The organism is Thalassospira mesophila (genome assembly GCF_002115755.1).
In the GTDB taxonomy this organism is placed as follows: domain Bacteria; phylum Pseudomonadota; class Alphaproteobacteria; order Rhodospirillales; family Thalassospiraceae; genus Thalassospira; species Thalassospira mesophila.
The window spans coordinates 862,424-920,094 of sequence record NZ_JFKA01000001.1; the positions used below are offsets into that span (position 1 = coordinate 862,424).

50 protein-coding genes and 1 tRNA gene (1 of these 51 cut by a window edge) are annotated in these 57,671 nt (G+C 55.6%); 34 read left to right on the forward strand and 17 right to left on the reverse strand.

Annotation, left to right across the window (positions count from 1 at the left end; translation table 11 throughout):
• From TMES_RS03830 to TMES_RS03845, 4 genes are all read right to left on the reverse strand, one after another.
• Positions 1 to 527: the 5' portion of a heme ABC transporter permease gene (locus TMES_RS03830; RefSeq protein WP_085579888.1), read on the reverse strand. Its footprint begins 250 nt before the window's first position; the window shows 527 of its 777 coding nt (coding positions 1-527); the start codon lies at positions 525 to 527; the stop codon falls past the left edge of the window.
• Positions 528 to 653: 126 nt separating this feature from the next.
• Positions 654 to 1,319 (reverse strand): heme exporter protein CcmB, encoded by a 666-nt coding sequence (ccmB, locus tag TMES_RS03835; protein ID WP_085579512.1) that lies wholly within the window; start codon positions 1,317 to 1,319, stop codon positions 654 to 656.
• Positions 1,316 to 2,059: a heme ABC exporter ATP-binding protein CcmA gene (gene ccmA, locus TMES_RS03840; protein ID WP_085579890.1), complete on the reverse strand. Its 744-nt coding sequence runs from the start codon at positions 2,057 to 2,059 to the stop codon at positions 1,316 to 1,318. The genes ccmB and ccmA overlap by 4 nt, the downstream gene beginning before the upstream one ends.
• A gap of 192 nt (positions 2,060 to 2,251) precedes the next feature.
• The gene (locus tag TMES_RS03845; protein ID WP_085579514.1) at positions 2,252 to 3,022 is read right to left on the reverse strand and encodes a DUF1223 domain-containing protein; all 771 of its coding nucleotides are present in this window, start codon (positions 3,020 to 3,022) and stop codon (positions 2,252 to 2,254) included.
• 269 nt (positions 3,023 to 3,291) lie between these two features.
• Between TMES_RS03845 and TMES_RS03850 the strand changes: the two genes are divergently transcribed.
• Positions 3,292 to 4,626, forward strand: a complete 1,335-nt coding sequence (locus TMES_RS03850) for a sodium-dependent transporter (protein WP_085579516.1) — start codon at positions 3,292 to 3,294, stop codon at positions 4,624 to 4,626.
• Between the two features lie 71 nt (positions 4,627 to 4,697).
• Here TMES_RS03850 and TMES_RS03855 read toward each other — a convergent pair whose 3' ends face one another.
• Together TMES_RS03855 and acnA are read right to left on the reverse strand one after the other, a co-directional pair.
• Positions 4,698 to 7,340 (reverse strand): EAL domain-containing protein, encoded by a 2,643-nt coding sequence (locus TMES_RS03855; protein WP_085579518.1) that lies wholly within the window; start codon positions 7,338 to 7,340, stop codon positions 4,698 to 4,700.
• Positions 7,341 to 7,541: 201 nt separating this feature from the next.
• Positions 7,542 to 10,232, reverse strand: a complete 2,691-nt coding sequence (gene acnA, locus TMES_RS03860) for an aconitate hydratase AcnA (protein WP_085579520.1) — start codon at positions 10,230 to 10,232, stop codon at positions 7,542 to 7,544.
• An 872-nt stretch (positions 10,233 to 11,104) separates the two neighbouring features.
• On the opposite strand from acnA, the gene TMES_RS03865 reads away from it, so the two are divergent.
• From TMES_RS03865 to TMES_RS03955, 17 genes are all read left to right on the forward strand, one after another.
• On the forward strand, positions 11,105 to 11,917 hold the full coding sequence (locus TMES_RS03865; protein ID WP_085579892.1) for an ABC transporter ATP-binding protein: 813 nt from the start codon (positions 11,105 to 11,107) through the stop codon (positions 11,915 to 11,917).
• Positions 11,918 to 11,919: 2 nt separating this feature from the next.
• Complete coding sequence (locus TMES_RS03870) at positions 11,920 to 13,872, forward strand: long-chain fatty acid--CoA ligase (RefSeq protein WP_085579522.1); 1,953 nt, start codon at positions 11,920 to 11,922, stop codon at positions 13,870 to 13,872.
• A 72-nt stretch (positions 13,873 to 13,944) separates the two neighbouring features.
• The gene (locus TMES_RS03875) at positions 13,945 to 14,838 is read left to right on the forward strand and encodes a branched-chain amino acid ABC transporter permease (protein ID WP_085579524.1); all 894 of its coding nucleotides are present in this window, start codon (positions 13,945 to 13,947) and stop codon (positions 14,836 to 14,838) included.
• 18 nt (positions 14,839 to 14,856) lie between these two features.
• Positions 14,857 to 15,930 (forward strand): branched-chain amino acid ABC transporter permease, encoded by a 1,074-nt coding sequence (locus TMES_RS03880; RefSeq protein ID WP_085579526.1) that lies wholly within the window; start codon positions 14,857 to 14,859, stop codon positions 15,928 to 15,930.
• A gap of 106 nt (positions 15,931 to 16,036) precedes the next feature.
• Entirely contained in the window at positions 16,037 to 17,278 is a 1,242-nt protein-coding gene (locus TMES_RS03885; protein ID WP_085579527.1) for an ABC transporter substrate-binding protein, read from the forward strand.
• 168 nt (positions 17,279 to 17,446) lie between these two features.
• Entirely contained in the window at positions 17,447 to 18,268 is an 822-nt protein-coding gene (locus TMES_RS03890) for an ABC transporter ATP-binding protein (RefSeq protein ID WP_085579528.1), read from the forward strand.
• Positions 18,269 to 18,354: 86 nt separating this feature from the next.
• Positions 18,355 to 19,593 (forward strand): phenylacetate--CoA ligase family protein, encoded by a 1,239-nt coding sequence (locus TMES_RS03895; RefSeq protein ID WP_085579530.1) that lies wholly within the window; start codon positions 18,355 to 18,357, stop codon positions 19,591 to 19,593.
• Positions 19,594 to 19,888: 295 nt separating this feature from the next.
• Complete coding sequence (locus TMES_RS03905) at positions 19,889 to 21,064, forward strand: trans-sulfuration enzyme family protein (protein WP_085579534.1); 1,176 nt, start codon at positions 19,889 to 19,891, stop codon at positions 21,062 to 21,064.
• Positions 21,065 to 21,173: 109 nt separating this feature from the next.
• Complete coding sequence (locus TMES_RS03910) at positions 21,174 to 22,379, forward strand: MFS transporter (protein WP_245835189.1); 1,206 nt, start codon at positions 21,174 to 21,176, stop codon at positions 22,377 to 22,379.
• A 216-nt stretch (positions 22,380 to 22,595) separates the two neighbouring features.
• Positions 22,596 to 25,463, forward strand: coding sequence for a monovalent cation/H+ antiporter subunit A (locus tag TMES_RS03920; RefSeq protein WP_085579540.1), 2,868 nt, complete (start codon positions 22,596 to 22,598; stop codon positions 25,461 to 25,463).
• 4 nt (positions 25,464 to 25,467) lie between these two features.
• Complete coding sequence (locus TMES_RS03925; RefSeq protein ID WP_085579542.1) at positions 25,468 to 25,821, forward strand: Na+/H+ antiporter subunit C; 354 nt, start codon at positions 25,468 to 25,470, stop codon at positions 25,819 to 25,821.
• Positions 25,821 to 27,377: a monovalent cation/H+ antiporter subunit D gene (locus TMES_RS03930; protein ID WP_085579544.1), complete on the forward strand. Its 1,557-nt coding sequence runs from the start codon at positions 25,821 to 25,823 to the stop codon at positions 27,375 to 27,377. Before TMES_RS03925 ends, TMES_RS03930 begins: the two co-directional genes overlap by 1 nt.
• A gap of 18 nt (positions 27,378 to 27,395) precedes the next feature.
• Positions 27,396 to 27,890 (forward strand): Na+/H+ antiporter subunit E, encoded by a 495-nt coding sequence (locus TMES_RS03935; protein ID WP_245835190.1) that lies wholly within the window; start codon positions 27,396 to 27,398, stop codon positions 27,888 to 27,890.
• A complete protein-coding gene (locus tag TMES_RS03940; protein WP_085579548.1) occupies positions 27,887 to 28,156 on the forward strand; it encodes a K+/H+ antiporter subunit F in 270 nt (89 codons plus the stop codon). Before TMES_RS03935 ends, TMES_RS03940 begins: the two co-directional genes overlap by 4 nt.
• 11 nt (positions 28,157 to 28,167) lie before the next feature.
• Positions 28,168 to 28,590 (forward strand): Na+/H+ antiporter subunit G, encoded by a 423-nt coding sequence (locus TMES_RS03945; RefSeq protein ID WP_085579894.1) that lies wholly within the window; start codon positions 28,168 to 28,170, stop codon positions 28,588 to 28,590.
• A gap of 110 nt (positions 28,591 to 28,700) precedes the next feature.
• Positions 28,701 to 29,213, forward strand: coding sequence for a GNAT family N-acetyltransferase (locus TMES_RS03950; RefSeq protein ID WP_085579550.1), 513 nt, complete (start codon positions 28,701 to 28,703; stop codon positions 29,211 to 29,213).
• A 112-nt stretch (positions 29,214 to 29,325) separates the two neighbouring features.
• Entirely contained in the window at positions 29,326 to 29,952 is a 627-nt protein-coding gene (locus TMES_RS03955) for a ribonuclease HII (RefSeq protein ID WP_085579896.1), read from the forward strand.
• 3 nt (positions 29,953 to 29,955) lie between these two features.
• On the opposite strand, the gene TMES_RS03960 is transcribed toward TMES_RS03955, so the two are convergent.
• Together TMES_RS03960 and arfB are read right to left on the reverse strand one after the other, a co-directional pair.
• Entirely contained in the window at positions 29,956 to 30,768 is an 813-nt protein-coding gene (locus tag TMES_RS03960) for an acyl-[acyl-carrier-protein] thioesterase (RefSeq protein WP_085579552.1), read from the reverse strand.
• A gap of 247 nt (positions 30,769 to 31,015) precedes the next feature.
• On the reverse strand, positions 31,016 to 31,432 hold the full coding sequence (gene arfB / locus TMES_RS03965) for an alternative ribosome rescue aminoacyl-tRNA hydrolase ArfB (protein ID WP_085579554.1): 417 nt from the start codon (positions 31,430 to 31,432) through the stop codon (positions 31,016 to 31,018).
• Between the two features lie 143 nt (positions 31,433 to 31,575).
• Between arfB and TMES_RS03970 the strand changes: the two genes are divergently transcribed.
• Positions 31,576 to 31,962, forward strand: coding sequence for a YbaN family protein (locus TMES_RS03970; RefSeq protein ID WP_211275859.1), 387 nt, complete (start codon positions 31,576 to 31,578; stop codon positions 31,960 to 31,962).
• 186 nt (positions 31,963 to 32,148) lie between these two features.
• Here the strand turns inward: TMES_RS03970 and TMES_RS03975 are convergent, their stop codons facing one another.
• The gene (locus TMES_RS03975; protein WP_245835191.1) at positions 32,149 to 33,342 is read right to left on the reverse strand and encodes an MFS transporter; all 1,194 of its coding nucleotides are present in this window, start codon (positions 33,340 to 33,342) and stop codon (positions 32,149 to 32,151) included.
• A gap of 179 nt (positions 33,343 to 33,521) precedes the next feature.
• Between TMES_RS03975 and TMES_RS23255 the strand changes: the two genes are divergently transcribed.
• Together TMES_RS23255 and TMES_RS03980 are read left to right on the forward strand one after the other, a co-directional pair.
• Positions 33,522 to 33,902, forward strand: coding sequence for a LysR family transcriptional regulator (locus TMES_RS23255; RefSeq protein WP_245835192.1), 381 nt, complete (start codon positions 33,522 to 33,524; stop codon positions 33,900 to 33,902).
• Positions 33,799 to 34,374 (forward strand): substrate-binding domain-containing protein, encoded by a 576-nt coding sequence (locus TMES_RS03980; protein ID WP_245835193.1) that lies wholly within the window; start codon positions 33,799 to 33,801, stop codon positions 34,372 to 34,374. The genes TMES_RS23255 and TMES_RS03980 overlap by 104 nt, the downstream gene beginning before the upstream one ends.
• A 41-nt stretch (positions 34,375 to 34,415) precedes the next feature.
• On the opposite strand, the gene TMES_RS03985 is transcribed toward TMES_RS03980, so the two are convergent.
• From TMES_RS03985 to TMES_RS04005, 5 genes are all read right to left on the reverse strand, one after another.
• Entirely contained in the window at positions 34,416 to 34,799 is a 384-nt protein-coding gene (locus tag TMES_RS03985) for a MerR family transcriptional regulator (protein ID WP_085579558.1), read from the reverse strand.
• Positions 34,800 to 34,866: 67 nt separating this feature from the next.
• The gene (locus TMES_RS03990; RefSeq protein ID WP_245835194.1) at positions 34,867 to 36,645 is read right to left on the reverse strand and encodes an ATP-binding protein; all 1,779 of its coding nucleotides are present in this window, start codon (positions 36,643 to 36,645) and stop codon (positions 34,867 to 34,869) included.
• A 53-nt stretch (positions 36,646 to 36,698) separates the two neighbouring features.
• A complete protein-coding gene (locus TMES_RS03995) occupies positions 36,699 to 37,331 on the reverse strand; it encodes a chemotaxis protein CheC (protein WP_085579560.1) in 633 nt (210 codons plus the stop codon).
• A complete protein-coding gene (locus TMES_RS04000; RefSeq protein WP_085579902.1) occupies positions 37,324 to 37,701 on the reverse strand; it encodes a response regulator transcription factor in 378 nt (125 codons plus the stop codon). The genes TMES_RS03995 and TMES_RS04000 overlap by 8 nt, the downstream gene beginning before the upstream one ends.
• Positions 37,702 to 37,796: 95 nt before the next feature.
• A complete protein-coding gene (locus TMES_RS04005) occupies positions 37,797 to 40,331 on the reverse strand; it encodes an EAL domain-containing protein (protein WP_245835195.1) in 2,535 nt (844 codons plus the stop codon).
• A 325-nt stretch (positions 40,332 to 40,656) separates the two neighbouring features.
• On the opposite strand from TMES_RS04005, the gene fdxA reads away from it, so the two are divergent.
• The 3 genes from fdxA (at position 40,657) to TMES_RS04020 (ending at position 42,678) form a co-directional block, all read left to right on the forward strand.
• Positions 40,657 to 40,992, forward strand: a complete 336-nt coding sequence (gene fdxA / locus TMES_RS04010) for a ferredoxin FdxA (protein WP_085579562.1) — start codon at positions 40,657 to 40,659, stop codon at positions 40,990 to 40,992.
• A 286-nt stretch (positions 40,993 to 41,278) separates the two neighbouring features.
• Entirely contained in the window at positions 41,279 to 41,779 is a 501-nt protein-coding gene (locus TMES_RS04015; protein WP_085579563.1) for a CarD family transcriptional regulator, read from the forward strand.
• Positions 41,780 to 41,868: 89 nt separating this feature from the next.
• Positions 41,869 to 42,678 carry a hypothetical protein gene (locus TMES_RS04020; RefSeq protein WP_085579565.1) on the forward strand — a complete coding sequence of 270 codons (810 nt, stop codon included), beginning with the start codon at positions 41,869 to 41,871 and terminating at the stop codon, positions 42,676 to 42,678.
• A gap of 261 nt (positions 42,679 to 42,939) precedes the next feature.
• Here TMES_RS04020 and TMES_RS04025 read toward each other — a convergent pair whose 3' ends face one another.
• Entirely contained in the window at positions 42,940 to 44,403 is a 1,464-nt protein-coding gene (locus tag TMES_RS04025) for a M48 family metalloprotease (protein ID WP_085579567.1), read from the reverse strand.
• A gap of 270 nt (positions 44,404 to 44,673) precedes the next feature.
• Here TMES_RS04025 and TMES_RS04030 point away from each other — a divergent pair, with 270 nt between their 5' ends.
• The 6 genes from TMES_RS04030 (at position 44,674) to TMES_RS04055 (ending at position 50,913) form a co-directional block, all read left to right on the forward strand.
• Positions 44,674 to 45,867, forward strand: coding sequence for a hypothetical protein (locus TMES_RS04030; protein ID WP_158091181.1), 1,194 nt, complete (start codon positions 44,674 to 44,676; stop codon positions 45,865 to 45,867).
• A gap of 79 nt (positions 45,868 to 45,946) precedes the next feature.
• Positions 45,947 to 46,906: a prolyl aminopeptidase gene (gene pip, locus TMES_RS04035; RefSeq protein WP_085579571.1), complete on the forward strand. Its 960-nt coding sequence runs from the start codon at positions 45,947 to 45,949 to the stop codon at positions 46,904 to 46,906.
• Between the two features lie 171 nt (positions 46,907 to 47,077).
• The gene (locus TMES_RS04040) at positions 47,078 to 47,599 is read left to right on the forward strand and encodes an acyloxyacyl hydrolase (RefSeq protein WP_085579906.1); all 522 of its coding nucleotides are present in this window, start codon (positions 47,078 to 47,080) and stop codon (positions 47,597 to 47,599) included.
• Positions 47,600 to 47,846: 247 nt separating this feature from the next.
• Positions 47,847 to 47,923, forward strand: a tRNA-Arg gene (locus TMES_RS04045).
• Positions 47,924 to 48,307: 384 nt separating this feature from the next.
• Positions 48,308 to 49,477: a hypothetical protein gene (locus TMES_RS04050; RefSeq protein WP_085579573.1), complete on the forward strand. Its 1,170-nt coding sequence runs from the start codon at positions 48,308 to 48,310 to the stop codon at positions 49,475 to 49,477.
• Positions 49,474 to 50,913, forward strand: coding sequence for a hypothetical protein (locus TMES_RS04055; RefSeq protein ID WP_085579575.1), 1,440 nt, complete (start codon positions 49,474 to 49,476; stop codon positions 50,911 to 50,913). The genes TMES_RS04050 and TMES_RS04055 overlap by 4 nt, the downstream gene beginning before the upstream one ends.
• A 68-nt stretch (positions 50,914 to 50,981) precedes the next feature.
• Here TMES_RS04055 and gcvA read toward each other — a convergent pair whose 3' ends face one another.
• Positions 50,982 to 51,884, reverse strand: a complete 903-nt coding sequence (gene gcvA / locus TMES_RS04060; RefSeq protein WP_085579577.1) for a transcriptional regulator GcvA — start codon at positions 51,882 to 51,884, stop codon at positions 50,982 to 50,984.
• 199 nt (positions 51,885 to 52,083) lie between these two features.
• On the opposite strand from gcvA, the gene TMES_RS04065 reads away from it, so the two are divergent.
• Entirely contained in the window at positions 52,084 to 53,268 is a 1,185-nt protein-coding gene (locus TMES_RS04065; protein ID WP_143589518.1) for an acyl-CoA dehydrogenase, read from the forward strand.
• Positions 53,269 to 53,381: 113 nt separating this feature from the next.
• Positions 53,382 to 54,605 carry a CaiB/BaiF CoA transferase family protein gene (locus TMES_RS04070; RefSeq protein WP_085579581.1) on the forward strand — a complete coding sequence of 408 codons (1,224 nt, stop codon included), beginning with the start codon at positions 53,382 to 53,384 and terminating at the stop codon, positions 54,603 to 54,605.
• 48 nt (positions 54,606 to 54,653) lie between these two features.
• On the opposite strand, the gene TMES_RS04075 is transcribed toward TMES_RS04070, so the two are convergent.
• The gene (locus TMES_RS04075; protein WP_085579583.1) at positions 54,654 to 55,541 is read right to left on the reverse strand and encodes a DMT family transporter; all 888 of its coding nucleotides are present in this window, start codon (positions 55,539 to 55,541) and stop codon (positions 54,654 to 54,656) included.
• A gap of 369 nt (positions 55,542 to 55,910) precedes the next feature.
• On the opposite strand from TMES_RS04075, the gene TMES_RS04080 reads away from it, so the two are divergent.
• Positions 55,911 to 56,219: a DUF6506 family protein gene (locus TMES_RS04080; protein ID WP_143589519.1), complete on the forward strand. Its 309-nt coding sequence runs from the start codon at positions 55,911 to 55,913 to the stop codon at positions 56,217 to 56,219.
• 340 nt (positions 56,220 to 56,559) lie between these two features.
• Positions 56,560 to 57,468, forward strand: coding sequence for a ketopantoate reductase family protein (locus tag TMES_RS04090; RefSeq protein WP_085579589.1), 909 nt, complete (start codon positions 56,560 to 56,562; stop codon positions 57,466 to 57,468).
• Positions 57,469 to 57,671: the final 203 nt, after the last annotated feature.

Sequence of the window (57,671 nt, forward strand, 5' to 3'; positions counted from 1 at the left end):
CACCAGTCGACCGAAAATTTGACAATCGGCACATTGATAACCCCCACCAGCGCCAGCGCCGACCCGGCCTTTGACCCACGTTCCGGGTCGTCAAAGGCATTTACCAGCGCCATATAGCCCAGATACAAAAACAGCAAAATCAGCATCGAGGTCAGGCGTGCATCCCACACCCACCATGTGCCCCACATCGGCTCCCCCCACAGCGACCCGGTAATCAGGCACAGGGCGGTGAAGGTGGCACCAATAGGCGCGGTGGCGCGCGCGGCAATGTCGGCCAGCGGATGTTTCCAGATCAGGCTCATGGCGCCACAAATCGCCATGCCGACATAACAAAACAGGCCCATCCATGCGGCGGGCACATGGATATACATGATGCGCACGGTATCACCCTGCTGATAATCAGCAGGGGAAACAACCAGCGCCAGATACAGGCCCACAGCCAGGGTCAACACCGTAATGCCGATGGCCCAGGGCATGACAGCACTGGCCAGTTTCAGAAACACACTTGGTTTGGCGAAACGATGCATTTTTCCTTGTCCATTCGCATCACGGGCGAAAAATTTCTTTTCCGGGCCGGTTTGTCGGTCTTTCTCAATGTTTTTGCCTGCAGTCATCCGGCGGGCCGGATAGCTGGCAGGGCGCGGGTTTTGTCTTTATTCCACCGCCAGCCGCAGGGCACGGGCCGCTGCGAACGGGGCAAGGGCCAGTGTCAAAAGCAGGATGGCCCCCATAATTTGTATATGTTCACCGGCGGGCAGGCCCAAAAGGGCGGCTTCAACGGCACCGGCGCCAAAAATAAGCACCGGAATATAAAGTGGCAAGACCAGCACCGATACCAGAACCCCGCCGCGACGCGCGCCCAGAATTAACGCCGCCCCAATCGCCCCGATCAGGCTAAGGGCCGGTGTGCCGACCAGCATGGCCAGCATCAAGGTACCAAAACCGGCACTGTTCATATTTAGCATCACCGCCATTAACGGTGCGGCAATGATCAGCGGCAGGCCCGTTGTCAGCCAGTGTGCCAGAACCTTGCCCAGAACAACCAGTTCGAGCGGGACGGGCGACAGCGACAAAAGTTCCAGCGTGCCGTCTTCAAAATCGGTCTGAAAGACCCGCTCCAGTGACAGCATCGCGGCCAGCAGGGCCGAAACCCAGATAACCCCCGATGCAATACGGGCCAGAATATTGGCTTCCGGTCCCACGCCAAAAGGAAACAGCGTGGTGGTGACGATAAAGAAGGCTACCACCATAATTGAATCGGCACCTTGACGAAGCGCAAGGCGCAGGTCACGCGCCAATATGGCCATCAGTATTTTCATGCAATCCCCGAAAAATCGTGCGCCGGGGAACGCGATTTGGCGGTGGTGCCAGTCTCATCGTCGTTTTCGTCACCATCATCAAAATCATGATCCTGAGCGAGCCAGTCAAACATCGGCATGGCAAATTCGTCGAGATCAACACTGCGCGGGCTGCCAACATCGAGATCAATATGGGTTGAATAAACCACAATGCCGCCGCGTGCGCGAAAATCATCAATGATGCGGGCCAGATCGGCACAGGATTCGCGGTCCAGCCCGACGGTCGGTTCATCAAGTAACCAAAGGTCGCACTCGCCAATCAGAATACGGGCAAGGGCGGTGCGGCGTTTTTGCCCGCTTGATAAAAACCGGCCACTGGTTTTGGCCAAATGCAAAATGCCCAGGGCATTTAACGCATAATCAATGGCGGCGTCGCTGTTATCAACATCACGCAGGCTGGCCCATAGACGCAGATTATCGCGCACGGTGAGAACAGGTTTAACCGCATCCTGATGCCCCAGATATTGCAGGCGGGCGCGATGGGCGGGTAAATCGTGACGGATATTTTGATTTTTCCAGCAAATGGAACCGGTTAACGGTTCGGACAAACCGGCCATCAGGCGTAACAGGCTGGACTTGCCAGCACCATTACGTCCGCGCAGCATCAGGGCATCGCCCGGATGTGCCTCGAACGCCAGATCGGCGAAAACAAGACGTTCACCACGGCGGCAGGTAAGATCAGAACCGGTAAAAACAGTCATCCAGGCCACACAAACCATTCACATGTCATGCACTTCTATACCGTGAAGTGTGACGGGAATCATGCTTTATCCGACATTTGGCAAGATGACTTTGTTTCAGGTCAATCTGTGGGCTTTTGCGGTGGGTTTTGCACATTATTTTAATAAAAACGTACCGTGCGGGAGTTCAATGAAAATCTGCCATCCCGGCACCTAGTAAAAGCGCGCCATCCCGGCGCTGCGAATGGGGCCGCCATTTTCTTCCTGCAACAAAACAGCGATGCCGCCATTGCATTCATATTCCAGCCGCACCGGAATTTCGCGCGGTTTGCCATCCCACGTGCCCAGATCGTCCAGCTCGCGCACGATATTAACATGCGTTAAATTGCGCCCGGCATTTTCGCCTGCTTCAACATCGGTGCTGGCGTGGCGGTCAAACCCGACCAGCCAGATTTTAAGCGGCTTTGTCGGTGCGTTGCCAGGGGTGGCCGCCAGTTCCACAATGCCACCCGGTTTTTGCCCGGCGGTGGCATCGGTTTTAATCGTCACCCAGGATGCCAGCGAGGAGGGCTTTTGCAAGGCGGCCTTCAGGATGGCGTCCTTGTGGGTGGCGCGTACCGAGCCCGCACCATTGATCATGATTTGCGGGGTGTAAACATAGCTTTCATGCTGGAAGGCGGCATATTTGCGCTGGCGGTCGGTATAGACTGGTTCGGAAAAACGGTCTTTCCAGCCCAGATAGTTCCAGTAATCGACATGGAACGACAACAAAAGCAGGTCATCTGTTTCGGTGGAAATATCACGCAAAACCGCATCGGCCGGCGGGCAGGAACTGCATCCCTCGGAGGTGAAAAGTTCGACAACTGCCTGCGGGGTTTGGCTGGTGCTTTGCCCTGCGGCGGCGTGGGCCGGGCCGGGAACAGCAAGCGCAAGCCAGACTGCCAGGGCGGAACCCCGCAAAAGTTTGAGTGAATGTGTTTTCATGGCCCTATCATTGCCGATTGCCCCATCACCTGCCAATCACAAGCGGTTGAAGCAACCACAGGTTACGAAAACATGTGGTTTTTTGCGTAAATGGATGCTCCATTCACCGGCGTTTTCTGCTAAAGGGTGATATTAGCTGCGGTTTATGCGTGGTGCCAATGGCAGCGGACGGGTGCCGCGGCCAATGATCAAAATTTAAAAGAAAAGCCGGTCCATCACCCCGCGAACGGGTGTGAAACGAGACCGCAAGACAAGAGGGTTTGCAGGTAATGATGAAACGTGAACATTGGGGGTCACGCCTCGGCTTTATTCTGGCGGCTGCGGGGTCAGCCGTTGGTTTGGGTAATATCTGGAAATTTCCCTATATGGCAGGGGTTAACGGGGGCGGCGCGTTCCTGCTGATTTATCTGGCACTGGTCTTTACAATCGGCCTGTCGGTGATGCTGGCCGAAATGGTGATTGGCCGCATGGCCGAAAAGAACGCCATTGGCGCGTTTAAAAAGCTTAAAGGTGGTGCCTGGCCGCTGGTGGGTTTGTGCGGGGTTGCCGCCGCCTTCATGATCCTGTCGTTTTACAGTGTCGTTGCGGGCTGGACGATTGCCTATATGGTCAAATCGGTGAGCGGGGCTATTTCCAGCAGCGATCCGGCGGTGCTGGGTGCAGCCTTTGGCGGCTTTATTTCCGGCAGTATTTCGCCGCTGTTTTACCATGCCATTTTCATGGCGCTGACGGTGTTTGTGGTGCTTTCGGGCATTGGCAGTGGCATTGAACGGGCATCGAAAATTTTGATGCCAGCCTTGTTCGTGCTGCTTCTGGTGCTAATTGTGCGCGCCGTGACGTTGCCCGGTGCAGATAAAGGCTTGGCCTTTTTGTTGCAGCCGGACTTTTCCAAGGTGACCTGGCATACGGTGTCCGATGCACTGTCGCAGGCGTTTTTCTCGCTGTCGCTGGGCATGGGGGCCATGATCACCTATGGTTCGTATCTGTCGAAAAAGGAAAACATTTCCGGGGCAGCGGGCTGGGTTACCCTGCTTGATACCGCCGTTGCGGTTTTGGCCGGTTTGCTGGTGTTGCCTGCCGTGTTTGCCTTTGGCTTTGACCCGGCAGCAGGCCCGGGCCTGACATTTATCACGCTGCCAGCTGTTTTTGCGCAAATGCCGTTTGGCGCGTTTTTCGCCTTCCTGTTCTTCTTGTTGCTCGCGATTGCGGCCCTGACATCGTCGGTGTCAATTCTGGAAGTTGTGGTCGCCTATTTCGTTGATGATCGTGGCGTTAATCGCAAAATGGCATCCATCGTTGTGGGCGTCATCATTTTCTTTTTGGGCATTCCGTCGTCGTTGTCGATGGGGATGATGGCCGATACCAAATTTTTCGGCATGACCTTCTTTGATCTGATGGATTTCCTGTCGTCGAAATTGCTGCTGCCGATTGGCGGGCTGTTTATTTCGCTGTTTGTCGGCTGGGTTGTCTGGGGCGCGGCAAAGGCCGATATTGCCGCGCATAACGGCACGGTTCCGTTCTGGATCAATGGCTGGGGCATTGTGGTGAAATTCATCGCGCCGCTGGCAATTGCCTTTATCCTGATTCAGGGCCTGATGGGATAATATCCTGACGGGGATGGCATAAATACCGGGCGGAAACGGGGTGCCGTTTCCGCCCTTTTTTTAAGGGCCCGTTATACCGGGAACTGGCGGCGATCATTGGTGAACAGATGGGCAAAGCTGCTTTCGATTTCTTCGGCGCGCACGGGGCGCCCGCGCAGGAAACCTTGCAGAAAATCACAGCCGTTATCGCGCAGGAACTGTTCTTGTTGCGGGGTTTCGACCCCTTCGGCGATGCAGGTTTTGCCCAGATTGTGCGCCATGTTGATGATGGTGCGCACCAGTTCGCTGCCGCCAATGCCTTTGCCAATATCATTGACAAAACTGCGGTCAATTTTCAGCACGTCAAACGGCACATGGCGCAGATAACTCAGGCTGGAAAAGCCGGTGCCAAAATCGTCGAGCGCAATTTTAACCCCCAGATCACTGATGCGTTGCAATTTGCGGCAGGTATCGTCGATATCCTGCATGAACAGGCTTTCGGTGATTTCAATTTCCAACCGGTCACCGGCCAGCCCGGTTTCATTTAACACCGACGACACCAGGTCGCCAAATTCGATCGGGCTGTTAAATTGCTGCAGCGAGGCATTGACCGCCATGGTGATGTTATGCAGGCCGCGCTGCCGCCATTTTACGGTCTGGCTGCACGCGGTGCGCAATACCCACAGGCCGATTTCATCAATCATGCCAATTTCTTCGGCCAGCGGAATGAATTTACCAGGTGGAAGTTCGCCATGTTTGGGATGACGCCAGCGGATCAGGGCTTCAAACCCCGAAAGCCCGCCATCATTGGCAATGAATTGGGGCTGATAGGCCAAATACAGCTCGCGCCGTTCCAGTGCGTGGCGCAAATCGCTTTCAAGGGCCAGGGTGTTGCTGTTGATGGTGTTCATTGACCGGTTATAGTGATTGAACCGGTTGCGCCCGTGGTTTTTGGCGCGCAGCATGGCAATTTCGGCATTGCGCAATAACATGGTGGTGTCGTTGCCATCACGCGGATACAGGGTAATGCCCATGCTGGCGGTAATAAACAGCTCGCCGCCCGATGCGGAAAAATGGGGCTGGTTAAATACCTCCATCAAATCCTGGGCCATGGTTTCAAGGGTATCCTTGCCACCTTTTTGCGGCAGCAAAATTGCAAAATCGTCTGCGCCCATGCGCGCCAGAATGGCATCCCCCGGCAACGCCCGGTGCAAGCGCCCGGCAAAATCAACCAGCACATCGTCGCCAATGGTGTGGCCCAGTGTGTTGTTGATGCGCTGGAAATTATCAATATCAACCAGCAAAACCGCTACGCTGTCCTTGTTGCCGCGACATTCGTTCAGGGTGCGGCCCAGCACATCAATAAATCGGCGCCGGTTGGGATAGCCGGTCAGCTCATCAAAATGCGACAGGCGGCGAATGTCCTCGCTGGTTTGTTTGCGATCGGTAATGTCGGAAAAAATCCCGGCATATTGCAACACCCGGCCTTCTTCATCGCGAATGGCAATGATTGATAGCCATTCGGGGTAAATCTCGCCCGATTTGCGCCGGTTCCATATTTCGCCCTGCCAGCGCCCGGCCCGGGTAATGCTTTGCCACATGTCTTCGTAAAATGCCCGGTCATGGCGGCCCGATTGCAACAGATTGGGGCTTTGGCCAATGGCCTCGGCGCGGCTATAGCCGGTAACGCGGGTAAAGGACGGGTTTACATCCTCGATCTTGCCCTGATCATCGACAATGATGATGCCGTCGGGCGAACTTTCAATGATCTTGCGGCTGAGATGCAGCGATTTTTGCGCCCGCGCCAGCGCCGTGTCGCGGTCTTCCATCGCATCGTGCATATGCTGCAGATAGTCTTGTTCGATCGAGGCCAGAAGGTCATTGAACGATAAAATGCCCAGCACGTTCTGCTGTGTATCGGTGACCACAAGATGGCGGATCTGATGGTCGATCATGATCTGGCGGGCATCTTGCAAGCTGGTATGGTCGGAAACCCGGCGTACCGGGCGGCTGGCAATTTCCCATGCCGAGCCCGAGGCACTGCGATGCACCAGATAGCCGACAATATCGCGTTCGGTAACAATGCCGATGGTGCCCGTGACCGGCCCGCTATCGTCACCCGAACCCGCCAGATCGGGGCGGGCGTCATTGATCGGGGAGGAGGTATTTTCGGGCATCTCCGGGGTTACGGGCTGAAAGACAATGGCGCTGTCGCATTCGCCTTCTTTCATCGCCGCCTGAAGCAGGCCAATCGGGGTGTCGCCCGGTACACTGACGGTGTTGCGGCGAATGATCGAGGCAACATCGCGTTCGCGCAAGGGGTGAATGGCACTGGGTACGCGGATCAAATCGCTTTGGCTGACAATCCCGACCAGGCATTCCTGATCATCGATAATGATCAGATGGCGCAATTTATCGCGGCGCATGCGAAATGTTGCCGCCTCGACCGAGGCATGGGCCGACATTGTGCGTACCGGCGACGACATCCAGTCGGAAATCGGGCGCAGAAAGGCAGACGGGTCTTCAGCGCTGATGCCAAGACAGTCATGTTCTGTCCAGACGCCAACGGGTTTGTTTTCGAGCGTCACAACGATCGAGCTTCGCCGCTGACGATGCATCAGGGCGATGGCGTCGCCAAGCGGCAGCTCCGGGTTGCAGGTCAGAACCTGGCCGTGCGTCAAAGTTCCAACACGCACCGTTAACAGCGGGGCCGGGATTTTGGCGTAACGCGTCATTATTCGGTGCAACAAGTGGTTAAATACAAGGGTTTTGCTCCTGCGTGGGAGGACCGGGGCATAATATTCCCTAACACCTACGCAATTATGGCACCACACGTTAGGGGATAGATCAATTCAAAACTAAAAAAACACCCCGCCAGAAAAAATCTGACGGGGTGTTTTTGAAATTTGCCGATTAAACCCCGAAGGGTTTGAAAATCAGGCAGCATCCTTGATCATGTTGCGCAGAACGAACTGCAAGATACCGCCATTCTGGAAATACAGAACTTCGTTTTCGGTATCGATGCGGCACACAACAGTTGCTTCCTCGGTCGAACCATCCTTGCGGGTGATACGAACCTTGACATCCTGCTGCGGGGTAATGCCATTGGCAATGCCCTCGACATCAAAGGTTTCCGTGCCGTCCAGTTTAAGGGACTTGCGGCCTTCGCCATCCTTGAACTGCAACGGCAAAACGCCCATGCAGACCAGGTTGGTGCGGTGAATACGTTCAAAGCTTTCGGCGATAACAGCCTTAACACCCAAAAGATTGGTGCCTTTGGCTGCCCAGTCGCGCGAAGAACCCGTGCCATATTCCTGCCCGGCGATAACCACCAGCGGCGTGCCTTCTTCCTGATAGCGCATGGCAACATCATAAACCCAGCCCTGATCGGCGGACGGGTAATGAACCGAAACACCGCCTTCGGTGCCCGGTGCCATTTCGTTACGGATACGGATGTTGGCAAAGGTGCCGCGCATCATGACTTCATGGTTACCACGGCGTGCGCCATAGGAGTTGAAGTCACGAACGGCGACGCCGTTTTCCTTCAGGTATTCGCCTGCCGGGCTTTCTTCCTTGATCGAACCGGCCGGTGAAATATGGTCGGTCGTTACGGAATCACCCAGGATCAGCAGCGGACGTGCGCCGTGAACATCCGAGAAATCGCCCGGTTCAGCAGCCATATCAACAAAATAAGGCGGGTTCTGAACATAGGTTGATTTGTTGTTCCACTGATAGGTTTCCCCTTCAGTGACCTGGATTTCCTGCCACGGCTTCGGACCGGCAAAGATGTTGTCGTAACGGTCTTTGTACATCTTGGCCGAAATCGAGGTCGCGATGGTATCGGCGATTTCCTTGTTGGTCGGCCAGATGTCTTTTAAAAACACATCTTTGCCGTCCTTGTCCTGGCCCAGCGGGTCGTTATTAAGATCGACCTTCAGGTTACCCGCAAGGGCATAGGCAACAACCAGCGGCGGAGAAGCAAGATAGTTTGCCTTCACATGCGGGCTGATGCGGCCTTCAAAGTTACGGTTGCCCGACAGAACAGCGGTTACCAGCATGTCCTGGTCTTCGATGGCACCCGCAATCGGGGCGGCCAGCGGACCAGAGTTACCAATGCACGTGGTGCAACCAAAACCGGCGACGTTAAAGCCAAGCTTGTCGAGGTAATCCTGCAGGCCGGCTTTTTCAAGATAGTCGGCAACCACAAGCGAGCCCGGTGCAAGCGAGGTTTTAACCCACGGCTTGCTGTGCAGACCCAGTTCAACAGCCTTTTTCGCCAGCAAACCCGCCGCAATCAGCACACTCGGGTTCGAGGTGTTGGTGCAAGACGTGATGGCAGCGATAACAACGTTACCGTCTTTCATGGCGAAATCTTCGCCTTTGACAACGACGGTACGGTCGGCATCAACACCTGGTGCCATATCGGCAAAGGTTTTGGTAAAGCTGGAAACAGCATTTTTCAGCAAAACGCGGTCCTGCGGGCGTTTCGGCCCGGACAGTGCCGGTTCAACGGTGGAAATGTCGAGTTCCAGCGTATCGGTGTAAACCGCTTCCAGATCGGGGTCGCCCCACATGCCCTGTTCTTTGGCATATGCTTCAACCAGCGCGATCTGTTCTTCGGAACGACCGGTCGACCGCATATAGTTCAGGGTTTCATCATCGATCGGGAAGAAGCCACAGGTCGCACCATATTCCGGTGCCATGTTGCCGATGGTTGCGCGGTCGGGCAAGGACATGTGCGCCAGCGCGTCGCCATAAAATTCGACGAATTTGCCAACAACGCCTTTTTCGCGCAGCATTTCAACAACACGCAAAACCAGATCGGTTGCAGTGATGCCTTCTTTCATCGCCCCGGTCAGCTTGAAACCGACAACTTCCGGGATCAGCATCGAAATCGGCTGGCCCAGCATGGCGGCTTCGGCTTCGAGACCACCAACACCCCAACCCAGAACGGCAAGGCCGTTAACCATGGTGGTGTGGGAATCGGTGCCAACCAGAGTATCGGGATAAGCCACGGTTTTGCCGTTGTCGTCCTTGCCGGTCCAGACGACCTTGGCAAGATATTCAACGTTTACCTGGTGGCAAATGCCGGCCCCCGGCGGGACAATGCGGAAATTGTTGAATGCATTCTGGCCCCAACGCAGAAACTCGTAACGTTCGCCGTTACGTTCGAACTCGACTTCCATATTTTTGTCGAGTGCGTCGTCGGTGCCAAAAAAGTCAATCATGACCGAGTGGTCAATGACGAGATCAACCGGTGAAAGCGGGTTCACCTTCTGGGCGTCGCCACCCATATTAACCACGGCATCACGCATGGCGGCAAGGTCGACAACGGCGGGAACGCCGGTGAAGTCCTGCATCAGCACGCGGGCCGGGCGATAGTTGATTTCGTGGGAGCTTTTACGAGATTTCAGCCATTCAACGACGGCTTTGACGTCGTCAGCTTTCACGGTGAAATCGTCTTCGTAACGCAAAAGGTTTTCAAGAACGACCTTTAGCGTGAACGGCAGTTTGGAAACGTCGCCGATTTTTTCGGATGCAGCTTTAAGGCTGAAATAATCGAAGGATTCATCCCCGACCTTCAAAGTGCGGCGCGTTTGCAGGTTGTCTTTGCCACAAATGGACATCAGACCCTCCTCAAGGTGGTTAAAGGGCTTGTCGTGACAAGACACCCCGACCGTCGGAGCGCCGAGCGGTGGGCTATCTGTTGACCGTGACGCGGGTCACGATACACATAAGAAGTGCGAGGGCGTTACACCACAAATCGGGGTGAAAGTCCAGACCTCGAAAAGGGTCTTTCGCGAAATCATCCTGATAACAATGCTTTGCCCGTTTTGCGGGCAGGCCGGTGGCGGTCTTATATCGGCATTGGCAGCAAAAATGCGGCCTTCCCCAACCATATCTGGCGTGGGAGCGTGCGAGTCTCGTGTGTGATCGGGGCTGAAACAACGGGTATGGCTGGTGTGCCATTATATGGCCCGTGATAGCGCGCGGTCGCAAACGCGCGGCAGGTGCCATTGTTGCGGTGATGCGCAGTGATATCGGCTTTGACCGGGCCGTGCCGGGCGCGAATCGGCCCCGGTTTTACGAAACGATATTTCAAAAAACAGCCCGCAAACGATGAAATGTTAAGTTGAGAAACGTTTTTTACAATGCCGCAATGCGATAATTTCCCGGCATTGGCTGTGGCACCTTTGCAATATTAACGTTACGGAATGTTGATGCCGATTAAGCGTGGTTGCGCGCGCAAACTGGTTGTGCGGTGCGGTATGCCGTTTTGGTGCAAAGCGAAGGGCTTGCAACGCGTTGACGCTATAGTGTGAATTTGGTACTCAAATACGTATTAATTGCGTTGCGGCCTTTTCGGTATCGACCGGCAAGGTAAAAATAACAGACGCAAATCAGGGAAATGCTGAAATTTGGACGGTTCATTGTTGCGGCCCCGAAACGGGTGACAAAAGCAATGAACCCGGCCCAGGTCAGGGAGGATACCACGACGATGACGTCACCGGAGCCCATTTTAAGTATCAACGACGTGTCGCTGGTTTTTGGCGGCGTGCGCGCGTTGAGTGACGTCAGCTTTTCGGTGCAGAAAGGCGAACTGTTTTCGATTATCGGCCCCAACGGGGCGGGTAAAACATCGATGCTGAACTGCATTTCCGGGCGTTATCATCCGACCACGGGCGGGGTTCATTTCAAGGGCCAGAACGTGACCGGGATGAAGCCCAATGCCCGGGCCGAACTGGGCATTGGCCGCACCTTTCAGAACCTGGCGCTGTTTGGCCATATGTCGGTGCTTGATAACATCATGGTCGGGCGTCATCACCTGTTGAAAAACAACTTTTTCACTGGCGCGCTTTACTGGTTTTCGGGCGCGCAGAACGAAGAACTTGAACACAGAAAATTCTGTGAAGACGTGATCGATTTTCTGGAAATTTCCCACATTCGCAAGGCAACAGCAGGCACCCTTTCCTATGGGTTGCGCAAGCGGGTGGAACTGGCGCGCGCGGTGGCGCTGCGCCCCGACCTGATCTTGCTCGACGAGCCGATGGCCGGGATGAACCTGGAAGAAAAGGAAGACATGGCCCGCTTCATCATTGATTTGAATGAAGAATGGGGCATGACGGTTGTGATGATCGAACATGACATGGGGGTGGTGATGGATATTTCCAGCCGCGTCATGGTGCTGGATTTCGGGCGGAAAATTGCCGCAGGGCTGCCCGCCGAAGTCATGGCCAATGCCCATGTGAAAAAAGCCTATCTCGGCGAAGAAGACGACGAAGACGACAGCGTTTCCGGGAAGGTCGCATAACAATGAAGAAATATACGACGCCTGACTATGCCGACATTGCGACGCTTGATACGTTTCCCAAGGTGCTGGCCTATAACGCCAAAAACTGGCCCGGCGATGTTGCCCTGCGCGAAAAGGAATTTGGCGTCTGGCAGGAATTTAGCTGGAAAGATTATAACGACCGCGTCAAATGGATGAGCCTTGGCCTGCGCGAGCTGGGCATTGGTGCGGGCGATGTGGTGGGCATTATTGGCGAAAACCGCCCGGAATGGGTGTGGGCCGAAATTTCCGCCCATGCGTTGCGCGCCCGGTCGCTGGGGCTGTATCAAGACAGCCTGCATGACGAAGTGGCGTTTTTAATTACCTTTGGCGAAGCCCGCGTGATTATCGCCGAAGATGAAGAACAATGCGACAAGCTGCTGGAACTGGGGGACCAGATTCCAACCGTGGACAGGATTGTTTATTGCGACCCGCGCGGGATGCGCAAATATGATGATCCGCGCCTGATGTCGGTGGAAGACCTCTATGAGCTGGGCCGCAAGGCGGATGCCGCCGACGCGCAGGCCTATGACCGTATGGTGAATGATACGCGCGGCAATGAATGCGCCATTTTCTGCACCACATCGGGCACCACGTCCAAACCGAAAATCGCGATGATGAATGCCGGTGATTTTCTTCATCATTGTGCCGCCTATTTGCGCGCCGACCCCAAGCTGCCGGGCGACAATTATGTGTCGGTGTTGCCGCTGCCGTGGATTATGGAACAGGTTTATGTGGTCGGGCAGTCGCTGGTCAGCCGCCAGATTGTAAATTTTGTTGAAGAACAGGAAACCATGATGGCCGATCTGCGCGAGATCGGACCGAATTTTGTGCTGCTGGCCCCGCGTGTGTGGGAATCCATTGCCGCCGATGTGCGTGCGCGCATGATGGATTCTACCCCGTTCAAACAGAAAATGTATGACTGGGGCATGAAGCTGGCCCGCGGTGCGCTCGATGCAGGTGGGCATTCCAGGGCTGCCGATATTTTGCTGATGAATGCGCTAAAAGACCGGCTGGGATTTAGCAATTTGCGATCGGCTGCGACCGGCGGGGCGGCAATGGGGCCGGAAACCTTCAAGTTTTTCCATGCGATGGGGGTGCCGTTACGCCAGCTTTATGGCCAGACCGAACTGTGTGGTGCCTATACCATTCACCGGCCTGACGATATTGATTTTGATACCGTGGGTGTGGCGTTTGACAATTCCGAAATCAAGGTCATCAACAGTGATGAAAACGGGGTTGGCGAAATTGTTGCGCGCACATCGGGCATGTTCACCAGCTATTATAAAAACCAGACCGCCTATGACGAAGACATTGTCGATGGCTGGATGCATACCGGGGATGCCGGTTATTTCAAGGATAGCAATAAACATCTGGTTGTAATTGACCGGATGAAGGATTTGGCGGAAACGTCGAATGCGGTGCGCTATTCGCCGCAGTTTATTGAAAACAAACTGAAATTTTCGCCCTTCATTGCCGAGGCCGTGATTTTGGGCAAGGGCCTGCCGTTTTTGTCGGCCATGATTTGCATCCGTTTTTCGATCATGGCGAAATGGGCCGAACAGCGCGGCATTTCCTTTACCAACTATACCAACCTGTCCGCACAAACCGAAGTGTACGACATGATCGCCGAGGAAGTGCGCCAGGTAAACGAAACCCTGCCCGAAGCACAGCGCATTCGCCGGTTTTTGTTGCTTTACAAGGAACTCGACGCTGATGACGGCGAACTGACCCGCACGCGCAAGGTGCGCCGCGGGGTGGTGGCCGAAAAATATGCCGACATTATCGATGCGGTTTATTCGGGCACGCCCAAGGTCGATATCGACACCATGATTACCTTTCAGGATGGCACAAAAACGCGGATTCAAACCAGCGTGCAGGTTGTTGATCTGGAAGGAAGGGGGGGCGAAAACAGCACCCCGAAAGCCGCCGAATAAGCCGACGAAAAAGACGCGGCCAAAAACCAAAACCGGGGGTGGCAACATCCTCGCCATGACAGGGATGGCACCATGAATTTTGAACTTTTGTTCCAGTTGCTGCTAAACGGGCTGATTGTTGGCATGCTGTATGGCGTCGTCGCCATGTGTTTTGTGCTGATTTACAAATCGACCCAGGTGGTTAACTTTGCCCAGGGCGAATTTTTGCTGATCGGCGCATGGGTTTGTTATGCGTTTCTGGTCGAATTCCAGATGCCGTTCTGGCTGGGGTTCATTTTTACCCTGCTGTTCATGCTGGCATTCGGGGTGATTTTGCAACTGGTGGTGCTGCGCCCCATGATTGGCGAGCCGATCATTTCCGTGATCATGGTCACCATTGGCCTGTCGATTTTCTTTCAGTCGGCCACCAAATGGATTTTCGGGGCAACCACGGCAACTTATCCGCAAGTCTTTGAAACCCGGGCTATTTCCATTGGCGGTATGCAAATTGAAACCGCCTATATCATGAGTTTGGGCATATCGCTTGTGATCATGGTGGCGTTTTACTGGTTCTTTAAATATTCCAAACTGGGGCTGGCGATGCGCGCCACGGCGTTTGACCAGCAGGTGGCACAAAGCCTGGGCATTTCGGTGAAAACCGTGTTTGCCATGTCGTGGGCGATATCGGCGATGGTTTCGGGGGTGGCCGGTATTGTTATTGGCATGGTCAACGGCGTGTCGTCGGGCCTGTCGGTTATCGGGATCAAGGTGTTTCCGGCGGTTATTCTCGGCGGGCTTGATTCCATCATCGGCGCCATCGTGGGCGGGGTGATTATTGGCCTGCTTGAAAACGGGGCTGAATTTGTCGACGGGCAGTATCTGCACTGGGGCAACCTGTTTTCCATCGCACCGTTTTATGTGCTGATCGTTATTTTGTGCATCAAGCCCTATGGCCTGTTTGGCACCAAAGACATCGAACGTATCTGATCTGGGGGACGAACCATTATGGCCGGCTTTTCAATGCGTCCCTGCGGCGATTTTCGCACCAGCTATCGCCAGGACACCCGTATTTTCGATACGACTTTCGTGCGTTATGCCGCCGTGTGTGGCGTGGTGGCAACCGCATTGATGCCCTTTGTGCTTGATGGCTATTACGTTAATCTGTTTATCCAGATTTCCTATTTTGCCATTGCCGCCCTGGGCCTGAATATTCTGGTTGGTTTTACCGGGCAAATCTCGCTGGGCCATGCCGCATTTTTCGGCTTTGGGGCCTTTGCCTCGGCCTGGATCAACACCCATACCGGTATTCCGGTTTTGTTGTCCATTCCGCTGGCGGGCCTGTTAACCGCGGCGGTGGGGTTGCTGTTTGGCTTGCCTGCCGCCCGGATCAAGGGGCTTTATCTGGCGATTGCCACATTGGCCGCCCAGTTTATTTTAGAAGACTTTTTTGCCCGGGCCGACTGGTTTACCGGCGGGTCTTCGGGGGCGGCGGCCAACCCGATCAATGTGTTTGGCTATGAAGTTCTTGATGATTTCAGCTTCTTTTATGTCTGCCTGTTTTTTCTGGTCATCATGTATGTGCTGGGCAGCAACCTGATGCGCTCGCGCGATGGTCGTGCCTTTGTCGCGGTGCGCGACCATTACCTGTCGGCCGAAATTATGGGCATTAACCTGACCAAATACCGCCTGCTCAGCTTTGCTGTTTCATCGTTCTACGCCGGGATCGGCGGGGCGATTTACGGGCATTATCTGGGCTATGTCTCGGCCGAGGGTTTCACCATTTTGCTGTCGATCCAGTTTCTGGGCATGATCATTATTGGCGGCCTGGGATCGGTAAAGGGGGCGTTGATGGGCACTGTGTTTATGGTGCTGTTGCCCGAGGTGATGGAAACCGGCGTTAGTGCCTTAAGCGTTTTTGACTGGGCCAACAGCACCGCTGTGACCGATGGCCTGGCCTATATCAAGGAGATGGCGATCGGTCTGGCCATTATCCTGTTCCTGATTTTTGAACCCGACGGGTTATCACACCGCTGGCAACAGATCAGGGCGTACTGGAAGCTTTATCCCTTCTCGTACTGACCAAAACCCCCACCTGCCGCACCATAATAATACTGGCAGGACAATAAAAATACGGGGGAGACCGGGAGGCTTTTTTGTTCAATGAAACGTCCAGGGAGACGTCGAGATGAAGAAACTGATTGCTGCTACCGCGATGATCGCAACCGCTATGTCGGTTGGCGCGGCAAAGGCCGAAGACAGCGTGTTTGTTGGCCATTTGATGGATATTACCGGGGCAACCGGCTTTATCGGCAAGTTTTATGCCGACGGGGTCCGTGATGCGCTGTCTTATATTAATGAAAATGGCGGCATTGCCGGCACCCCGCTGGAATTTGAATCCGTCGATTACGCCTATAAAGTGCCCCAGGCGATTGCCAATTATAAAAAATGGCGGTCGCGCAACAACATGGTGGCGATGCAAGGCTGGGGAACCGGCGATACCGAAGCCCTGATTTCATTTGTTGCCCGCGATGAAGTGCCGGTTTTCTCGGCATCCTATTCCGGCCATCTGACCGACCCGACGGGCAAAAACCCCAAAACTGCCAAACCTGCGCCCTATAACTTCTTTTACGGGGCATCCTATTCCGATGCTTGCCGCGCGATGGTGCAATGGGCGGCAAAGGACTGGAAAGACAAGGGCGGCAAGGGCAAGCCGGTATTTAGCCATATTGGCGATAACCACCCCTACCCGAACGCGCCCAAAGAAGCCTGCGCCGAATATGCCAACGAACTGGGGTTTGAAGTGACCAACCCGGTTGTGGTGTCGATGAAGCCGGGCGATTTCAAGGCGCAATGCCTGACCCTGAAAGAAGCCGGAACCGATTATGGTTACCTGGGTAACCTTGGCCCGTCGGTTGTGTCGCTGGTGAAATCCTGCGGTACGGTTGGGGCGGATCCGACCTGGCTTGCCAATATCTGGGCGGGTGATTACGAAACGCTGAAAACCATTGGCGATGTCGATAATTACATCTTCCCGGTGATGACCAGCTTTTGGACTGACGAAGGCGTTCCGGGCATGGATCTTGTGCGCGAGATTTCCAAGGAATCGGACAAGTCGGGCAAGGAATTTCGCACCCATCATTACATTCGCGGCATTTGTTCGGTCTATTACATGAAAGAAGCCATGGAATGGGCCAAGGAAAATGGCGGCATTACCGGCCCGAACATTAAACAGGGCATGTATGCCCGTTCTGATTGGGTGCCCAAAGGACTGGAAGGCGTTTGCATGCCGGCCACCTGGACGGCCGAAGATCATCGCGGGATTAACACCGTCAATATCTATAGCGGTCAAGCCCATGACGGCAACATCAAGGTCACCAAACTTGAAACCGTGACCCTGCCGCGCCGTGACGACTGGCTTGGTTATTAATATCAGCCTCCTTTCGGTTTGAAAGGATGTCTCCCGCCTGGTGCCGGAACCTGCTGTTTTCCCAAACGGTTTCGGCACCATGGTGGCAGGGACGGGGGCGTTTCCCCGCTCTGAGCATTGTTTTGTTGATTTGTTTTGTTTTTATCGCTGCCATTGCGAAGGTGATTTATGTCCGAACCCGCCCGCAAGACCGAAACCGCGCCGCCGCTTTTGTCGGTTAATAACATCGAAGTCGTTTATGACGAGGTGATCCTTGTATTGCGCGGCGTGTCGCTTGATGTGCCGCAGGGCAGCATTGTGACGCTGCTTGGCCCCAACGGGGCGGGGAAATCGACCACGCTCAAGGCCATATCGGGCCTGTTAAAAACCGAAGACGGCGAAGTGACCCGCGGCGAAATAACCTTTGATGGCAAGCCGATTTCCAACAAATACCCCGAAGATATCGTGCGGTCCGGCATTTTTCAGGTGATGGAAGGGCGGCGCATTATCGAGGATATGACCTGCCTGGAAAACCTGCGTCTGGGGGCCTATACCCGCAAGGACAAGGGCGTTAAAGACGATATCGAAATGGTCTATGACTATTTCCCGCGTTTGCGCGAACGTAACGGGCTGGCCGGGTATTTGTCGGGCGGGGAACAGCAAATGCTGGCGATTGGCCGGTCTTTGATGGCGCGCCCGAAAATGATTTTGCTTGATGAACCCTCGATGGGCCTGTCGCCGTTGCTGGTGAAAGAAGTGTTTGGCATTATCGAAAAAATCAACCGCGATCAGGGTATTACCATGCTGATCGTCGAACAGAATGCCAACTTTGCCTTAAAAGTAGCCGATTACGGGTACATTATGGAAAGTGGCAAGGTGGTGCTAGACGGCACGCGCGACGAGCTTTTGAACAACGAGGACGTTAAGGAATTTTACCTTGGCGGCGGGTCGGAAGACCGCAAAAGTTTTAAAAATATCAAATCCTATAAACGGCGCAAACGCTGGCTATAAACGGCATTTTTTGCCTTATGTGCCGTGGGATGCGCGGGAGACGACAGGCTATCTTTTAGGCGAAACTCTATCAAACGGGACCAGCCATGACATTGCAAACCTATTTCGACGACAAGGAAACCCTGGCCCCCGATGCCCGCGAAGGCCGTTTGCTGGCATCCTTGCCGGGGTTGATTGCCCATGCGCGCGATAAATCCACCGGCTTTGGCACGATATTGCAAAATATCGCCAGTGTTGCGGTTACCAACCGCCAGGAACTGGCAAAGCTGCCGGTGACGCGCAAGTCCGATTTGATCGCGATGCAGGCGGCAAAGCCGCCCTTTGCCGGGTTGAACGCAACGCCGGTGGGGGCGCTGGCCCGCATTTTTCAAAGCCCGGGGCCAATTTACGACCCGGAAGGCAAGGGCGATGACTGGTGGCGCATGGGCCGGGCCTATTTTGCGGCGGGTTTTCGCCCCGGTGACGTTATTCACAATTGCATGTCGTATCATTTAACGCCGGGCGGCTTTATTTTTGACAGCGGTGCGCGGGCGTGCGGTTGTGCGGTGGTGCCAGCGGGCGTGGGCCAAACCGAAGTGCAGGTTAAGGCAATTGCCGATATCCGCCCGACCGGCTATGCCGGGACGCCATCGTTTTTGAAAATCCTGCTCGAAAAAGCCGATGACATGGGGGCGGATGTGTCCTCGATCAGCCGGGCGCTGGTATCGGGCGAGGCGCTGCCGGAAAAACTGCGTGACTGGTTTGCCGAACGCGGTGTTGCCATGCTGCAATGTTATGCCAGTGCCGATCTGGGCCTGATTGCCTATGAAAGTGATGCGCGCGACGGCATGATTGTGGCCGAAGACATTATTGTTGAAATTGTCCGCCCCGGTACCGGCACTCCGGTTGCCGACGGCGACGTGGGCGAGGTTCTGGTAACGTCGTTTAATATGGATTATCCGCTGGTGCGTTTTGCCACCGGCGATTTGTCGGCGATTTTGCCGGGGCAAAGCCCGTGCGGGCGCACCAACCAGCGCATTAAAGGCTGGATGGGCCGGGCCGACCAAACCACCAAGGTTAAAGGCATGTTTGTCCACCCCCAGCAGGTGGCCGAAGTGGTGCGCCGTCACCCCGAAATTGCCAAGGCGCGGCTGGTTGTTTCACGCGTGAACGACAATGATGTGATGACGCTGTCCTGCGAAACCGATGCCGCCGATTTTAATGCCGACGCGGTGGGTGCCACCGTGCATGATGTGTGCAAGCTACGCGGGGTGGTTGAACCGGCAACGGTGGGCAGCCTGCCCAATGACGGCAAGGTGATTGATGATCAGCGCGACTATAGTTGAAATTTAACTGCTTTATTTGAACAAGTCCGGTTTTGGCAACTGCCATTGCCGGGCTTTCATTCCCGCTCGGGAATAAACTGGCTGTGCGGTTTTTATCGTGCAGCCTTTTTTTTCGGCGTTTTGAAACCGCCAGAACAGCCTTGCGCGGTGTGATGAAATGCGATTTGTTAAGAATTCAAATTGCTTGCACATTGTTGCCCGATGTCGCTTTCGCCACCCTTGCTTTCGCCACCGCCGCCACTTCCACCATCGTGTTTTCACACGCTGCATTTTCCCGAGCCAAGGAGCGCCCCGCATGAAAGACAAAACCGTTTGTGTTTGCCCGCCACATGTTTCGCACGAAGGTTTTGCCAGCCTGGCAACGCCGACGTATCGCGCATCGACCATTGCCTTTCCCAATGCGGCGGCCTTTGCCAACCGGATGGATCGCGGACCGGATGGTTATATTTACGGCCTGCATGGCACGCCAACCAGCCGCACGCTGGAAGCCGCGATTTCCGCCCTTGAAGGGGCGGCGCATACCATGCTGCAACCCTCGGGCCAGGCATCTATTTCGGTGGTGTTTCTGGCATTGTTAAAACCCGGCGATACGGTTTTGATCCCCGATTGTGCCTATCCGCCGGTCAGTTCGCTGTGCAACGGGTATTTGGCCGATCGCGGCATTGCGCACCGGGTTTATGACCCGTTGATTGGTGGCGATATTGCCGGGTTGATTGACGATAGCGTCAAGCTGATATGGGTGGAAAGCCCCGGTTCGGCGACGATGGAAGTGCAGGATTTGCCCGCCATTGCCAAGGCCGCCCATGATCGCGGTGTGTTGGTGGGAATGGATAACACCTGGGCCAGCCCGCTTCATTTCAAACCGCTGGCCTATGGCGCAGATATTGTGGTGGAGGCCCTGACCAAATATTTTAGCGGCCATTCCGATTTGCTGATGGGCTCGGTCTCGGTTACCGACGAGGGCGTTTATAAACAGTTGAAATCCACCATGAGCATGCTGGGCATTGGGGTGTCGCCCGATGATTGCTCGCTGGTGTTGCGCGGCATGGAAACCATGGCGGTGCGCTTAAAACACGGCAGCGACGTTGCGCTGAATTTTGCCACGCGCATGAGCAAAATCATTGACCCGGCCCTGATCTTGCACCCGGCCTTGCCAACATTTCCGCAACACGGCATGTGGCAACGCGATTTTGCCGGGGCCAGTGCGTTGTTCAGCATTATGATCCCGGCTGATATGGCAGGCGAACTGGACGGGCTGATTGACCAGGCAAAGACATTTTCCATTGGCGCGTCGTGGGGCGGCACCCACAGCCTGATGGTGCCGATGGCAATTGGCACCATGCGCAAGTTTGATGGCAACGCACCCAGCGGCATTATTTTGCGCCTGTCGATTGGCATGGAAGACCCCGATGATTTATGGACCGATCTGGCCCCGATCCTGGATGCCATTGCGCACCATCAACCGGCCTGAGCCAGCTTGAGCCAGTACCGCCAGCACAACCGCCTTGCCAATGGTTCGCCATAGGCAGGGCGGGCGATATGTGTATGATTATAAAATCATTTTAAAAAAGGGGATCGGGGTGCGGGGCACAAAAACCATCGAAGTCAGCCTGATCACGCTGTGCCAGCTTTTGGCGCTGTCATTGTGGTTTTCGGCAACGGCGGTATTGCCGCAATTGCGGGCCGAATTTCATTTGGGCGCGCTGCAATCGTCGCTGTTTACCAGTTCGGTGGTGATGGGTTTTATCATTGGTACCCTGATCAGCGCGTTTTTAGGGCTGGCCGACCGGCTGGACCCGCGCCGGTTTTTTGCCCTGTGTGCGCTGGTGGCAGGTACTGCCAATATTTTGATTTTAACCGTGCCGGTAGACGGGGTGGTGGTTATTTTGCTGCGCCTGTTAACCGGCATGTGCATGGCGGGGATTTATCCCATCGGCATGAAAATGGTGGCGACATGGGCGCGCGGCGATACCGGGTTTCTGGTCGGGCTTTTGGTCGGGGCGCTGACATTGGGCTCGGCCTTGCCGCATTTGTTTTCGGTGGCCTTGCCGCTGGACTGGCGCTGGGTGATTGTGGCGGCAAGCGGTTCGGCGTGGCTGGCGGCGTTTGGCGTGATGTTTGTCAAACTGGGGGGCACACCGGCACGGTCGCCGCGATTTGATCCGCGCATGCTGGGGCATATCATTGCCGATAAACCGTTGCGTTATGCCGGTTATGGCTATTTTGGCCATATGTGGGAATTGTATGCCATGTGGGGCTGGACGGGGTTGTTCCTGTTTCGCACCTATCAGGACCGGGGCATGGCGGATGCGGCGGGCTGGGCGGCGTTAACCACCTTTGCCATTGTCGGCATTGGCGCACTGGGCAGTTTGCTGGGCGGGATATTGGCCGACCGCTGGGGGCGGACCACCATTACCATTGGCGCGATGACGGTTAGCGGGCTGTGCGCCCTTGTGACCGGCGCACTGGCCGGGGCACCGATGCCGGTTCTGGTGATTGTGTGTTTGATCTGGGGGATTTCGGTGGTGGCGGATTCTGCCCAGTTTTCATCCTGCGTGATCGAACTTGCCGAGCCTGCCCATATTGGCACCGCGCTGACATTGCAAAATGCGGTGGGTTTTTTGATTGCGCTGGTATCAATCCATCTGGTGCCGGTGGTGGCCGATGCCTTTGGCTGGTGGGCATCCTTTGCCATGCTGGCAATCGGCCCGGTGATGGGGGTTATGGCAATGGCACGTTTGCGTGCGATGCCCGAAGCTGTCAAACTGGCCCAGGGACGGCGTTAACCACTCTTTTGCATAGGAAAAATGCAAAAAAATATTGCCAGAAAACCAAAATCGGCGCTTTTTCTTGGGTGATCAGGATCACTTGCCCGATGCGCAATAAAAATGCATCGGCGGGGTTTCCTTGACCATATTCGGGACAAATATTAGGTTCTGCCAGAATTTTCTTGCTGCGCGCGCGGGGGCGTTGCGTCATCTTCTAAAAAACAAGGGTCTTTCATGAGTCTTACCCTCATTGTTTTGCTTCCCTTTCTTGGCGCGCTGCTGCCAGCGATCATGATCAGGGCCGGACGTAACACCTGTGCAATGGCGACCGGATCGGTCACGTTGTTAGCACTGATTCTTTTGGCATCCCTGGCACCTGCTGTGATGGCCGGAGAGGTGATCCACGTTCGCTATGAATGGTTGCCCGCACTGGGCCTGAATGTGAACTTTTTCCTCGACGGGTTGGGGTTGCTGTTTGCCACCCTGATTTTGGGGATCGGGCTTTTAATCATTATCTATGCCCGGTTCTATCTGTCGAAAAGCGATCCGATGGGCCGTTTTTACGTGTTCCTGTTATTGTTTCAGGGCGCAATGATCGGCATTGTTACATCCGACAATATTTTGCTGTTGCTGATTTTCTGGGAACTGACGTCGTTAAGCTCGTTCCTGCTGATCGGCTATTGGAAACATCTGCCCGAAGGTCGACAGGGCGCGCGTATGGCGCTGACCGTGACCGGGGCCGGTGGCCTGGCGATGATTGCCGGAATGCTGATTTTGGGCAATATCGTTGGCTCTTATGACATCAGCGTGATTTTGCAGCATGGCGACATGATCAAATCATCGCCGCTTTATGCGCTGGCGACGGTTCTGGTTTTGCTGGGCTGTTTAACCAAATCGGCACAGTTTCCGTTTCATTTCTGGTTGCCCCACGCCATGGCGGCACCGACCCCGGTTTCGGCCTATCTGCATTCGGCAACCATGGTCAAAGCCGGGCTGTTTTTAATGGCGCGGCTGTGGCCGGTGCTGGCGGGAACCGATGAATGGTTTTACATCGTTGCCACATCGGGCCTGATCACGATGGTGATGGGTGCCTGGATTGCGATGTTCAAGGATGATCTGAAAGGCCTTCTGGCCTATTCAACCGTCAGTCACCTTGGCCTTATTACCATGCTGTTTGGTTTTGGCACCCCGCTGGCCGCCGTGGCCGGTATTTTTCACATCATCAACCATGCCACGTTTAAGGCCGCCCTGTTTATGACGGCTGGCATTATTGACCATGGCACGGGCACGCGCAGCATTCGCCGCCTTGGCGGTATTGCATCCTTAATGCCGATTGCGGCCACCATTGGTGTGATTGCAGCGGCATCCATGGGCGGGATGCCCCCGTTTAACGGGTTCCTGTCCAAGGAAATGATGCTTGATGAATCATTACATATGGCGTGGCTGGGGCAGGACTGGGTGTTCCCGGTTCTGGTCACGGTCGGCGCGCTGTTTTCGGTGGCTTATGCCTTCCGGTTTATTGTGCATGTGTTTTTGGGCCCCAAACAGCCGGTATACCCGGAGCATCCGCATGATCCGGGATTTGGCATGTGGGGGCCGCCCGCATTTTTAACCGTGCTGGTGGTGTTGATTGGCCTGTTCCCGGCGGTGGTCGCCGGGCCGCTGGTGGAGGTTACATCGCGTGCCGTTATTGGCGGAGAATTGCCGGAATTTCATTTGGCACTGTGGCATGGTTTTAACACGCCGCTGATGCTAAGCGCGGTTGCCATCATTGGTGGTTTGCTGTTGCTGTGGCGTCATCCGGGCCTGATGAATGCGACCAAAAACCTGTCACGGCCCGAAGCCAAGGCGATGTTTGACGGCTTTATCGAAAAGCTGGTCGGGCTGGCCCGGTTTATGACCGACCTGTTGCATAGCGGGTCGTTGCAGCTTTATCTGTCGTTCATGATTGTGGCCGCCATTGCCATTGGTCTGGCCGGTTTTTATACCCATGACGGGTATTTGCCGGGCACGCGGGAATTGTTGCCGGTCAGTGTGCCGGTGGTGATTGCCTGGGCGCTGTTGATGCTGACCTGTGCGGCATCGGTGATCCTGCATTATAACCGCTTGCTGGTGTTGTTGTTTGTTGGCGTGATCGGCCTGATTGTGTCGCTGGGCTTTATTTACCTGTCCGCACCTGATTTGGCCCTGACCCAGATTTCGGTCGAAGTGGTGACCGTGATTTTGATGATGCTGGCGTTAAACATCCTGCCCAAGGAAACCCCGCGCGAAAGCACCGCCGGACGGCGTTTTCGCGATATTCTGATCGCGGTGGTTGCCGGGTTGGGCATGGGCGGTGCCGTGTGGGCCGTGATGACCCGCGATGGTGTGACCATTGCCGATTATTACCTGCAAAATTCGTTAACCAGGGGCGGCGGGCATAACGTGGTAAACGTTATTCTGGTCGATTTCCGTGGTTACGATACGTTTGGTGAAATCACCGTTCTGGGCATTGCGGCCCTGACCATTTTTGCCCTGGTCGAAAGTGTTGCCAGCGGCAAGGCCGCCGCGCGGTTGGCAAGTTGGGTGAAGGAACATCGGGAATCCGCCGAACGCCACCCTTTGATGATGGTGATTGCAACACGCGTGATGCTGCCATTATCGCTGATGGTCGGGGTTTATATTTTCCTGCGCGGGCATAACGAACCGGGCGGCGGGTTTATTGCCGGGCTGGTCGTTTCCATCGCCCTGATCATGCAATATATGGCGTCGGGCTTTGGCTGGACCCAGAACCGCATGCGGGCCAATTATCATGCCATGATTGCGCTGGGCGTGATTGCCGCGGCGCTAACCGGCATGGGGGCGTGGGTTGCGGGTTATCCGTTCCTGACCAGTACCTTTGGTCATTTCCATATTCCGTTTATTGGCGATATTGAACTTGCCAGCGCGATGGGCTTTGACCTGGGTGTGTTCCTGACCGTGGTCGGAGCGGTGATGCTGGCGCTGGCGAAATTGTCGCAGGTGGAACGCATGGCCGAACATAGCGACATCAATACCGAACCGATGGATCACGATCCGTCATCGGGGCGTCCCCTGACGTCGCCACAGCAAAACGAGGCCTGATATCATGGAGTTTCTGGTAGCAAGCAGTATCGGCCTTTTAACCGCATGTGGTGTTTACATGCTGTTGCGCGGCAGGACATTTCCCGTCGTGATCGGGTTGTCGCTTTTGTCTTATGCGGTGAATGTGTTTTTGTTCGCCATGGGCCGGTTGCAGGTGGATCTGCCCCCGATCATCAGTGACAGCGCCCCGGGCTATACCGACCCGATCCCGCAGGCACTGGTGTTAACGGCAATTGTTATTTCGTTTGGTATGACAGCCCTGATCGTTGTGCTGGCCCTGCGAACCTATCTTGAGATCGGCAATGACCATGTTGATGGCCTTTCCGGCGGCCCCACTGATACCGGAGAACAGGAATAATGGGTAACTGGATGATTGTTCCCGTCGTGCTGCCAGCGGTTATGGCGGCACTGACTGTTCTGGCGGTGCGCCATGATCTGGTGTTGCAGCGGGTTTTTTCCGCCGCAACCGTGCTGGCCTTGCTGGTTGTGTCGATTGTGCTGGTGTTTCATGCCGCCCATACCGGCCCGGAAATGTATTCGCTGGGCAACTGGCCAACCCCGTTTGGCATTGTGCTGGTGTTAGACCGCCTGTCGGCAATGATGGTGTTGCTGACATCCATTCTCGCCGCCATCGTGTGGTTTTATTCGGCGCGCGAATGGGACAAACGCGGCAAGCATTTTCATGCCCTGTTTTTGTTTCAGCTAATGGGGGTGAATGGCGCATTTCTGACCGGCGACTTCTTTAACCTGTTCGTGTTTTTTGAAGTTCTGCTGATCGCGTCCTATGGCCTGATGTTGCACGGCGCGGGCGAACACCGCCTGAAAGCAGGCTTGCAGTATATTATCGTCAATCTGACCGGCTCCAGCCTGTTTTTGATTGGCGTTGGCCTGATTTACGCCGTGACCGGCACGCTGAACATGGCGGATCTGGCCCTGAAGGTGCCGTTGGTGCCTGATAGTGACCTGGCGTTGTTAAAGGCAGGCGCGCTGATTTTGTTTCTGGTGTTTTGCATCAAGGCCGCGATGGTGCCGATGCATTTCTGGTTGCCTGGCACCTATGCCAATGCACCAGCGCCGGTTGCGGCCCTGTTTGCCATTATGACCAAGGTTGGTGCCTATTCGATTTTGCGGCTGTACTCGCTGGCATTTGGCGGGTCGGCGGGCGATTTGTCGTGGCTGGTCGCGCCTTATTTGTTGCCAGCGGCGATTGTGACGCTGGTGGTCGGCATGGTCGGTGTGCTGGCGGCAAAGCAGCTTAACCGCATGGTGGCCTTTGCCGTGGTGGGATCGATGGGGACCATGATGATTTCGGTTTCCCTGTTTACCCCGGATTCTGTGGCGGCTGGTTTGTATTATATGCTGCATTCCACCTTTGCCGGGGCGGCGATGTTTCTGGTAGCCGATCTGATTATTTCACGGCGCGGCCAGTATGGCGGGGTCTTGAATGCGGCCCCCGATATTCGCCAAAGCGGCCTGATCGCAGCGATGTTTTTTATGGCCGCCATTGCCATGGCCAGCATGCCGCCGCTATCGGGGTTTTTGGGGAAACTGCAAATTCTGACTGCGGCGCGTGAGTCGCAATATGCCGTGTGGATCTGGGCGGTTATTCTGGGCACGTCGTTTTTAAATATCGTTGCCTTTGGCCGGGCGGGCAGTGTTTTGTTTTGGAAAAGTTCGGCAATTGAAGGCGAAATTCAAACCGCGTCAGACCAGACATTTCCCAAACAGACGGTTATTGCCGCGGGCATGATGCTGGCGATGCTGGTGGGGTTAACCGTGTTTGCCGGGCCGATTACCGGTTATTTGCACGACACCAGTGTCGAGTTGTTTGATACCACCGACTATATCCGTGCGGTGATGGGGGCCGATACCCCCATTGCCGAAATCACCACCGTTGCGCCGTTTGCGCAATAAGCAGCAGAAAGGACAGTGATGATGTTGAAACGTTATCTTCCCCATCCGCTGCTCAGCGTGGCCCTGATTGTGATCTGGGTGATGCTGGCCAACGAGATTTCGGTTGGTACGGTGGTGTTTGCCGTTATTCTGGCCGTGATTATTCCGCTGATCAGCCAAAGCTTTTGGCCAGGACGGCCCAAGGTTGGCAATTTCTGGGCGATTTGTGAATATGGCCTGATCGTGCTGTGGGATATTCTGGTTGCCAATGTGGTGGTGGCAGGGCTTGTTTTGTTTCGCAAGGCCGACAGCCTGGAACCGGCCAGTGTAACCGTGCCGCTGGAATTAACCTCGCCCGAGGCGATTACGGCGCTGGCGGGCACCATCACCATGACGCCGGGTACCGTGACGGTCGATTTATCGCGCGATGCGCGCTCGTTGCTGGTGCATTGCCTGCACGCGCCCGACCCGCAAGCCGTGGTTGACGACATCAAATCGCGCTACGAACGCCGGCTCAAGGAGATTTTCGAATGATTGAATATGCCCTGAATTTTGCGTTCGTGTGCGCCGGTGTGTCGTTGCTGATCAATTTGTGGCGTTTGTCATTCGGGCCGACCATTGCGGATCGGGTTTTGGCCGTGGATACCATGGCGATTAACGGCATAGCGCTTTTGGTGCTGTATGGCATTGGCCGGGCAACATCGATGTATTTTGAGGCCGCCCTGCTGTTTGCGATGGTCGGGTTTGTGTCGACCGTGGCCTATTGCAAGTTCGTCCTGCGCGGCGACATCATCGAATAGGAATGGATGTGATGGAATTTGTTATTGAACTCGTCATTTCTGTTTTGATCGTGATCGGGGGGCTGTTTACCCTGATCGGGTCGTTCGGGCTGGTGAAGCTGCCGAACCTTTTGATGCGCCTGCATGCCCCGACCAAGGCCACCACGGTGGGGGTCGGGTCGATCCTGATTGCATCGATGCTGTTTTTCTGGATGGAACGGGGCACCTTTACCATTCATGAATTGCTGATCACGGTCTTTTTGTTTTTAACCGCACCGATTACCGCCAATTTGATAGGCAAGGCGTATTTGCTGCGCCATGTCGACCCGCATGATGATTTGCCCCATACCGGCGAAGCCGAAGGCTGGGCGACGTTTGATTCACGCGATCCCGAAGAACAACCCAAAGACCCCGGCAAATTGCCGCAGGACGAAAAAAGCAACGACCTGAACTGAGCAATCATTGGCAGGTCGTCGCCAGATTGACAGGGTCAACACCGGTTCTGGCAACGGAACCGGTGTTTTGTTTATGAAGGGCGATTGCAATTGCAACAGAATGGTCTGCCATGCCCAATTTGCCAGCATTTGAAACGGCGCGTTTAAGATTGCGCCCCCGCACAGGGGCCGATTTTGCCGCCTGCCTTGCCATGGACCGCGAACCGGGCATGACCCGCTATATCGCCGGGCCATGGGCAGATGACACAGCGCACCGGGCATTTTTGCACGATCGGATCGGGCGGGATTATGGCGACGGGTTGGGATATTGGTCGGTTTTTCCCAAAACGGCCGCAAAATGGTTTGCAGGCTGGGTGTTGCTGATCCCGGAAAATGGCGTGGGGCCGGATATTGAAATTGGCTGGCGATTTGTGTTGGCCGCCCAGGGCAAGGGATATGCCACCGAGGCCGCCCATGCTGTTTTGAACCATGCCTTTGCCACTTTGGCGATAGACCGGGTGGTGGCCGATATTGACCGGCGCAATCTGCCATCGATCAAGGTGGCGCAAAAAATTGGCCTGCATTGCGAAAGCCGGGGCGAAAATGCCGATTTATATGCCGTGAGCCGGAATAACCGGAAATAACCGGCAATAACCCGACGTGATCCTGTTTGCACCGCGCACGCGCAATGATACGACGGTGTAAGTGCGAGCGCCCCTATCGGCATATGACACGCAAGACAGGTAGATGACGGGCATGCCCGATTTTACGATAGAAGATCAATATAGCGGCATTGTCGCCGGAATAGACGAGGTAGGGCGCGGGCCGCTGGCCGGGCCGGTGGTTGCGGCCGCCGTGGTGCTACCGCGTTCTCAGCCTGCTTTAAACGTGCTGTATCGCCAGCTAAATGATTCCAAAAAGCTGTCGGCGAAAAAACGCGAGATGCTGGCGGCAATGATATTTGATTGTGCCTTTGTCGGCATTGGGGCGGCATCTGTGCGCGAGATTGACCAGATTAATATTTTGCAGGCAACCTATGTGGCCATGCGCCGCGCAGTGGCACATTTGCCGCAATGCCCTGATCAGGCATTGGTGGATGGCAACCGTGACCCCGGCCTGCCCTGTGCGGTGCAAACAGTGGTGAAGGGCGATAGCAAATCGCTGTCGATTGCGGCGGCATCGATTGTTGCCAAAGTGGTGCGCGACCGCGCCATGGCGCGCCTTGCGGTGCGTTATCCGCATTTTGGCTGGGAAGGCAATGCTGGCTATGGCGTGAAAAAGCATATGGCGGGGCTGCATGTGGCGGGGCCAACGGTGCATCACCGCCGCAGTTTCAAACCGGTTGCGCTGTTGTGGGACGCGATGGAAGCTCGCGAAACCTGAGCCTCAGGTTTCGTCGATATGGTTTTGCAGGGAAAATTGCGCCCGGACCAGATCGATGTCGCTGGTTTTACCGTTATGTGCATCGCGACGTGAAATGGTGGCGTAGCCGCCTGCCTGACGGATTTCAACCCGGTCGTGCAGGCGGCATTCGGCGCGAAACTGAATGTCGAGGCTGGCGGGTTGAAAGTCCGCCGTGCTTGTCGTGTCAGCGGGGCCACTGGTGGCCAAAACCCATTGCATCAGGCGCACATTATTGACGTGTCCATAGATATCAAGGTCCGATGCCCGGGCGGTGATGGTGTCTGCCGCTGTCATATCGGCCGGGGGATGCGCCCGGCGTTGGGAAACCTCGATCAGTTTCGGGCCGGGAGGATCGGGCAGGCGGGCCATTAGCCAGTCTGGCCAGGGTGCAGGCCGCCGGGCCTGCAAATCAAACAGGGACCAGAAATTTTGCGCCACCGCACAAACGGTGCCGCTTTCGTCGATCAGGCGGAAATCGCGGCTGGCCATGCGATGGGCAAAGCCCGACGGCCAGGTTTCGATGGTGATGGTTTCGCCATTGGCTGGATACTGCCGCACCATAATGGCCATGCGCGCCAAAACCCAAGCCACACCGCGATCGACCGTATCGTCATAAGCCAGCGCCAGCCGTTTGGCCCCCCAGCCAGCGGCATCTTGCATATAATCGGCCAGCGCAGGCAGGGTTGCCAACCCGTTTTGGCCGATTTCGGAATAGCGCACGCGATATTGCCCGCGCCAGCCGCAATTATCGGGCAGGGGGGCGCTGGCAATGTGGTTCCAGTCAGGATCGGGCATGGGGCGTTCCTGTATTTTGCTTCATTTTGGGGTGGGGGCGTAACATTATGCCAACGATAGGCCGCTTAAACCGATCGGGCAATCTGACCAAAAGGCCAAGGGCAGGGCAACAAAGGGGCCGGACCCGCGTGTGATGATGGACAACAAACTTGCGTGGCGCATTCGCATGCCAGGCGGACCAAAGCGGATTATCGTAAACAGGACGTAACCGCGCCGGTTAAACCGGGATTATTGCGTGCGGCTTTCGTTAGTCCGTCGGGCTTTGGCGCATTTTTTTGGTATCGCCGCGTTTCTTTTTGGTGTCGATACGGCGGCGCTTCGAGGCCAGCGTCGGGCGGGTTTTTACGCGGTATTTTTTGCGTTCGGCGGCCTTGCGCAGCATGGCAACAAGGCGGTCGATGGCGTCCTGTTTGTTGCGTTCCTGGGTGCGAAAACGCTGGGCTTCAATGATCAGTTCGTTTTGCGTCGTCACACGGCTGCCGCCAATTTCCTTTAACCGGTCGCGCACACGCAGGGGCAGTTCGTGCAAATCGTCAATTTGCACGCGCATTTGCACCGCACTGGCAACCTTGTTGACATTCTGCCCGCCCGGCCCCGAAGACCGGATGAATTGAAATTCCAGGTGGCGTTCATCAAAATAAAGGCCGCTGCCAATATCAATCATTGTTCGTGTTCCGGCGTCCGGGTGCGATTTATACTGAAAATCATTATCGATTGCAGAAGTTCAATTGAAGTTTCCCTATGGGCTGACTACATTGTATGAAATTGCTTCGTCAATGCTGTGACGGGCCTTGTGGGAATAAAAACGTGCATCCTGGTCATATTTATCTTGTTTTCGGTTGGTTGGCAGTCGGTCTTGGCGTTGTGGGCATCTTTTTGCCCTTGCTGCCGACGACTCCTTTTATTTTGCTGGCCGCGTGGCTGTTTGGCAAAGGTTCCCCGCGGGCCCATGCCTGGCTTTATAATCATCCGCATCTGGGGCCGTCTTTGCGCCACTGGAATGAACATGGCGTGATCAGCCGCCGGGCCAAAATAATGGCGGCCAGTGCGTTTGTTCTTATGATTGGGGCGTCGATTATTTTTGTCAAAATGCCGTGGGTGATCATGGTGCAGGCGATGATCGCCATTCCGGTTTGTATTTTCATTTTTTCGCGCCCGTCCAGCCCGCGGGTTTCGGTTTCTGAAACCAAGTAGCCCGCTGCCGGGCAGCACGCGCGATGCATGACAGATTAAAAACCAACCTGTAAAACCAACCCGCAAAAACCATCCAGCGGGCCCGTGCGGTTTGCCAATAAACAAGGGACGATCGAAAGGTTCGATCGTCCCTGTATTGTATCTGATTGAGGGCGCACTTTTGCCAAAGGCCGGGGTGGGGAAGGGTTAATTTGCGCCGGGATTGTGCTGTGCGCGCCGGGGGCGGAATTGCAACAACACAGCCAGAATGCTCGCAGCAATGATCATGGCGGTAACATCGGCCCAGCCACCATGGTTCCACACCCAGATACCCAGGGCGGAGCCCGCCGACCCGCCAATAAACATGGTGGCCATAAAAATGGTATTGAGGCGTGCCCGTGCGGCTGGTTCCAGCGAATAGATAATGTGCTGGTTTGAAACCATGGCGGACTGAATTCCGAAATCAAGCAGGATCACGCCAATGATCAGGGCCGACAGGGTGGCCGATACCGCAAACAGCGCCCATGAGGCCAGAACGACAAAGACGCCAATACGCACAACCATACGCGGGCCGCGATGATCGGCCAGACGCCCGGCAACGGGGGCTGCGAGAACGCCAACCATGCCAATAATGCCGAATAAACCGGCAATTTCGGCGCCAAAACCAAATTGCGGCTGGGCCAGCAAAAAGGGCAGGACCGTCCAGAAGGCGGAAAAACCGGCAAACAGCAATGCCTGGGTGAGCGCGGCCCGGCGCAGTTCGGGATAGTTGCGCCATAAATGGCGCATCGAGCCGATCAGTTTGGGATAGCTTGCCGGGGCGTCCTTGCGGTCGTCGGGAAGAATGGCAAACATGGTAAGGGCGGCGGCAAGGGCCACGGGCACGGCAATATAAAACATTGCCCGCCATCCCATGCCGGTTGCGACATATCCGGCGATTGTCCGGCTTAGCAAAATACCGGCAAGAAGACCCGACATCAGGGTGCCAACAGTGGCCCCGCGCCGTTCGGGCGCGCTGAGATGGGCGGCAAACGGGATGATTTGCTGGGCGACGGTTGCGCTCATGCCAACAAGGATGGACGCCCCGACAATCATTGTTGTGGAGGAGGCGGTGGCGAGCAACAACAGGGCGGCTGCCAGAATGATAAATTGCCCGAAGATAAGTTTGCGGCGATTAAACATATCGCCCAGTGGCACCAGCAAGAACAGCCCCAGCGCATAGCCAAGCTGTGTGACTGGCGATATCAGCGAGGCCGCATGGGGCAGCTCATGCGAGATGATGTTTAGCATGGGTTGATTGTAATAAATGTTGGCAACGGCAATGCCGGTTGCCGCGGACATGGCAAAAACAAGCGAGCGACGCAGCCTGAAAGGCGCATCGGCGGGGGTGGATCTGGTCATCGTTTTTCCTGCAGTCTGGAATTTGGATTTGTGCTGTTGTGCGCTGATGGGCATTGTTTATCAATGAACAATGATGCACTTTGTGCGTTCAAATTTGTACGGGTGTGGCGGCAGGTGTTTTTTCGCGGCATCGGCGAACGGTTAAATGCCGGAGATTGGTCACAAAACCGGGGGCTGACATGGACTGGAGCGATGTGCGGGTTTTTTTGGCGGTGGCGCGGGCGGGAACCCTTGGCGCGGCCGCACGTAGCCTGAAAATCAGCCACCCGACAGCGGGGCGGCGGTTGCGCGCCCTTGAGGACGCCACCGGGCAGGTTTTGTTTCAAAGAACAGCCGAGGGCTATATCCTGACCGATGAAGGCCAATCGGTTTTTGCGCTGGCCGAGCAAATGGAAGAAAACGCCCTGGCGCTGGAACGCCGGTTGGCCGGGGGGGCGGCGCGAACCGGAAGGCAAGGTGCGCCTGTCCTGTGCGGACTGGTTCGGGGGGTATGTTTTACCACCGGTTCTGACAGAATTTTGCGAAAAATATCCGGCGGTGGAACTGGAGTTGCTGATTAGCGCCCGGTTATATAATCTGGCCCGGCGCGAAGCGGATTTGGCCTTTCGCATCATACCGTTCAACAATCGCGATATTGTTCAGCGCCGGTTACTTGATATGCCATATGGCGTTTACATTGCCCAAAACCTGCCCGATCCGGTGGTGGGCGATGGTGAAGGGCAACGATTGCTGTCAATGGATGCCTCTACGGGCACCTACCCCGATACCTTGTGGTTACAGGACCGTTTTCCCCGTGCGGAAATTGTTTTGCGCAGTAATAACCGCCATATCCAGGCACGCATGTGCGCAAGCGGCCTTGGCATTGCGGTATTGCCCCGCCCCCTGGGCGATCAGGTGCCCAATTTACGACGGCTGACGGGGATGGACACGCCCCCGACGCGATCTATCTGGATGGGGTATCACCGCGATTTACGCGATCTGGGCCGGTTGCGGGCGTTTGTTGATCTGGTCGTCAAACATATTGCGACCTGAATGTTGGCTGCCTTTGGCCCGATGGCGCAGGTTCGTCGGTGTTATCGAACCGATTTACGGCTGAGTTCCTGCTGGCAGTTTTCTTCAAGCAGGTCGAGTTCCTCGATTGTCGCGTCGATATCGTCGCGCTGTTTGGCCAGCGTATCGCGGCGTTCCGATATTTTGTTGATCAGGATCGTCAGCTGGGTAATTTCGCTGCGGTCTGTTTCATAGAGATCGAGCAGGTCGCGAATTTCCTTAAGCGCGAAGCCCAGCCGTTTGCCGCGCATGATCAGGCGCAGCCGTACCCGGTCGCGCTGGCCATAGATGCGGGTTTGTCCCTGACGCTGTGGTGCGATCAACCCCTGGTCTTCGTAAAAACGAATGGTCCGGGTTGTGACATCAAATTCGCGGGCAAGATCGGTAATGGAAAAACTGTCAGTCATATAATTCTTTAAAGTTTACGCTTACGTAAACGAAAGCTACATGGTTTTTCCCGTAATCACAATACACTCACACCACACTGTGGTCTTTGGGCAGATCGACATGGAAGGTACTGCCTTCATCGGGCGCACTTTCGACATGGATATTGCCGCCGTGCCGTTCGACAATTTTTTTACACAGCGCCAAGCCGATGCCGGTACCGGCATATTCGCCGTAGCCATGCAGGCGTTTGAAAATTTCAAAAATGCTGGCGTGATATTGCGGGTCGATGCCAATGCCGTTGTCGGACACCGAAATACGCCAGAAACTGTCAAACTCGCGCGCCGAAATGCGGACTTCGGCATGTTCGGGGTTGCTGTATTTTAATCCGTTTGACACCAGATTTTGAAACAGTTGCAAAAGCTGGCTGGGGTCGCCCATCACCATTGGCAGGTCGGGTGCGCGCATGATGTTGCCCGCCGGGGCGGCATCGGCGCGTTTAAGGTTGGCTTCAATCGCATCAAACAGCCCGGCGAGCGGAACTGCCTGAAACGGTTTGCCGTGCCGCCCAACCCGCGACAGGGTCAGTAGGTCGTCGATCATGCGTTGCATGCGCCGGGTGCCATCCACGGCATAATGGATAAACTCGTCGGCGGTATCGTCGAGCTTGCCTTTGTAGCGGCGGGCCAGAAGCTGGGTGTAGCTAGACACCATGCGCAAAGGTTCTTGCAAATCGTGCGAGGCGGCATAGGCAAACTGTTCCAGCTCGGCGTTGGAGTTTTCAAGCTCCTGCATCGTGTTCTGGATTTCAAGTTCGTGGCGTTTGCGCTGTGAAATATCGCGCAGCGTAATGATGTAATGATAGCGCCCATAGGCGGTGAAATGGCTGATCGCCACTTCGAGCGGGATGTTATGACCATTGGCCGGGCAGGCCAGAATTTCGATAACGCCGGTGCCAAGGTCGGTCAGCAAACGGTCGCTGGGCGGTTTGGGCGGCGGGGTATTGCCGCTGTCGGGCAATAAAAACCGGATGATGTTTTTAATCTCCGGGTCGCCCTGTGGGCCACAAAGTTCCTGTGCGCGCGCATTTAGCGGTTCAAGCGTACCATCTTCGGAGGCAACCAGAATGGCATCGATGGTGTTTTGCAAAATCGCCCGGGTGCGGTCTTCGCTGCGGCGAGTTTTGGTCACCAGTTCGGCCAGTTCGGCAGCCTGGCGGCGCAACAGCTGGTCGCGCTGAACCGCCAGGGTGACATCGCGCACCGTGATCGAACACAGCTGGGTGCTTTGGGCAATACGGACAGGCTGAATGCGGATCGATTGCTGCATTTGCGGGAATTTTTCGGCAAATTGCGGCAAAGGGCGCAACGGCAGAACCGATTTGTTTAGCGACGGTGAAATCATTGCGGGCATGCCCAGCGACAGACAATCGCGAATGGCATTGTGCAACCGGGTGGGAATGGCATCGCCAAACACATCGCCCAGCGTTTTGCCGATAACATCGTTCGCCTTGTGGTCCGACGCCTTTTCCATCCAGCTATTCCAGAACATGATTGTTCTGTTCTGGTCGATGGTTATAACGCCGACATCGCTGGCATCGAGCAGCGTCAGGTAAAGTTCGGCGCCCCAGCTTGCCGGTTTGCAAGCGGTGCTGCGCGGGTTTGTTCCCGCGATGGCAGCAGGATGGCCGGTGTCGGGGCCAGCTTCTGGCACTGACGCGGGCGCGGGGGTGTTTGCAGCAGGTTGGGGCTGTGCCCCGGGGTTGCTGGCACCGGTGTTTTCGACCTGGCCCGTGTCCACAGGCATGTTGGCCCGGGTCGGTTTTTTGCGGGTGCCATCTTCGGGCGGAATCTGATTGCCATATCGCATGGCTTGATGGCTCCTTGCGGCCGGATGTGCCGGTAGCACGGGGGCTTTTTAAATCAGCTTAAGGCGTGCGCCAGATAGCGCTGAACCATTTGTTTTAGGGTCTGAATCGAGTCCAGATCCATGACAAATAACACATATCCGTCGATATCGTTTTCACGCAGCATGAACTGCACATGAAGAATAAGCAGAAATGGCGCTGTGGTTTCGGCATCGGGCGCATCGACCGGGCTGTAATCGGGCATCAGGTTGCGGGTTTCACATTTGCGAAAAACCGGCATCGAACAGTTAATCGGGTGCCCCAATACGTTCGAAATGCTGCCCAGACAAGCATTGAGAATAATGTTGCCAACCTCCATCAGGGCTTCTTGTTCAAGGTCGCTGAGGCTGTCGAGGGGCACATCAACCTGCAAAAGCCTGCGCACCAGCTCCAGGCTGCGTCTTTCGGGAAACACCAGCAGGGCATCGCCCTTGAACGGGCCATTAAAGCTTTGGGTGACGGCGGACACCACTTCGTGCGGTGCGGCGATCAGGTTGGCGTCGGAAAAGCGCTGAACAAAGCTGATCGACGGCACGGTTAATTCTACCCGCTGATCGACCATTTCCGAAAGCGACGCCGCAGCACGACCGACACCAATATTGATCAGTTCGGTAATGGTATCGCGTTCAAGGTCGGATAAATCAATCATGGGCCTGTTCCCGCGCGGAAAAATAGGCGGTGATTTTATCCTGGGTGGGCGGTTTGGCAATGAAATCCATGCCCAGGGCTTCGGCCTGGTTCTGGATGTCTTGCTGGATATTGGCCGTTAGCAAAGCAACAGTTGATTGGGGGTGCTGCTGGCGAATGTCGCCGCCCAGTTCCAGCCCGTTTTTACCCGGCATGTTAAAGTCGATGATGAAATAATCATAGGGCCGAGTGTTGGCCATGGTTTGGGCTTCGCCGGCTTCGACGGCCTCGTCAATGGTCCAGGCCGGAAACCGGCTTTGGATAAATGCCTTGACCAGCAGCCGGGCAAATTTGCTGTCATCAACCAGTAAAACGGAACGGGGATGCGACATGGTATCCTCAAAATGGTGCCGCACAAAGCGGGTTGGTCGAAAACAGTTTTGGCGTGTGGCGTGTTCAAACGGTTTGGCCATTATAGGGCAGATCGTCACGCCTGTTCCAGTTGTTCCATCAATATGGCAATTTCGGCGGGCGGTCGCGGTTCTGAAATCAGGAAACCCTGTATCTCGTCGCAATCATGGGCGCGTAAAAACTCAAGCTGTTCGGTGGTTTCAACCCCTTCGGCGATCACGCGCAAGCCCAGATTGCGGCCCATCAAAATAATGGTGTTGGTGATGGCGGCGTCGTCGGGGTCGGTGGTGATATCGCGGATAAAGGACCGGTCGATCTTGATTGAATTGATCGGCAAGCGTTTTAAATAGGTTAGCGATGAATAGCCGGTGCCAAAATCGTCAATCGCGATCTGGATGCCCAACCGGCGAATTTCGGTTAAAATGGCGACGGCGCGGTTCATGCCCTGCATCATCACGGTTTCGGTAATTTCCAGCACCAGCCGCGAGGCGGCAACGCCGGTTTCTTGCAAGATGCCCGATATGGTTTCGGTGATGCGCCCTTCGATTAACTGGCGGGTCGATAAATTAACCGCGACCACCACCGGGGCAACCCCCTGGGCATCCCATTCGATAATCTGCTGGCACACCCGGCGCAAAACCCATTCGCCGATTTTGCCGATCAGGCCGGTTTCCTCGGCGATGGGAATAAACTGCATTGGCGAAACAAAGCCGCGCCCGGGCCTGTTCCAGCGCAAAAGGGCCTCCAGACCGGACAAGCGCCCGGTCGAAAGATGAACCTTGGGCTGGTAATAAACCTCGAACTGTTCGCGTTTGATGGCATCGCGCAGGTCATTTTCCATCGCCAGGCGGGCGACGGCACTTTCGTTCATCATTTTGGTGAAGAAATGATAGGTGCCCCCGCCGCGTGCCTTGGCACTATACATCGCGGCATCGGCGTTGCGCATCAATGTGGCAAAATCATCGCCGTCTGCCGGGCTGAGCGCAATGCCGATGGACGGGGCGACAAACAATTGCCGTCCGCGAATTTCAAAGGCGGGCGAAAACGCATCCAGCACAGTTTGCCCCAGGGTCGCGGCTTCCTGTGTTTCGCTTAGCTGCGGGATAATGATCAGGAATTCATCGCCGCCCAAACGGCCTAGCGTGTCGCTGCGACGAATAACGCTGCGCAAGCGGGTGGCGACTTCTTTTAACAAAAGGTCGCCAAAATCATGCCCGAGGCTGTCATTGACCAGTTTGAACCGGTCAAGGTCGATGAAAAGCATGGCGGTTGCCGTTAATAACGGCATCACGTCGCCCTTGCCGGTCCCCATGGCTGTGCCGTCCAGCGCGGTGCCGATATTGCTGGCATGGCGGCTGTTATCGGTGTTTGGCGACAGGGCATCGCGCAGGCTGAGTTCGAGCATGGAACGGTTGGGAAGGTCGGTTAACGGGTCGTGATTGGCCATATAGACCAGCCGCTCTTCGTAGCGGCGCTGGGCGGTAACATCGTGAAACACCACGGTGTAAAGCAGGCTGTCATCATATTGCATGGGCCGAAAAACCGCCGCGACGCGGATTTTTCCGCCATCGGCACAGCGCAAGACCAGTTCGATCGAGCGGTCCAGAACCGGGCGAAAACGGTCATTTTCCGGGGTGGTCTGGTCAAGAAGCTGTGCCAGATTAAGCCGGGATGCATCGACCACGTAATCATGCAGGTTTTGCCCGATCAGTTCGGCGTCTTCGGGCAGGTGCAGCAATTGCAGGCAGGCGGGATTGCATTGCAAAATCTGAAATTCGGAATCGACACTTAAAATCCCGTCCGCCACATTTTGCATGATGCCGCGCAGGCGGCTTTCGCGTTCGCGCAGGGTTTGTTCTGCTTCGCGCAGCCGCCACAGGTTATCGTCAATTTCCATCAGCAAACCATTGGCCGAGCGGGCCAAAAGCCCCAGTTCATCGGCAGCATGGTGGGCGGGAATATCGACCTTGGTGGTGGCCGGGCTGGCCGGGTCCACCTGGCGCAGGGAATGGACCAGACGCAACAAAGGCTTGGTCAGGGCGATATAGAAAAATACCGTCAGGGCAACGCCGAGCAAAAAGTTGCGGACAAAGCCCGAGGCCAAAATCATGGCGGACCGGTTGATGAAGCCTGCGGCAATAACGCCGGTATCAACATCTATTTCCAGATACCCGACCAGATCAGTGGAGTCGCCGATAGTCAGCGGAATTTCATAATGCTGGTTATCGCCAAACATCCAGCTGGTCAGCCAACTGAGGCTGGAGGACGCTTGCGGGCGTTCCTGTTTGGCCAGCACATTGCCAAAATCATCGCGCAGGCGGGCAATGTATATCGGTTCGTATTCAAAAAGCCCGGAAACCACGCGTTCGGCAAGGGTTTCGTCAAGGCCATAGGCCGCCTGGGTCGCCGATTCCCGCACGGTCGACAGAACCTGATTAACAGTTCGGTCAATCTGGTTGCGTTCTCCGTGCAGGTCCCAGAGAATCTGGAGCGCACTGAAGGCCACACCAATCAGCAAAGTTATAATAACAGCGGCGCGCGCCTGTTTGAAAGACAGGCGATCTTGCCACTGGAGCCTTGCATTCGTCAGGCCAGCCTCCGCTATCCACACCCCAAAACATGGCTCTGCGGCCATTGAAGGAAGCAAACAGTATGTTAAGGGCATCTGAATTGCAATTGTTGCAACGCTCATTTTGGGCTGGTCATGCAAATTTATTTTACGATGGGGTGTCGGATTTTAACAATAATTACAAAATGATGCCCCGTTTTGAACATTGGTACGGCTGGCACAGTCATGGGGAATACTACGGTAAAAAGTAGTGTTTTAATGGAGTTGCACACAGCATCCCTGCGTGATAACCAATGGCCGAGAGAGAGAAACAGGCCGACGGTGGGCGCAGCCGCCACTGGCCCCGCAACCTGTACGGAGTGACACCATGACCTATGTGGTGACAGAAAACTGCATCAAGTGTAAGTATCAGGACTGCGTCGAGGTTTGCCCCGTCGATTGCTTCTATGAAGGTGAAAACTTTCTGGTTATTCACCCGGATGAATGCATTGATTGCGGTGTCTGCGAACCCGAATGTCCGGCCGAAGCCATTATTCCTGATACCGAACCGAATTTGGATAACTGGCTTGAAGTTAACCGCAAATTTGCCGAAATCTGGCCGAATATTACCCGCAAGGGCGATGCACCGGCAGATGCGGCAGAATGGGATGGCAAGCCCGGCAAAGCCGAGCTTTTGTCTGAAGCTCCGGGCACCGGCGACTGACCGGTTTTCCCGCGCGCAGGATCTTTAAATTAGCGTGGAGCGATGTTCCGCGCATGGCAGCATTGAACCGGCCGCACAGAAAAGTTCTGTGAACGGCCGGTCAGTTGTGTTATGATCCTTCTTCGCGTTGAGGGCTCGGCAGGCTCCATTCCGCACTGTCGGATTTCCGTTTTATTACCTGTCTGTTACCGCGGCTAAGCCAAAAGCATGGTCGTAAGGTGCCTTCGCGTTGTTGGGACCAAGGTATTTTAAATGACCAGGCCCTTAGGGCCGGAAGGAAGCTTTGATGTCGGATAAGTTGCCCTTTACGATTGGCGATTTTGTTGTTTACCCTGCGCATGGTGTTGGCTGTGTTGACGGCCTCGAAACCCAAGCGATTGCAGGTCAGGAACTGCGCCTTTATGTGATCACTTTTGAATCCAGCCGCATGACCCTTCGGGTGCCGGTGAACAAGGTGGGCAACTCTGGTCTGCGAAAACTTTCCTCGAAAAAGGAAATGGATTCAGCGCTGATTACCCTGCGTGGTCGTGCGCGGGTTAAGCGCACCATGTGGTCGCGTCGCGCACAGGAATATGAAGCAAAAATCAATTCCGGCGATCCGGTTTCGATTGCTGAAGTTGTCCGCGATTTGCACCGTTCGGCCACCCAGCCCGAACAGTCCTTTTCCGAACGCCAGATTTACGAAGCTGCGTTCGAGCGCCTGGTAGATGAACTGGCCGCGATCGAAAAGATCGACAAGGACAAGGCATCGGGCAAGCTGGAAAAGCTTCTGCAAAAAGCTGCCTGATCCGCATTTGCGGTTAGACCAACAGCATACACTTTCTTAAAGCCGGTCCGGGTATTATTCTTGGACCGGTTTTTTATCAGGAGCATGTCATGGCGCAAGCAGTTGCCGTTCTGGCGTCGTTAAAACCTGCCGACCGTATTTGGGTCGTCGGGGCTGTAAATGGCGATATCGCGGCATTACAGGCGGTGCATGCCAAGCTGGCGCGTAAAATTCGTGCCGGTGACCGGCTGGTTTATACCGGCAATTACTGGGGCGATGGCCCGGGTGACAATGTGGTTGCCGCCGTGAACGAGGTTTTGCTGTTTCGCCGGTTTTTCATCGCGCAGGACGGGGTCGATCTGGCTGATATCGTGTTTTTGCGCGGTGCCGCCGAAGAAATGCTGACCAAATTGCAGCAATTGCAGTTTGCACCCAATCCCGGTGAAGTTTTTGAGTGGATGTTGTCACGCGGGGCAGCGGGCATTGTGCGTGCCTATGGCTTTAACCCCGCCACGGTGCAGGCCACCATGCGCCAGGGCGCACATCTTATTTCACAATGGACCGGCCATCTCAGCGATGCCTTGCGTCGCCACAGTGGCCATGGCGCCTTGATGGCCGATTTGAAACATGCGGCCTATGTTAGCGACGGGTCACTGATTTTTGTTCATGCCGGGCTGGATTCTTCGCGCGCATTGACGGCCCAAACCGATACCTTCTGGTGGGGGGCGTCGATGTTTGAAGCAATTACCGAACGTTATTATGATTGCACGCGCATCATTCGCGGGGCGTCGAACAATACGCCAGGTATTTCGGAGCGTGAATATACCCTGTCGCTGGACGGCGGTGCCGGGCGCGGCGGCAAGCTGGTGGCTGCGGCCATTGGACAAAACGGACAAATTGTCGATCGCATTGAAAGCTGAAACCATTTCTCCATGAGGTTGACCCATGGAAAAATGGTGCGGCACGACGGCGCTGCGCGGCTTGTGCCGCAGAAGGCAAAGGCTTCTTGAGCCCGTCCGCCGATTGAGGGGCTTATTGATCGGTTTCGATCAATGAGATTTGGTATGAACCCCTTTTTCCCCATGTCTGATCGTGCGCCCCGCTATGGAAGATGAAATACAAAAGCCCCGTCAGTTCGATTTGAACTGACGGGGCTTTTGATTGTATGGGGCCGACTGTATTTATTCCCTGATCACTTTCACAAGCGATCCTTCGGGCGGAAGCTGGCCATTTTCAATGCCATTGATGACATCAAAGGTTTCCTCGGGCCGGCGATCCACCGCCATCGATTTAACAAAGGTATCGACGGTATAGCCGGGGTTCACCGCACGCACCTTGATCGACAGGGCGTGATATTTCTTTTTCTCGGCCGCGGTTAGCGACCGAAAGCTGTATGTGGTGCGGCGCAGGGCAACGTTATAGCTGTCTGCCCGGTCCAGCGGTATCAGGAACAAAAACTGGAAGGCCGCTTTGCCATGTACAATGGCCACCACCCGCAGACGGGCTTTTGTCCCGGATTTAAGCGATACATCGGCCGAGCCGGTTGCGGCTTTTTGGCCGTTAATATCAATCGTCTGAATGTCGCGCAGTTGCACCGATTTGGAAAAGCCGCGCTGTAAATAGGCGCTGGGGTTGCTTTGGGCCGCCGCCGGGGCACCTTCAAAAATGATGGTCGCCCCCTGATTATCCTGGGCAACCACGGCGTCGGGCTGGTTGATCATGGAAAATTCGTCGGGGACTTCAAAATAGAAATCCAGCGGGACATGGATAAATTTGGCACCGCGGACAAAGCCGTTTTCCGGGCCATCGCCATACATGATCCCGTCAATTTCGGTCATGTATTTAACCGCTTCAAGGCGCGGGGCGCCCGATACCGGGGTGTTGGCGGCAACGCGGGCCTGTTCGATGCGGTCCAGCGTGCGCGGGTGGGTCGCCATAATGTCGAACTGGTCAACATCATCGGGCGACCGACCGGCCAGTTCGGCCTGCAATTGCGAATGGGCGCGCAGCTTTTTAAGGAAACTTGCCATGGCCTCCGGGTCGTATCCGGCGCGCGACAGATAGCGCACGCCAAGTTTGTCGGCCTCAAATTCGTGTTCGCGCGAAAAGGACTGCATATAGGCATTGGCTCCCATGCCAATCACATCGCCAGCCCCACTGCCAATGGCGGCCGACAATCCGCCAGCCAGAACCTGGGTCAGAACGCCCCGGCTGTAACGCTGGGCGGAATGGCGGGCCACAACATGGCCAATTTCGTGGGCCAGAACCCCGGCCAGTTCGGCCTCGTTCGAGGCCAGTGCCAGCAGGCCGCGGGTGACGTAAACATAACCACCGGGCAGGGCAAAGGCATTGACGATAGGGGAATCCAGCACTGTGAAGGTGAATTTCTGGTTGGGGGTTTCGGTCACCGCCGCCAGTTTGTTGCCAATTTCAGTGACATAGGCAGGCAGGTCCTTGGCATCATAGCTGCCGCCAAATTCCTTGAGGATTTTCGGGTGTTCTTCGGCGCCAACTTCGGCTTCCTGTGCCGGGGGCATGAAGGCGGTGAAGGTATCTTCGCCGGTTGCCGGGTTGGTCGAACAGCCCGCCAGCCCGCCCATCAGTCCGATTGCGGCCCATAACGATAGTGTTCGTGCTTTGCGCATGTGCAGCCAACCTGTCAATGTCGTATCCTCCGCTTTGGTCCGGCAAGGGGCCGGAATATCCAACAAGGGAATGGTGCCCTGTTCCGTTTTTTAAAGTGTGTGCGCCCGCCATGCAGGCATGTGCCCAGGTTGTTTTCGTACCGTGTGTTGCGATTGCAATCAATCGTCGTGGGTGCGCGCGTGCGTTTTAGGGGCCTGTGGGGGCAAAGTTCCCGTTTTATGTTCAAGTCTGTCGTGTGCCCCGGTTGTGCTTTTGTGGTTGCGTGGCTGATGATCACCCTGTTTGGATATTCCGGCACCATGGCGCAAGGCGTTGGGGGAATATCTGGCGGGGTATTATACCAGTCTGTGTCGCAAGATGAAAATGTAACGCCCCAAGGGTTGAAAAGTTCGGCGCGCACAGCCGGGTTTAACCAAAAAATACAGCAATTGGCGGCGGCGGCTGTGCCCGTGAGTGATGAGGGCGAGGAGAGCGGGGCGGGCATTGCCCAGTGTGGCGTTATATTGCCCGGGGAAGAGGCGCGGGCCGATATGGTGGATTTTGTAATTTACAGTCCCGTATCCCTGATGCGGCCTGACGGAATCGACGATATATTGATTAAAGATGGCCCCGCCATGCTGCAAAACAAGCCGTTGCGGTTGGGCGATATTGCGATTGTGCCGCCAATGGTAGATCGCGCCTTGGCATATTTGCGCAAAAATTACCGCGATGTGGTGGCCGTAATCGTGCCGGGCGGGCCACAGATGACCAGCAAGGCAAAGGATGGCCGCCCGGATGGTGCGAACGACCCGCGCCTTCCGGCCTATTTTGTGACAGCCGACGGGGCATTGTTGCAGGACCATCTGCTGGCAAACGGGCTGGCGATGATGCTGCCCGCGACGGATATTGCGCCAGATGCCGTGCTGATGTTACCCCGGTTACCAAGGGGTGAAACGCAGCCGGGTGAACCGGTAAAATGGCAGCGCCAGAACATGCTAACCCGCCTTGCCAGAACCGAGGCGATTGCCCGGCGTGCCCAGCGCGGAATGTGGGCCTTGCCTGATGCACGCACCGGGCAGGCGGGCAACAAAAAGGGGGCGTCGTATAATTTTTACGCCCCCTTGGTGAATGATGCCGATGTCGCCAACCGGGCAGGCAAGGGGGATGACCCGGGGGATAACGGGGCGGTTGATGTGAAAAACGGCATTGGGCTTTTTGCTGTGGTGACAGGCAAGCCGGTGTCGGTTGAGCAGCAAAAACGCCGTCTTTATTTAAATTTCGGGGTGGACTGGCACCATGATTTTACCATTGCCCTGGACCAGAAGCAGGTCGAAACCCTGACGCAGGCCGGAATAAACCCTGCGGACTGGGTGGGGCGAACGGTTATTGTGCGTGGCACCATTGAAAATCGCGGCGGGCCTTATATCGGGCTGGCCGCGTTATCGTGGTTGTGTCTTGGCCCTGATCGGCGCGACAATACCTGATGCGGGGTCGCCGCGAGGGTGATTTGCCCGGCGCGATGCCAATTTTTACACGGTTTGACTATTTTCAGGGGTTCTAAACATGCTGTATCCAGAAATAGAAACACGGGATTCGGGTTGGCTGGTACGGCCCGATGGCCATGAAATCTATTGGGAAGAAACCGGCACCCCCGATGGCATTCCGGTTGTGTTTTTGCATGGCGGGCCGGGGGCGGGTATATCGCCCAACCATCGGCGTTATTTTAACCCGAAAAAATACCGCGTGATCCTGTTTGACCAGCGCGGGGCCGGTAAATCGCGCCCGTTTGGGTCGCTTGAAAATAATACAACGCCGGATTTGATCGGCGATATCGAAGCCCTGCGGGTTGACCGCAAAATAGAGAAATGGCTGGTTTTTGGCGGGTCGTGGGGCTCGACACTGGCGTTGGCATATGGGCAGGCCTGCCCGGCGCGCGCGCTGGGGTTTGTGTTGCGCGGCATCTTTTTATGCCGCCCGTCGGAAATTGACTGGTTTATGGCTGGCATGGGCGATTTTCAACCCGAGGCGCACCAGCAGTTTCTCGCGGCTGTCGGGTTAACGCAAAACCCCGGTGCTGCAGCACTTCTGGATATATATGGCCGCTATTTTGCCGGTGATTATGGCGATGATGCCGCCTGCCAGGCGGCCCGCGCCTGGAGCGGCTTTGAGGCAAGATGCTGCACATTGTTGCCCGATGACGGGTTGGTTGACAGCTTTGAAGGGGATGAAATCGCCCTGGCGCTGGCCCGGTTAGAGCATCATTATTTTGTAAATCTGGGTTTCTTTGGCGACGTGCCGTTGCTGACCGGGATTGATAAAATTCGCCATTTGCCCGCCACCATCATTCAGGGCCGCTATGACCTGGTTTGTCCGCCGGTAAATGCGTTTGATTTGGCACGCGCCTGGCCCGAGGCCGAGATGGTGATTGTCGATGATGCCGGTCATGCGGCAAGTGAACCAGGCACGATCCGTGAACTGGTTCGCGCAACCGATTTGTTTGCCGCGCGCCCCGAATACAGCTAAGGCCGAATTTCGGCGACCGGAACCGGCCATTGGGTGCTTCCTGCGCCTGACCCGTTCTTCATGAATGATCCCTATGGAGAACGGGTATAATGCGTTTTTTGCATCTGGAATATTGCCTGACCGGATTGCTTTGATAATATTACAATAAAGTAATCCACGATGGGGAAACTGATGCGCATACGGTTTGAGGTGATACTGGCCTGCATGGCCGCTTTTTTTATGATCGGAACCTGTCAGGCACAGGAATTTTCGAACAGTCGCAACGATGTTGCGCAACTTGGTTTTTCGACAGGCATTTTCAACATCACCGCAGATGACGCAGCGGCGGAAATGCGGCTTGATTACCGCGATAATCACGCCTTGTTGGGCTTTTTACGCCCGATTGGCGGGGTAATGGTAACATCGGACGGGGACGTTCACGGTTATGGCGGCTTAATGGCCGATGTTTTGTGGAACGCACATTTTGCTACATCGTTTTACAGCTCTGCCGGGGCGTATCATCATGGCGACGGCGAAGATCTGGGGCACTGGATTGAATTTCGATCTGGCGTTGAGGTGTCGTACCGGTTTGATGACAAATCGCGGGTCGGGTTGGGGTTTGCCCATATTTCCAATGCCGATATTGGCGATCGAAACCCCGGTGCCGAGGTGCTGTCGCTGACATATACGGTGCCGGTGAAAGCCCTGTTTTAAGGCGCGATTATTGCAGGCAGGCGCGGACAGGCGACCTTCATTCGGCATCGCAGGGCCCTGCCGAAAACGGAGGCGCTTTGCCCGGTTGGGCGTGTGGAGCCTTTCGCAGGTGCGAATAAAACATATCAGCCGGGTTTTGCCTTTCGGGGTGGATCCTTTTTGGCGATGAATTTGTGGTAGACGGGCATCGAAGAATTGATCCGCGGGAATGAACCTGCTAAGTCAGATCGACCTTGCCAAGGTTTGCGCGCCCGTAGCTCAGCAGGATAGAGCACCAGATTCCTAATCTGGGGGCCGTGGGTTCGAATCCCGCCGGGCGCACCAGTATTTAAAGGCCCGGATGGCGAATCCGGGCCTTTTTCGAAATTTGTCATTTCTGAAAATATGTGCTCCCGCGCACCTTTCAATCATCAGGGGTTGTTGCGGTGCGCTGCGCACTTTTTACGAGATGACCGGCACGGCACCAGCAGAAAACAGCCATTTGTTCCCTGCCAGGTTAACACGATTGCCAGACCGGTTTTGCCATGTTGATCGCCCGTTTTCAAAAAGATGTAGCTGGTTTCTCTTTTTCAACGGGAACAGGGTTGTAGGGGCGGCGGCTTTGATGAAATATAGTCTCGAAATTAAAGAGGGTAACCTTGAAAACAGGGTCGAGCTATACTGTTGGTTGGGGTGATGCCCCCTGTAAAAGGCTGATCGATAGGCGGAATGAGCAAAGAACAGCAGCACAGTGGACGGGGCGAAGGCGATGCAAGGGGCAGTCTTACGGGGAAACCTGACCCGTTATCGGCGTTGCCAACGACATTTGAGGCACGCGGGGTCAGAACACCCTTTACGACACGCCCGTTGCGGTTTGCCCGTGTGGTCCGCGACCCTTATAACAAACTGGTGATAAACCTGCCGGGCTTGTCTGGCGGGCTTGGCACCTATGAAATGCCGCTTGAAACCATGCGGCAGATTTTTGATCTGTCGGTGCATGACCGCATGCTGTTTGACGAGTTGGCCCCGGTTTCAAAGCCGAACCCGGAACTTGTGCGCCGAGCTGCCCGCAACATTGCCCAAACCGGCGTTGGCGGTATTCGTTTGGCCCGCGAAGCCGAACGGCAGACAGCGATTGAGCAGGTTAGCCGTGATACCGGGCAACTGACCCTGGTTCATCAGGCCTTGCTTAAACTTGGCGGCGAGGGCGTGCAGGATATGAAAATAACCGATCTTGCAACGCCTGACGGCCAAAAACGCGCCCGTGCCGCCCTGGACCGTTTTGCCCGCGATGCCGGGACAAAAAACCAGTCTGTGGTGGATACGCTGGAACAATGGAGCATCCTGACAGCCCCGGTGGGCCTGACAATTGAGGGATGTTCGGGCCCGTTGCGCGATCTGGTCAACGGGTTGCGGCGCATATCAAGTGAGCTGGAAGAATGGTCGACCTCGGAAATGTCCAATATCCGGTTTATGGCCAGCCACGTTATCAACGGTGCCGGAGCGACTTATGACCATGCGGTGCGCTGGTTGCGCACGATTGACCGCTGGAACAATGATATTGGCGCTGTTTTGCGCGACTGGCCCAAGGCCCGGCGCGAAATAGAACGCAGCATTGACCGGTTATGGTGGTTGCTTGACGGGTGGGAGGAACTGATTGCGCGCTGGCGTGCCGCAACCGAGGTAAACCGGACCGAGCAACGCGATGCCCTGGAAGAACTGGCCAGCTTTTTGCCGGTCATTCCCATTGCTGAACTTGAAACGGAAGAATACAGCTTCTGGACCGATATCCGCGTTAATCAGGTGATGTGGGCAGCAGAAGTGCGTAAACTGGGCTCTGGCGACATGGATGCCGACATGGTCACGCAACTGGAACGGTTTCGGGAGTCCTCGGGATGACGGTAGCCAGCAAGAATGGCCCTTCTATTTCGCAGCTGGAGCAATTGTTTGATTCGCTTAGTACCGCGGAAATAACAAAATTTACCCGCGCGATTGAAAGTGATCGCAACGCGCCGCGTTTGCCCCTGCCCCATGACCAGATATTGAAAATTTTACGCCCGCGTCTGGCATCGTTAAAGCCGGAACGGTACCCCACCCCGATGCGGCAATTTTGCACCCCGTTTGAAGACCTTCTGACATCGGAACCGCCAAGCGAGCGGGGCCTGCGCATCAGTCGCCAGTCGCTGGTGCCGATCTGGAATGTGGTCTGCGAAAGTGCCTCGGCCGAATTTCACAAGGCCTGCAAGGATTTGGAAGCCGGGGCCGAAGCCAATGACAAATCCCGTATTTTTAGTTCCGAGCGCCGGTTATGGGGCGAAGCGTCGCGCTGTATCGAAGAGCAGATCCGGATTTCCGAGCAGGGGGTAAAGCAGGAGCGTGCTTTGGCGACCCGGCTGGGATCGCGGGTGCATTTACCATCGATGGCGATCATTGCCAGAATGCTGCGTGTGGCCGAGCCGGTTATAGATATGCGGCTGCGCTTTCCCTCGGCCCCGATCCGCAGTTTGAGCAATTCGGATCTGGTGTGGCTGCGCGAAAAATTTATCGAAGTATCGGCCGAAAAACCCGGCTATGAAAGCCAGTTCATGACCGCAATTTTAATGCGGCTGTTGCGGCCAAGCGAGCTGTTTAAAGTGATCCGGGTTTTGTCGAGCAAGTCCGATGACCGATCGCTGGGCAGCACCAACCTTGCCAGTGCCGGCGACATGGTGATCGATATGTTGTCGGAAATTGTCACCGAAGTTGAACGCGGTGTTGGCAGCGGCAAGGACGAACACCAGATATTGCAACTGGCCCGCTGGTACGCATCGGAATTTGTTCGCATTACCCGCGAGCTAAGCATTCGCAAGGATGGCCCGTGGGGCGAGCGGTTGCTGGGTACACGCCGCCGGGTCAGCCAGGCGATTGCCAATACCATGTTTGGTGCCAGCCCCGAGCGCGTGACCGAAGCCCTGCCCCAGCCGCCACGGGGGCCTGCCCCGCGCGGCGGGCTGGCACCGCCCTTGTTTTCCCAGCCATTTGATGCGGAAAAGGTTTTGGCCGCCGAACATTCGGCCGAGGCGATTGCTGAAACGGCCAGTATTTCGCATATTCTTGCCGCCCAAAGCTCGGCAACCAAAGCGGTGGTTGAAATTAAAAAGAAACTTAATCAGGTGGGGCGCGCCGGGATTGATGGCATGGCGCGGCTAGAGCCGCCTGATTATGCCAATGCCCAGCGCCATTTGATGGCGATTGTCCGATTGCTGGAAATTATTGACGGCCCGGAAGATGCCGATTTGTTGCGCCGTCGTGGCATGTCCGCCTTGCGCGGCCTGACCGAGCGCGCCGGACGTTAACACAGACGGCTAACGGGCCATGATCGTGGTGTGTGAGCGATGCGTTATGCGCGTGGCTGTTCGGCCTTTTATGCCAGTTCCTGCTTTTGTTCGCGCTCTGCCAGCCATTTCATGAAGGCGCGTATTTTTGGCGTGCGCACCCGTGCCTGCGGGCAGGCGGCAAAATAATGGTGCAGGCTGGCACGCGGCGGGCCAAAGGGGGCGATGATGCGCCCGTTTGCCATTTCATCACCAATGGCAAAGGTGGGCAGCAATGCCACTCCCAGCCCGGCAATGGCGGCCTGCATTGCCATGGTGAAATGTTCAAACTTGGGGCCGTTTTCGCCGTCAATGCCGGTTAAGCGGGCCGCTGCCAGCCAGTCGCGCCAGCCATTGGGGCGGGTGGCGATATGGAGCAGGGAAAACTGGCGTAAATCATCGGGCTTGGGCGTGTGGTCCATATTGGCGATCAGGCCGGGGCTGCATATCGGTACCATGTCTTCGCCTTCCAGCCGTTGGGCTTCCAGCCCGGGCCAGTCGCCATTGCCAAACAAAACCGCGATATCAATTTGTTCGCGGTCAAAATCGGGCATGCCGATGCGTGAAATGAAATTAATCACGATATCGGGGTGGCGGGCGCGAAAATCGGGCAAAAACGGGATCAGGCGGCGGCTGCCAAAGGTGGGCGGGGCGGCAATGGTTAAAACGCCGCCATCACTGCCACCCGATAATAATTTCAAGGTGGCGGTTTCGAGCTGGTCAAGGGCGGGGCGAATGGCCTGTAAATAGTCCTCGCCTTCGGATGTCAGGATCAGCCGTTGCTTTTTTCGCATAAACAATTTGCAGCCCAGCCAGCTTTCAAGGCCTTGTAACTGGCGGCTAACGGCACTTTGGGTCAGGTATAATTCCTCGGCGGCGCGTGAAACACTGCTATGTCTGGCGGTTTGTTCAAAACAGGACAGGGCCTTTAACCCCGGAATGCGCCGTGCCATCAAATGTTTCCTTATTGCCAAGGTTCATGATTTTTTTGCATGAAGTCGAACAGATTTATCATTTGCGAAAGGCGCTGCCAATGCCTAGCTTGGGGTAAGAAATAAAACTTCAAACTTTCGGAAATGCCGCCGTCTCGCCCACGGGGCCTTGTGCCCGTAGCGGCATTTCCGATTTCGTATTTATCAAGGGATGAAACACATGGCTGGCCGCGCACATTTTCACTGGGAAGATCCGCTGGGGCTTGATGCCCAGTTAAGCGAAGAAGAACGCATGATCCGTGATGCGGCCCATGCTTATTGCCAGGAACGGCTGATGCCGCGTGTGCTGGAAGCCAACCGCCACGAGATTTTTCATCGCGAGATTATGAGCGAAATGGGCGAACTTGGCCTGCTTGGCCCGACCATCCCCGAGGAATATGGCGGACCGGGTGTTAACCATGTGTCCTATGGTCTGGTGGCACGCGAAGTGGAGCGGGTCGATAGCGGGTATCGTTCGGCGATGTCGGTGCAAAGCTCGCTGGTGATGCATCCGATTTTTGCCTATGGCAGCGAAGACCAGCGCAAAAAATACCTGCCCAAACTGGCAAGTGGCGAATGGATTGGCTGTTTTGGTTTGACCGAACCTGATCATGGGTCCGACCCCGGCAGCATGATCACCCGTGCCCGCAAGGTCGATGGCGGCTTTACCCTGAGTGGTGCCAAAATGTGGATCACCAACAGCCCGATCGCCGATGTGTTTATCGTTTGGGGCAAGGATGACGAGGGCGTTATTCGTGGTTTCATCCTTGAAAAAGGCATGAAAGGCCTGAGCGCGCCCAAGATTGAAGGCAAGTTTTCGCTGCGCGCCTCGATCACCGGTGAAATCGTGATGGATAACGTGTTTGTTCCGGCCGAAAACATGCTGCCTGATGCCAAAGGTTTGGGCGGGCCGTTTGGCTGCCTTAACAAGGCGCGTTATGGCATTGCCTGGGGCTCGATCGGGGCGGCTGAATTTTGCTGGCACGCCGCACGTCAATATACGTTAGATCGCAAGCAGTTTGGCCGTCCGCTAGCCGCAAACCAGCTGGTCCAGTTAAAACTGGCCAATATGCAAACCGAAATTGCCCTTGGTTTACAAGGGGCGCTGCAACTGGGGCGGATGCTGGATGCGGGCACCGCCGCACCGGAATCAATTTCGCTGATGAAGCGTAATAACTGTGGCAAGTCGCTTGATATTGCCCGGGTCTCGCGCGACATGCATGGTGGCAACGGCATTTCCGATGAATATCATGTTATTCGTCATGTGATGAACCTTGAAGCGGTCAATACCTATGAGGGCACACATGATGTGCATGCCCTGATTTTGGGCCGCGCCCAAACCGGTATTCAGGCTTTTACCGCCTGATCACGCTGTGAAAACGGGTTATCTGCATTTGGTGCGGGTAACCCGTTTCCTGTTTGATGGTGCATATTTCGTTCATTTTCCGCCTGAAATACCCTGTTAAAGGATAAATTAGCATGCCCGGCGCGCTTAGCGGTATTCGTGTTCTGGATCTTTCGCGTGTGCTGGCCGGGCCGTGGGCCAGCCAGACACTGGCCGATCTGGGTGCCGAAGTGATCAAGATCGAACGACCGGGCAATGGCGATGATACACGCGGCTGGGGGCCGCCCTATGCCAAAAATGCCCAGGGCGAAGACACCAGCGAAGCGGCTTATTATCTGGCGGCCAATCGCGGTAAAAAATCGCTGACGGTGGATATGACAACCGATGAGGGCCAGCAGATCATTCGCGATCTGGCGGCAAAATCCGACGTGGTGATTGAAAATTTCAAGGTTGGCGGGCTGGCTAAATACGGGCTGGATTACGCATCGTTAACGGCGGTCAATGACCGGCTGGTTTATTGTTCGATTACCGGTTTCGGGCAGGATGGGCCTTATGCCAAACGGGCCGGGTATGACTTTATGATCCAGGCGATGGGCGGGCTGATGAGCCTGACCGGTGCCCCTGACCATGAACCGGGCGGCCAGCCGATGAAGGTGGGCGTGGCCGTGGCCGATATTTTTACCGGCCTTTATGCCACCATTGGCATTTTAGCCGCCTTGCGTCATCGTGATGAAAGCGGGGTGGGGCAATATATCGACCTTGCTTTGTTAGATGTGCAAACCGCCATCCTTGCCAATCAGGCGATGAATTATCTCACCACTGGTTCAGCACCGGGGCGGCTGGGCAATGCGCACCCCAATATTGTGCCTTATGAGGCCTTCCCGACGGCGGATGGCTATATCATTCTTGCCGTTGGCAATGACAGCCAGTTTGCCAGTTTTTGCAAGGTCGCCGGGCTGGATGGTGTGGCAGATGATGCCCGGTTTACCACCAACCGCGCCCGGGTTGCCAACCGCACCGATCTGGTGCCGCAGGTGCGCCGGGCCATGGTGATGAAAACCACCGATGACTGGATTGGTATTTTGGAAACGGCCAATGTGCCGTGCGGGCCGATCAATACGCTGGACCGGGTTTTTGAGAACCCGCAGGTCAAACATCGCGGCACGGTGAAATATCTGGATCATCCGCTGGCGGGCAAGGTGCCCACGGTTAGCAACCCGTTAAAAATGTCGCAAACGCCAATTGCGGGCGAAACCGCCCCGCCAACATTGGGCCAGCATAGCGAAGAATTGCTGCGCGAAATTGGCGGGTTAAGTGACGAGCAGATTGCGCGGCTGCGCGCAGCAGGTGTTATTTAACCCGTAATCGGCGAAGCGCGACGCACGGACGGGTACGGCTTTTGGGGGTTATGTTGGTTGTGGTTGTTTGCGCCGCATGTGCCATTGGCGCCCGTAGGCGCCAAAAACGGCGACCATGATCAGCGCGCCGCCAATCATGGTTTGGCGGGTTGGCATTTCGCTAAAAAATACAATGCCCCAAATCGGGGCCAGGGGTGTTTCAAGGGCGCTTAGCAACGCGGTTTCGGCGGGCGGTAAATGTTTGGCCCCGGCGGAAAGCAAAATGAAGGCAATGGCAAAGCTGATGCCAAAGCCGATCAGAATGATAAATTCCGCCATGGTTATGGCTGCGGGCGCACCCAAACCCGCCGCAATCGGGCATAATAAAATTGCGGATGCCGCACCGGGCAGGGTGGTTGGCGTTTCGGGCCAGCGCCGGTAAACAAGGGTGATGCCCGCCATCACCACGGTCATCCAGCCCGCCAGCAAATTTCCCCATAAATCGCCTTGTGTTGAGGTGCCGCCAAAAATAATGATCACGCCGGTTAAGGCCGCCAAGCTGCCCAACAGAATGCTCAGCGACGGACGTTCGCGCAACAACAGCCAGCCCAGCAGAGCGGCGAAAAACGGGGCTGATGCGTAAATCAGGGCGACATTGGCCATGGTGGTGAGCTTGAACGCAGGCACAAAGGCGGCGGTGCCGCTGGCCATCAGGATTGTTGCCAAAACGGCAGGCCCGCGAAATTGGCGGATTTCAGACGCCAGTTTCCCGCGTAGCACCAGCAAAAAAAGGGCGAACAGGGCCGCAACCACGCCACGCCAGAAAATGATGCTCCAGGCATCGGCGGCAACGCCTTTGGTGAAAACACCTGCGGTGCTAAATAATACCGCCGAAAAACAGACCAACTGAAAGCCGGTTGCATGGTGATTGCCGTGTGGTTTGTCTGACAAAGACATTGTTTTCCCATCCCTGATGAGCCGGTGTTTTACACCTTGCGTGGTGACAGCAGTCTGTCAGCAGAGTTTTTAAAAGCGGGACATAAAGGTGGAATATACGGGGCAGTACCATTTGTGTGCCCGCACAAGCAGTACTGTGCCTGTTTTTATTATCGCGTCAAAAATGTAGTTTTGCAGGGACGAGTGGAAAAATCCGACAGTTGGGCACTGCCCGGTTGACGCGAGGCTGGAATGTGAACTGGTCGCAAAATGTGGCAAATTCTATTTTATTTCAAATATTTAAATAAAATAGAACGATTGGAAAAAATGCGTTCGGGGTTGTGCGTTGCAGCGCCGCCTGTCAATGTAGTAAATGCGACAGGCCCGATCATGAAAGGACCCCGTATGGTATTGCGAAAATACGCATTTATGATCAAGGCAAGCGGATATCCCCCCGGCGGTTTGCGAACGACCCTGCCAGGGGATGGTTTTAACAGTACGATTTTTGCCAGTAGCGATATTGATGCCCTGGTCGCCGAGGCGCTGGCGATGGTGGCCGAGGGCATGCAACTGATCGAACTGGGGGGCGGGTTTTCCGACGAAGATTTTGCCCGCCTGCAAGATGCCGTTGCCGGGGCAGTGCCGCTGGGACGTGTCAGCTTTGATGACCGAAATGCTGCCTTGTTAAAGCGCCGTTAAGCGGAATATTTCCGCCATGGCATCGCAAAGGTCGGGGAAATCCCGGCCTTCTCTCTGTGGCGATGGTTGTTGGCCGCCGGGGCGATTGGGCCGGTATTGGCCAACTGGTATTTCTTGCGCCGACCCTGCGCCTTCGCCCACCCTGCGCCACCTGCCACCTGCCACCTGCCACCTGCCACCCGTTCGACGGTCCGGCAAAGTGGATTGTTTGGCGCGGCTTTGCAGGCACAGGAATATGTGTTTTTGCAGGTGGCGTTAAAACCCCCTGATCTGCTTTGCACAAGGTGCCGGGCGCGCTATGGTTCGATCCATCAAATTGCAGAGCTGACGGGAGACCAAAATGAAAATTGCAGTGATGGGTGCCGGTGCGGTTGGCTGTTATTACGGGGCCAAACTGGCACAGCATGGGTATGATGTTGTTTTAATCGGGCGACCCCAGCATGTGCGCGCGATTAACAAAAACGGCCTGCATTTTGAAAGTGGCGGAACATCCACCATGATCGCCCTTGCGGCCAGTATTGACCCAGCCGCGGTGGCCGGGGCCGATATTGTGCTGTTTTGTGTGAAATCCACCGATACCGCCAGTGCCGGGGCTGCCATTGCCCCGCATCTGGGCGCGCATACGGTAGTGATGAGTTTGCAAAACGGGGTTGATAACGCAGAACGTCTTGGCGCGATTATCGGGCGGTCTGTGGTGCCGACTGTAGTTTATGTGGGGGCTGGCATGGCGGGCGACGGGCATGTCGCCCATTTTGGCCGGGGTGATTTGGTGATTGGGCCTAATGACGCCAGCGACATGATCGCGCAAACCCTGCGCCCGGCGGGAATTCCGGTGGAAATTTCGAAAAATGCCCAAGGTGCCCTGTGGGCCAAAATGATTTTGAATTGCGCCTATAACGCCTTATCGGCCGTTTCGCGCCTGCCCTATGGCGACCTTGCAAAGGGCGAGGGCGTGATGGTGGTGATTGAAAATGTGGTCGCCGAATGCCTGGGGGTGGCCGGTGCGCTGGGTATTATCGTGCCCGGCGATGTGCGCGAGGCGGTTGCGGGCATTATTAAAACCATGCCCGCACAATATTCCTCGACTGCGCAGGACCTGATGCGGGGCAAGCCCAGCGAGATAGACTATCTGAATGGATATATCGTGCGCAAGGGCGGCGAGATGGGCGTGGCAACGCCTGCCAATCAGGTTTTATACACAATGGTAAAGTTGCTGGAAATGCAGCCTGAACAGACCGTTCAGGGGTGATTTGAGGGCGGGTTTCGGGGTGTTTGCGCAGGGCGTGACGGCCCGCCGGGGGGGCCGGAATCTGGCTGAATTTTGCGCGTAAGTGATTAGAACTGGACGAGTCGTATAGTTTGGGGTACAGATACGGGTATAAGTAAAATAATAGTCGCCAAAATAAAAGGCGACGACCGGGGCACTATTTACAACGCAGGATGACCACAGGT

What these genes read in the sequence shown, in the direction of transcription:
- TMES_RS04065 (WP_143589518.1), top strand. Translation starts at nt 52,084, where the DNA reads ATGGCTGGCCGCGCACATTTTCACTGGGAAGATCCGCTGGGGCTTGAT.
- TMES_RS03960 (WP_085579552.1), bottom strand. Translation starts at nt 30,768, where the DNA reads ATGCCCGATCCTGACTGGAACCACATTGCCAGCGCCCCCCTGCCCGAT.
- TMES_RS04025 (WP_085579567.1), bottom strand. Translation starts at nt 44,403, where the DNA reads ATGCGCAAAGCACGAACACTATCGTTATGGGCCGCAATCGGACTGATG.
- pip (WP_085579571.1), top strand. Translation starts at nt 45,947, where the DNA reads ATGCTGTATCCAGAAATAGAAACACGGGATTCGGGTTGGCTGGTACGG.
- TMES_RS04075 (WP_085579583.1), bottom strand. Translation starts at nt 55,541, where the DNA reads ATGTCTTTGTCAGACAAACCACACGGCAATCACCATGCAACCGGCTTT.
- TMES_RS03920 (WP_085579540.1), top strand. Translation starts at nt 22,596, where the DNA reads ATGAGTCTTACCCTCATTGTTTTGCTTCCCTTTCTTGGCGCGCTGCTG.
- TMES_RS03940 (WP_085579548.1), top strand. Translation starts at nt 27,887, where the DNA reads ATGATTGAATATGCCCTGAATTTTGCGTTCGTGTGCGCCGGTGTGTCG.
- gcvA (WP_085579577.1), bottom strand. Translation starts at nt 51,884, where the DNA reads ATGGCACGGCGCATTCCGGGGTTAAAGGCCCTGTCCTGTTTTGAACAA.
- TMES_RS23255 (WP_245835192.1), top strand. Translation starts at nt 33,522, where the DNA reads ATGGACTGGAGCGATGTGCGGGTTTTTTTGGCGGTGGCGCGGGCGGGA.
- fdxA (WP_085579562.1), top strand. Translation starts at nt 40,657, where the DNA reads ATGACCTATGTGGTGACAGAAAACTGCATCAAGTGTAAGTATCAGGAC.
- TMES_RS03880 (WP_085579526.1), top strand. Translation starts at nt 14,857, where the DNA reads ATGGCCGGCTTTTCAATGCGTCCCTGCGGCGATTTTCGCACCAGCTAT.
- TMES_RS04040 (WP_085579906.1), top strand. Translation starts at nt 47,078, where the DNA reads ATGCGCATACGGTTTGAGGTGATACTGGCCTGCATGGCCGCTTTTTTT.
- TMES_RS04080 (WP_143589519.1), top strand. Translation starts at nt 55,911, where the DNA reads ATGAAAGGACCCCGTATGGTATTGCGAAAATACGCATTTATGATCAAG.
- TMES_RS03990 (WP_245835194.1), bottom strand. Translation starts at nt 36,645, where the DNA reads ATGCGATATGGCAATCAGATTCCGCCCGAAGATGGCACCCGCAAAAAA.
- TMES_RS03895 (WP_085579530.1), top strand. Translation starts at nt 18,355, where the DNA reads ATGACATTGCAAACCTATTTCGACGACAAGGAAACCCTGGCCCCCGAT.
- TMES_RS03855 (WP_085579518.1), bottom strand. Translation starts at nt 7,340, where the DNA reads ATGACGCGTTACGCCAAAATCCCGGCCCCGCTGTTAACGGTGCGTGTT.
- TMES_RS03935 (WP_245835190.1), top strand. Translation starts at nt 27,396, where the DNA reads ATGATGTTGAAACGTTATCTTCCCCATCCGCTGCTCAGCGTGGCCCTG.
- TMES_RS03865 (WP_085579892.1), top strand. Translation starts at nt 11,105, where the DNA reads ATGACGTCACCGGAGCCCATTTTAAGTATCAACGACGTGTCGCTGGTT.
- ccmA (WP_085579890.1), bottom strand. Translation starts at nt 2,059, where the DNA reads ATGACTGTTTTTACCGGTTCTGATCTTACCTGCCGCCGTGGTGAACGT.
- ccmB (WP_085579512.1), bottom strand. Translation starts at nt 1,319, where the DNA reads ATGAAAATACTGATGGCCATATTGGCGCGTGACCTGCGCCTTGCGCTT.
- TMES_RS04050 (WP_085579573.1), top strand. Translation starts at nt 48,308, where the DNA reads ATGAGCAAAGAACAGCAGCACAGTGGACGGGGCGAAGGCGATGCAAGG.
- TMES_RS03955 (WP_085579896.1), top strand. Translation starts at nt 29,326, where the DNA reads ATGCCCGATTTTACGATAGAAGATCAATATAGCGGCATTGTCGCCGGA.
- TMES_RS03905 (WP_085579534.1), top strand. Translation starts at nt 19,889, where the DNA reads ATGAAAGACAAAACCGTTTGTGTTTGCCCGCCACATGTTTCGCACGAA.
- TMES_RS03890 (WP_085579528.1), top strand. Translation starts at nt 17,447, where the DNA reads ATGTCCGAACCCGCCCGCAAGACCGAAACCGCGCCGCCGCTTTTGTCG.
- acnA (WP_085579520.1), bottom strand. Translation starts at nt 10,232, where the DNA reads ATGTCCATTTGTGGCAAAGACAACCTGCAAACGCGCCGCACTTTGAAG.
- TMES_RS03995 (WP_085579560.1), bottom strand. Translation starts at nt 37,331, where the DNA reads ATGATTGATTTATCCGACCTTGAACGCGATACCATTACCGAACTGATC.
- TMES_RS03930 (WP_085579544.1), top strand. Translation starts at nt 25,821, where the DNA reads ATGGGTAACTGGATGATTGTTCCCGTCGTGCTGCCAGCGGTTATGGCG.
- TMES_RS03850 (WP_085579516.1), top strand. Translation starts at nt 3,292, where the DNA reads ATGATGAAACGTGAACATTGGGGGTCACGCCTCGGCTTTATTCTGGCG.
- TMES_RS04070 (WP_085579581.1), top strand. Translation starts at nt 53,382, where the DNA reads ATGCCCGGCGCGCTTAGCGGTATTCGTGTTCTGGATCTTTCGCGTGTG.
- arfB (WP_085579554.1), bottom strand. Translation starts at nt 31,432, where the DNA reads ATGATTGATATTGGCAGCGGCCTTTATTTTGATGAACGCCACCTGGAA.
- TMES_RS03885 (WP_085579527.1), top strand. Translation starts at nt 16,037, where the DNA reads ATGAAGAAACTGATTGCTGCTACCGCGATGATCGCAACCGCTATGTCG.
- TMES_RS03985 (WP_085579558.1), bottom strand. Translation starts at nt 34,799, where the DNA reads ATGACTGACAGTTTTTCCATTACCGATCTTGCCCGCGAATTTGATGTC.
- TMES_RS04055 (WP_085579575.1), top strand. Translation starts at nt 49,474, where the DNA reads ATGACGGTAGCCAGCAAGAATGGCCCTTCTATTTCGCAGCTGGAGCAA.
- TMES_RS04015 (WP_085579563.1), top strand. Translation starts at nt 41,279, where the DNA reads ATGTCGGATAAGTTGCCCTTTACGATTGGCGATTTTGTTGTTTACCCT.
- TMES_RS03845 (WP_085579514.1), bottom strand. Translation starts at nt 3,022, where the DNA reads ATGAAAACACATTCACTCAAACTTTTGCGGGGTTCCGCCCTGGCAGTC.
- TMES_RS04000 (WP_085579902.1), bottom strand. Translation starts at nt 37,701, where the DNA reads ATGTCGCATCCCCGTTCCGTTTTACTGGTTGATGACAGCAAATTTGCC.
- TMES_RS04030 (WP_158091181.1), top strand. Translation starts at nt 44,674, where the DNA reads ATGATCACCCTGTTTGGATATTCCGGCACCATGGCGCAAGGCGTTGGG.
- TMES_RS03950 (WP_085579550.1), top strand. Translation starts at nt 28,701, where the DNA reads ATGCCCAATTTGCCAGCATTTGAAACGGCGCGTTTAAGATTGCGCCCC.
- TMES_RS03925 (WP_085579542.1), top strand. Translation starts at nt 25,468, where the DNA reads ATGGAGTTTCTGGTAGCAAGCAGTATCGGCCTTTTAACCGCATGTGGT.
- TMES_RS03875 (WP_085579524.1), top strand. Translation starts at nt 13,945, where the DNA reads ATGAATTTTGAACTTTTGTTCCAGTTGCTGCTAAACGGGCTGATTGTT.
- TMES_RS03975 (WP_245835191.1), bottom strand. Translation starts at nt 33,342, where the DNA reads ATGACCAGATCCACCCCCGCCGATGCGCCTTTCAGGCTGCGTCGCTCG.
- TMES_RS04020 (WP_085579565.1), top strand. Translation starts at nt 41,869, where the DNA reads ATGGCGCAAGCAGTTGCCGTTCTGGCGTCGTTAAAACCTGCCGACCGT.
- TMES_RS03870 (WP_085579522.1), top strand. Translation starts at nt 11,920, where the DNA reads ATGAAGAAATATACGACGCCTGACTATGCCGACATTGCGACGCTTGAT.
- TMES_RS04090 (WP_085579589.1), top strand. Translation starts at nt 56,560, where the DNA reads ATGAAAATTGCAGTGATGGGTGCCGGTGCGGTTGGCTGTTATTACGGG.
- TMES_RS03945 (WP_085579894.1), top strand. Translation starts at nt 28,168, where the DNA reads ATGGAATTTGTTATTGAACTCGTCATTTCTGTTTTGATCGTGATCGGG.